The sequence below is a fragment of the Psychrobacter sp. FME13 genome, from assembly GCF_014861395.1.
Taxonomy (GTDB): Bacteria; Pseudomonadota; Gammaproteobacteria; order Pseudomonadales; family Moraxellaceae; genus Psychrobacter.
Genome location: NZ_RRYV01000012.1, coordinates 1 through 43,797 on the forward strand (window position 1 = coordinate 1; position 43,797 = coordinate 43,797).

General features: G+C 40.8%; 35 protein-coding genes and 1 pseudogene. 16 read left to right on the top strand and 20 right to left on the bottom strand.

Translation table 11 applies throughout. From position 1 onward, the window contains the following. Both EI164_RS02990 and EI164_RS02995 read right to left on the bottom strand, forming a co-directional pair. Positions 1–250 (bottom strand): transposase (locus tag EI164_RS02990; protein WP_192518521.1); only part of this gene is annotated, 250 nt, incomplete at its 3' end. A gap of 59 nt (positions 251–309) precedes the next feature. Then, positions 310–882, bottom strand: a complete 573-nt coding sequence (locus tag EI164_RS02995) for a LysR family transcriptional regulator (protein WP_192518522.1) — start codon at positions 880–882, stop codon at positions 310–312. A gap of 177 nt (positions 883–1,059) precedes the next feature. Here EI164_RS02995 and EI164_RS03000 point away from each other — a divergent pair, with 177 nt between their 5' ends. Together EI164_RS03000 and EI164_RS03005 are read left to right on the top strand one after the other, a co-directional pair. Next, positions 1,060–1,806 (top strand): glutathione S-transferase family protein, encoded by a 747-nt coding sequence (locus EI164_RS03000; protein WP_192518523.1) that lies wholly within the window; start codon positions 1,060–1,062, stop codon positions 1,804–1,806. A gap of 148 nt (positions 1,807–1,954) precedes the next feature. Then, on the top strand, positions 1,955–2,815 hold the full coding sequence (locus tag EI164_RS03005; protein ID WP_192518524.1) for a bile acid:sodium symporter family protein: 861 nt from the start codon (positions 1,955–1,957) through the stop codon (positions 2,813–2,815). An 83-nt stretch (positions 2,816–2,898) separates the two neighbouring features. Here the strand turns inward: EI164_RS03005 and ahpF are convergent, their stop codons facing one another. Further along, a complete protein-coding gene (gene ahpF, locus EI164_RS03010; protein WP_192518525.1) occupies positions 2,899–4,485 on the bottom strand; it encodes an alkyl hydroperoxide reductase subunit F in 1,587 nt (528 codons plus the stop codon). Positions 4,486–4,975: 490 nt separating this feature from the next. Here ahpF and EI164_RS03015 point away from each other — a divergent pair, with 490 nt between their 5' ends. After that, positions 4,976–5,230 (top strand): YdcH family protein, encoded by a 255-nt coding sequence (locus tag EI164_RS03015; protein ID WP_192518526.1) that lies wholly within the window; start codon positions 4,976–4,978, stop codon positions 5,228–5,230. A gap of 193 nt (positions 5,231–5,423) precedes the next feature. On the opposite strand, the gene ahpC is transcribed toward EI164_RS03015, so the two are convergent. Next, the gene (gene ahpC, locus EI164_RS03020) at positions 5,424–5,990 is read right to left on the bottom strand and encodes an alkyl hydroperoxide reductase subunit C (protein ID WP_192518527.1); all 567 of its coding nucleotides are present in this window, start codon (positions 5,988–5,990) and stop codon (positions 5,424–5,426) included. 314 nt (positions 5,991–6,304) lie between these two features. On the opposite strand from ahpC, the gene EI164_RS03025 reads away from it, so the two are divergent. Both EI164_RS03025 and EI164_RS03030 read left to right on the top strand, forming a co-directional pair. Next, the gene (locus tag EI164_RS03025; RefSeq protein ID WP_192518528.1) at positions 6,305–7,213 is read left to right on the top strand and encodes a hydrogen peroxide-inducible genes activator; all 909 of its coding nucleotides are present in this window, start codon (positions 6,305–6,307) and stop codon (positions 7,211–7,213) included. A gap of 2 nt (positions 7,214–7,215) precedes the next feature. Next, entirely contained in the window at positions 7,216–7,899 is a 684-nt protein-coding gene (locus tag EI164_RS03030; protein WP_192518529.1) for a hypothetical protein, read from the top strand. Here the strand turns inward: EI164_RS03030 and EI164_RS03035 are convergent. The 7 genes from EI164_RS03035 to EI164_RS03065 all read right to left on the bottom strand — a co-directional run bounded on the left by EI164_RS03035 (position 7,873) and on the right by EI164_RS03065 (position 16,663). Further along, positions 7,873–8,475 carry a methyltransferase domain-containing protein gene (locus EI164_RS03035; RefSeq protein ID WP_192518530.1) on the bottom strand — a complete coding sequence of 201 codons (603 nt, stop codon included), beginning with the start codon at positions 8,473–8,475 and terminating at the stop codon, positions 7,873–7,875. The genes EI164_RS03030 and EI164_RS03035 overlap by 27 nt on opposite strands. Before the next feature lie 174 nt (positions 8,476–8,649). Next, positions 8,650–9,252 (bottom strand): YgjP-like metallopeptidase domain-containing protein, encoded by a 603-nt coding sequence (locus EI164_RS03040; protein ID WP_192518554.1) that lies wholly within the window; start codon positions 9,250–9,252, stop codon positions 8,650–8,652. A 79-nt stretch (positions 9,253–9,331) separates the two neighbouring features. Continuing rightward, positions 9,332–10,954, bottom strand: coding sequence for a DUF1513 domain-containing protein (locus EI164_RS03045; protein ID WP_192518531.1), 1,623 nt, complete (start codon positions 10,952–10,954; stop codon positions 9,332–9,334). Between the two features lie 3 nt (positions 10,955–10,957). After that, the gene (locus EI164_RS03050) at positions 10,958–12,103 is read right to left on the bottom strand and encodes an imelysin family protein (protein ID WP_192518532.1); all 1,146 of its coding nucleotides are present in this window, start codon (positions 12,101–12,103) and stop codon (positions 10,958–10,960) included. Between the two features lie 107 nt (positions 12,104–12,210). After that, a complete protein-coding gene (locus EI164_RS03055; RefSeq protein WP_192518533.1) occupies positions 12,211–13,866 on the bottom strand; it encodes a di-heme oxidoredictase family protein in 1,656 nt (551 codons plus the stop codon). 260 nt (positions 13,867–14,126) lie between these two features. After that, positions 14,127–15,587 (bottom strand): imelysin family protein, encoded by a 1,461-nt coding sequence (locus EI164_RS03060; RefSeq protein ID WP_192518534.1) that lies wholly within the window; start codon positions 15,585–15,587, stop codon positions 14,127–14,129. A 422-nt stretch (positions 15,588–16,009) separates the two neighbouring features. Continuing rightward, positions 16,010–16,663, bottom strand: coding sequence for an OmpA family protein (locus tag EI164_RS03065; RefSeq protein WP_192518535.1), 654 nt, complete (start codon positions 16,661–16,663; stop codon positions 16,010–16,012). A gap of 542 nt (positions 16,664–17,205) precedes the next feature. On the opposite strand from EI164_RS03065, the gene EI164_RS03070 reads away from it, so the two are divergent. From EI164_RS03070 to minE, 5 genes are all read left to right on the top strand, one after another. Further along, positions 17,206–18,159 (top strand): acyltransferase, encoded by a 954-nt coding sequence (locus tag EI164_RS03070; protein WP_192518536.1) that lies wholly within the window; start codon positions 17,206–17,208, stop codon positions 18,157–18,159. Positions 18,160–18,490: 331 nt separating this feature from the next. Continuing rightward, the gene (locus EI164_RS03075) at positions 18,491–19,576 is read left to right on the top strand and encodes a hypothetical protein (protein WP_225739083.1); all 1,086 of its coding nucleotides are present in this window, start codon (positions 18,491–18,493) and stop codon (positions 19,574–19,576) included. Positions 19,577–19,715: 139 nt separating this feature from the next. Then, on the top strand, positions 19,716–20,540 hold the full coding sequence (gene minC / locus EI164_RS03080) for a septum site-determining protein MinC (protein ID WP_192518538.1): 825 nt from the start codon (positions 19,716–19,718) through the stop codon (positions 20,538–20,540). A 322-nt stretch (positions 20,541–20,862) separates the two neighbouring features. Next, positions 20,863–21,675, top strand: coding sequence for a septum site-determining protein MinD (gene minD / locus EI164_RS03085; RefSeq protein WP_192518539.1), 813 nt, complete (start codon positions 20,863–20,865; stop codon positions 21,673–21,675). Positions 21,676–21,677: 2 nt separating this feature from the next. Continuing rightward, the gene (minE, locus tag EI164_RS03090) at positions 21,678–21,968 is read left to right on the top strand and encodes a cell division topological specificity factor MinE (RefSeq protein ID WP_192518540.1); all 291 of its coding nucleotides are present in this window, start codon (positions 21,678–21,680) and stop codon (positions 21,966–21,968) included. A gap of 120 nt (positions 21,969–22,088) precedes the next feature. On the opposite strand, the gene EI164_RS03095 is transcribed toward minE, so the two are convergent. The 9 genes and pseudogenes from EI164_RS03095 to pilG form a co-directional block, all read right to left on the bottom strand. Further along, positions 22,089–22,616, bottom strand: a complete 528-nt coding sequence (locus tag EI164_RS03095; RefSeq protein WP_192518541.1) for a cytochrome b — start codon at positions 22,614–22,616, stop codon at positions 22,089–22,091. Between the two features lie 135 nt (positions 22,617–22,751). After that, a complete protein-coding gene (locus EI164_RS03100) occupies positions 22,752–23,243 on the bottom strand; it encodes a hypothetical protein (RefSeq protein WP_192518542.1) in 492 nt (163 codons plus the stop codon). 17 nt (positions 23,244–23,260) lie between these two features. Continuing rightward, positions 23,261–24,265, bottom strand: coding sequence for a chemotaxis protein CheB (locus tag EI164_RS03105; protein WP_192518543.1), 1,005 nt, complete (start codon positions 24,263–24,265; stop codon positions 23,261–23,263). Beyond that, positions 24,255–31,184, bottom strand: coding sequence for an Hpt domain-containing protein (locus EI164_RS03110; RefSeq protein ID WP_192518544.1), 6,930 nt, complete (start codon positions 31,182–31,184; stop codon positions 24,255–24,257). The genes EI164_RS03105 and EI164_RS03110 overlap by 11 nt, the downstream gene beginning before the upstream one ends. Before the next feature lie 30 nt (positions 31,185–31,214). Beyond that, entirely contained in the window at positions 31,215–32,186 is a 972-nt protein-coding gene (locus EI164_RS03115; RefSeq protein WP_318779512.1) for a CheR family methyltransferase, read from the bottom strand. A gap of 134 nt (positions 32,187–32,320) precedes the next feature. After that, positions 32,321–33,373 (bottom strand): annotated as a pseudogene (locus EI164_RS03120) (methyl-accepting chemotaxis protein); the annotation flags it as partial. 519 nt (positions 33,374–33,892) lie between these two features. Beyond that, entirely contained in the window at positions 33,893–34,423 is a 531-nt protein-coding gene (locus EI164_RS03125) for a chemotaxis protein CheW (protein WP_192518546.1), read from the bottom strand. Between the two features lie 3 nt (positions 34,424–34,426). Continuing rightward, positions 34,427–34,789: a response regulator gene (locus tag EI164_RS03130; protein ID WP_192518547.1), complete on the bottom strand. Its 363-nt coding sequence runs from the start codon at positions 34,787–34,789 to the stop codon at positions 34,427–34,429. A 276-nt stretch (positions 34,790–35,065) separates the two neighbouring features. After that, the gene (gene pilG, locus EI164_RS03135) at positions 35,066–35,443 is read right to left on the bottom strand and encodes a twitching motility response regulator PilG (RefSeq protein WP_192518548.1); all 378 of its coding nucleotides are present in this window, start codon (positions 35,441–35,443) and stop codon (positions 35,066–35,068) included. A gap of 683 nt (positions 35,444–36,126) precedes the next feature. Here pilG and EI164_RS03140 point away from each other — a divergent pair. The 6 genes from EI164_RS03140 (at position 36,127) to EI164_RS03165 (ending at position 43,702) form a co-directional block, all read left to right on the top strand. Continuing rightward, a complete protein-coding gene (locus tag EI164_RS03140) occupies positions 36,127–37,422 on the top strand; it encodes an efflux RND transporter periplasmic adaptor subunit (protein WP_192518549.1) in 1,296 nt (431 codons plus the stop codon). Between the two features lie 235 nt (positions 37,423–37,657). Continuing rightward, positions 37,658–38,380, top strand: coding sequence for a response regulator transcription factor (locus EI164_RS03145; protein ID WP_192518550.1), 723 nt, complete (start codon positions 37,658–37,660; stop codon positions 38,378–38,380). A gap of 103 nt (positions 38,381–38,483) precedes the next feature. Further along, on the top strand, positions 38,484–40,571 hold the full coding sequence (locus tag EI164_RS03150) for a sensor histidine kinase (protein WP_192518551.1): 2,088 nt from the start codon (positions 38,484–38,486) through the stop codon (positions 40,569–40,571). Positions 40,572–41,006: 435 nt separating this feature from the next. Next, on the top strand, positions 41,007–41,777 hold the full coding sequence (locus EI164_RS03155; protein ID WP_192518552.1) for a methionine ABC transporter ATP-binding protein: 771 nt from the start codon (positions 41,007–41,009) through the stop codon (positions 41,775–41,777). A gap of 51 nt (positions 41,778–41,828) precedes the next feature. Further along, entirely contained in the window at positions 41,829–42,485 is a 657-nt protein-coding gene (locus EI164_RS03160; RefSeq protein ID WP_413038429.1) for a methionine ABC transporter permease, read from the top strand. Between the two features lie 242 nt (positions 42,486–42,727). Beyond that, complete coding sequence (locus EI164_RS03165; RefSeq protein ID WP_225739084.1) at positions 42,728–43,702, top strand: MetQ/NlpA family ABC transporter substrate-binding protein; 975 nt, start codon at positions 42,728–42,730, stop codon at positions 43,700–43,702. Positions 43,703–43,797: the final 95 nt, after the last annotated feature.

The following is a 43,797-nucleotide window of genomic DNA, read 5'->3' on the forward strand; positions in this document are numbered from 1 at the left end:
CATAGTTTGCTGTGACTATCTTCATGAGCTTTTGCCATTTACCGGTTTTACGCCAGTAACGGTATTGATGATATATGCTAGACCAATGACCAAAATAAGAAGGTAAGTCTCGCCATGGACAGCCTACTCTTATGCGGTACAACATGCCTTCAACGGTACGTCTTAGATTGGGCTTGTTATATACGTTAATTTGTCGCAATATAATAAATAGCTTGTGCCAATGTTCATCGTTGAGCTTGGTGCGAGCCATAAGTGACGCCTTGTTTCTTTATTGTGGTAAACATTAGAGTAAGGCGTTGCTTATTTTTTTCAATGTTTTCTCAATTCTATACAGCCCCTAGCATTATTGTCATAGCTTTTTGCCAAGCGACTCGTATTGCCATCAAATGCCCAGACACCATTGTCTTGCTGCAAGAAATGCCCTGCCTCTTTAGCGGATGAACGTGAGACGATAGCCGCGTCCAAGACACCTGTGCTTAATAGCTCACGTAAGCGAATTGAATTGTGACAATGAATATGCACGGGTAAATTAGGTACGCATGCCTTAATATATTGGATAACTTTAGGCAAAACTACTTGTGCGTAATCATCAGGACATCCTAATTGTAAAGGTCTAATAATCTGTTTGCTCTGCTGCATTTGTCTTAATGCATCATCATGTAAGCTAATGATATGACGCGCATAGCCGAGCAAAAACTTACCGTCTTCAGTTAATTCAAGCACACGTCCTGATTTAGTAAATAATGACTTATCTACCTGTTCAGCCAATTTTTGCATTTTTTGGCTAACGGCACTTTGACTACGGTGCACCTGCTCGGCTGCCTGCGTATAACTGCCTGTCTCTACCACTGCGATAAAACAACGTAATACCTCTATGTCCATTCGCCAATCCTTTGCCTGTCGATATCTTGTATATATCAGAGAGTAGCACATTGTCATTTTTAATAAACAAAACTAATGCTGCGAATCTCTTATAGGTACTATTAATATTTTGCGTTGGCCACTTACGGTTCGTGAAGACATAATAAAATTTCATTCAGCAGATTATAGGGAATTGATATGCAAAAACCTCTACTCATTATCGGTAATAAAAACTATTCGTCATGGTCATTGCGGGCTTGGCTATTGCTAAAAGCCTTTGACGTTGATTTTGATGAGCAATTGATTGAGCTTTTTGATGACTCTGCCCGTCCTATTCTCGATGAGCATGCGCCAACGGGAAAGGTTCCTATTTTGGTTTATGGTGAAAGTGCTGCAAAAGTCACTGTTTGGGATACCCTAGCCATCGCCATTCATGCCAATGACTATCTAACAGATATAGATATTTGGACCGGATTAAGCAAATCTGACGCTAACGCACAGAATAACAATCAACACCGAATCAACAGTGCCTACTGCCAGAGTATCGTCGCTGAAATGCATTCAGGGCTAATGGGTATTCGTAATGAGATGCCAATGAATATCCGAGCCACAGCAAAGATACAACCGAGTCGTGCTTGCTTAGCTGACCTCGCTCGCATTGAGAATATTTTTGCCGATTGCTTAACAGCTCGTTCAACAGACAGCTACTTGTTTGGCCAATTCACCGCTGCTGACGCTTTTTTTGCCCCTGTGGTTCTACGTTTGCAAACGTATGCTGACGCCTCGACCATAGAGTTAAAACCAACAACCAAACAGTACTGCGAGACGATGCTAAAAAACCCTCATATACAAGCGTGGCGCAAAGCTGCACTAACAGAAACCCGCATCATTGACGAAGATGAAGCTGGTCAGATAGTCTCATTGGTTGGGGACTTGGCCGATTAAACTTAGATGAAACATAGATCAAGCCCATATCAAACTTAAGGTCAAAGGTTTACTAAATTTTTAATAACACTTAAGATGATAGAGACACAAGGAATGTGTCTCTATTTAAAAAGCCGTTTATGGCTTTTAATTCAACAAGGAATGTTTTATGAGCGGTACTGCTCTAGCTTTACTCCCCTTGGCGCTTGCCTACATTATGTTTACCTTAGGGACAGGGCTAAAACCCAGTGACTTTAAGGTTATCATCAATTATCCCAAAGCTTTTTTGATAGGCCTGATTAATCAGGTTATTTTTGTACCTTTGATTGCTTTAGCGGTGGTCTTAGTGATGGCGCCGCCACCAGAGATTGCCTTTGGTATTATGCTGATTAGCTTTTGTCCAGGTGGTGTCACGAGCAATATGCTCACTTACTATGCCAAGGGCAATGTCGCACTATCAGTCGCCCTCACTGGCGTGGTCAGCTTGTTGTCAGTCGTTACCTTGCCCATCCTAATTACCTTAGCTTTTAACCACTTTATGCAAGACCAAACAGGCTCTATTAGCGCGGTAAAGATCGGTGCTGTCATGTTTTTGTTGACGACGTTACCTGTGACTCTTGGTATGCTAGCTCGCTATAAATTCACTGATTTCATGGTACGCAGAAGCCGTATTTTAAATAGCTTGGCCAGTATCTTTTTTGTGCTGATAGTTTTCGCTGCGATCGCGTCTAACTGGGAATTGCTAAAATCACAATTGACATCTATGGGTCTTGAGCTGATTCTTATTATTATGGCTTTATTTATATTTAGCATCTTAACCTCTAAGTTATTAAAGCTAAGCTGGTTCGATACCAAAACTATCTCCATAGAAACGAGTATTCAGAACAGTACCACGGCGATTACTTTAGCACCTATCATTATGGGAACAGCCGTTGATCTGCCTGCTATCGCTTTACCCGCGGCGGTATATGGGGTATTGATGTATGTGGTTGCGCTGCCAGTTATTGCGTTGATTCGGAATAAGAACTGATTTTAGTAAACATAAAAAAACCACCTCAAAAGAGGTGGCTTCTTAGATTAAGCTTAGCACTGTAGAATTTAGATTTGAGCAGCCTATTGCATCACTAAGTACTCGAACGCTGCTAATGCTGCTTTACTACCCTCACCCATCGCAATATTAATCTGCTTGAATGGCACAGTCGTTACATCACCACAAGCGAAGATACCTTTGCGATCGGTACGGCAGCGCTCATCAATCTCAATCTCACCGAAACGGTTTAAATCAACAAAACCTTTAACAAATTCAGTATTCGGTACTAGACCAATTTGTACAAACACTGCGGCTAAGTCTACTTCTTTAGTCTCACCAGAGTTGCGATCTTCGTAGACAACAGAGCTAACTTTACCGTCTGTGGCTTTGATCTCTTTCGTAGCCGCGCTGGTAATGATATCAATGTTGGCCTTTTCTTTGGCTTTATTGATCAGCACTTGGTCAGCTTTTAGATCATCGGCAAACTCAAATACCGTGACATGTTTTACGATACCTGATAAATCAATGGCAGCTTCGATACCAGAATTACCACCACCAACGACTGATACGTCTTTACCTTTAAAGAACGGACCATCACAGTGAGCACAGAACGCCACGCCTTTACCGATGTTTTCTTCTTCACCTGGTACGCCAAGCTTACGCCATTGGGCACCAGTGGCTAGGATAATACTGCGAGTCTCAAACGTCTCACCAGTGTTCAGATGAATACGATAGTTCTCATCTTCAGTTTCGCCGATTTCTTTTACGCTCACATGCTCTTTTAGGGTGATATTGTACTCATGCAAGTGCTTCACAAAGTTATTTGATAGCTCGGTACCGTTGGTTAGTGGTACTGAAATCAAGTTTTCGATGTCTTGCGTGTCTTTAACCTGCCCACCGATACGGTCAGCAACCATAGTGACTTTTAAGCCTTTACGAGCGGTATAAATCGCAGCCGCTACCCCTGCAGGACCAGCACCGATGATAGTTACATCTTGCTGCTCTAGTTGCTCAGCATCATCTTCATCAGCATCAGCATCACTTAATAAATCAGGAAACTGCTCTTGTAACTTCTCAATCAATTTACCAGTATCAATCTTACCATTGGCAAATGGTTTGCCGTTCAAGAATACCGCTGGTACACCTTGAATGTTATTGGCATCAACTTGCTCTTGGAACAATGCACCATCGATCATCTCGTTGCTGATGTCATCGTTTAGTAGCGCAAACTGGTTCAGCGCTTGCACGACATCTGGGCAGCTATGGCAAGAGAGCGATACATAGGTCTGAAACTGTAGCGGCTTGTTAAAACGCTTGACTAGCTTTTGGATACCTTCATCTAGTTTTAACGTGTGACCACCTGCTTGCAAGATTGCCAAAATCAGCGAGGTAAACTCATGACCACCAGGAACCCCGCTAAAGACGATACCCGTGTCAATCAACGCATCATCAGCATGGCCGCGAACTGCAAAACTGATCGGGCTAGGTAGGCTGTCATCGTTCGCTGTCGCATCAAAATTAATTTTATCTGTCGTACCAGCGATTTTGGTCAAAAAATCAATCAATTCGGCACGCTTACTATGCTCACCGCTACCCAATACAAAGGTAATAGGACGAGTCATATTTTCGCTGTAGCTCTTAATCGCGTCTAATAAACTTTGGTCTATCATGTTTGTTCCTTATTATTACTGAATATGTAACGGCAACTACTATATTGCACGTTTAAATAGAATTTATTTACTACTAATAGTTTGATCTAAAATGTTGTAAGCAAGAGACTTATGCCCTTTGATGTCTCTATTATCATAGCTTTCAGGATTTCGGGCAAGCTGAGAAATTCAAACCTCATGTTTTATAAAACAAATCGTAAACCATGGTTAATATCTAATTATTAAACTATTAACAATGTGATAGTCATGGTACATAGTCCATTTTTTCGCTACAATCAAGTTAAGCAAATAAGAAAAATTCCTATTTGTCTCATTGCAGTTTGGCTTTTATGTGAACTTATTAAAGCGCTTTCTGCTAGTGCTGAACCTTATCACTATTGCATCAACTCATGATTTGGTTGAGTGAAAATCACGTCTCAAAATCATAAAAATCTTAACGATAATGCGCGAATCTTATGACTAATTTGCGCTTCACAACAAGGATGAACACATGAGAAAGACTGATACATGGCAAGACAATAAAGACATCATTGCCGAACTTAAGCTAACAGATAGCCATTTTGCGAGTGTTTTTGATGAGCACGCTCAGCTCGATCAAAAAATCAATTACCTCGAAAAAGATTTGGTAAAGCATGCCAGTCGCGATGAAGAAATAGAACAAATGAAGCGTCAAAAATTACATCTCAAAGACGAGATCTATAAAATTATTGACGCGAGTAAAGCAGATGATGCCAATCAAGCATAAGTGATACTAGGCGTACATCATGATTTGACACAAATTATGATACAGATAATACAAAATTGCATAGACGTAAAAAGACCCCATCAGTAATCGCTAATGGGGTCTTTGTTTGTATGTCAGCTGATATAACAGTCACTGCCTATCAGCCAACCTACTATTCTAGTACCTTGTAGATACTCTCTAAGACTTTATGGTCTTAGATTTTACCAACTAGATCTAGACTTGGTTTTAGCGTTTCTGCGCCTTGTTCCCAAGCTGCTGGACAAACTTCGCCATCGTTTTCACGAACATACTGTGCTGCTTTTACTTTACGTAGCATGTCTTTTGCGCTACGGCCGATACCGCCAGCATGAATCTCAGCAACTTGGATTAGGCCATCTGGGTCTACTAAGAACGTACCACGTTCGGCTAGACCAGCTTCTTCAATCATAACGTTGAAGCCACGAGTGATTTTACCAGTAGGATCGCCGATCATTGGGTAATTTACTTTACCGATAGCATCTGAAGAATCATGCCATGCTTTGTGCGTGAAATGAGTATCCGTTGATACTGAGTATACTTCTACGCCAAGGCCTTTTAGCTCGTCGTAATGAGCTGCCATGTCTTCAAGCTCAGTTGGGCAAACAAATGTGAAATCAGCTGGGTAAAATAGGAAAATTGCCCAGTTGCCTTTTACGTCTTCTGAAGTGACGGTTTTGAATTCGCCGTTTACATACGCATCTGCTGAAAATTCTGGGATTTCTTGATTGATAATAGACGCCATGAGTGGCTCCTTTATAGTTAAGTTAATTGGAATTTTTGGTATAAGTATCTTTGTTAAGCCTTTAATAATCTGGGCTACCTGACAAACTATACGCGAATTTTATTGTTAATCCAGTTAAAAGTTTTTAATGTGATGTTTTGTTTTATTAAACTTGTTAAACTATTATCTCTATTTTTTATCATCAGTGCGCGATATGTCATTGACTATATAACCTATAGATTACATTAAGATGAAATCGAATGCAGATATCTCATTGTTACACTGCATGAGTTAACACATATATCGCTTTAAAAGCCCATTAATAGAGAGATTTTATGATTACTTTACGTCAGCTTGAGTTTGCCTTAGCAGTGGCTAAACACCGTCATTTTAAACGTGCAGCGGAAGACTGTAATATCTCTCAGTCTGCGCTGAGCTTGGGTATAGCCGAGTTAGAAAAACAATTGGATACGCAGATTTTTGAGCGTAATAACAAACAGGTATTAATCACTCCTATCGGTGAGGACATTCTAGCGCGAGCACAGCGTGTGTTTTCTGAAGTCCATGATTTGACCACACGTGCTCATAGCCATCAATCGCCGCTTGCTTATCCGATGACTGTCGGTATCATCCCAACGATTGCACCGTATTTACTACCAAAAGTATTACCAGCCTTACGAGCCAACTATCCAGAATTCCGTATGACCATCGTCGAACAGCAGACAGAACGCTTGTTAGAACAAGTACGTTACGGTCATATTGACACCGCTATTATTGCCCTACCCTATGCAGTAGAAGGCTTACACAGTTTTGAGTTTTGGACAGAGGATTTTTTTGCAGTATTTCCAAAAGACGATGTACATGCCCAGCTTGAAACCATCAATGCAGATGAACTGACAACAGCCAATCTTATGTTACTAGGTGAAGGGCATTGCTTGACTGATCAGACACTCTCTGTTTGTCATTTTGATCGTGCACAGATGAAATCAAGCTTTTCAGATGCCAGTTTGAACACGCTTATTCAAATGGCACTTGCCAACATGGGAACGACATTGGTACCCGAGATGGCATTAGACCAGCTTCATCTACAAAACCAAAACGCTGTCGCGGTACCACTAGCAGAGCAAGGACCACATCGCCATATCGCCTTTGTCACTCGTCTAAACTATGCTCGTGTCGATGACGTCAATTTGCTTGGCAAAGTATTTAAGCAAGCGCTTGAAGAAGATGCTAATAAAAAGTAAATATGAGTGATTTGTCTCAAATAGACATTGAGTTAAGTAATCGTTTTTACTTACACCTATCTGCTATCAATAGCGATGTCACGCCAAAAAAATCACAAATACTTTGGCAGGATATTGCTGTGCGTTATGATGAGCGCCAACGCGCTTATCATAACGCACAGCATATTCAGCAGTTATTTTCTCAGTTTGAACAAGTGAAGCACCAGCTCAGTGAGCCACATATTATCGCTTTGGCAATATATTATCATGACGTCATATATGAACCAACACGCTCAGACAATGAGTTAAAAAGCGCAGAATTTGCGGTAGAAATATTAGAGCCTTACTTAAATGCTGAACAATGCCAATATATCTACGCACTGATTATGATGACCGCCTCTCATCAACTGAATAATGAGATGGGTTCTGACAAAAATAGCGATGCGGCTTATTTATTAGATATGGACTTGAGTGTTTTGGGAATGCCGTACTCAGAGTATGAGCAGTATGCAAAAGCGGTACGCGAAGAGTATGTACATGTCACTGACAAGAACTACCAAAAAGGACGGACTCACGTATTAAATCAGCTGTTGGCACACCCCACCTTGTATATGACAAACTACTACCGTAGTAGGCTAGAGGCGCAAGCTCGGGATAATATCAAGCGCGAGATTAATTCCTTACTTTGCTCGCAGCTTAATAAATAGCTCATTACCCTGCCGTGCAGGATATGAGTTGTAGCTCAGCTCCATCAATTCAATATCGAAAAGACTCTCGAAACGCTGGTGGTACTCTCTTTTTGTACCGCCAAATGGTGGCCCGCTTTTTTCAAAAGCTCTATCAAATAGCAGACCAACCAGCTTCCCGTTCGGTTTCAATAATTCTGACATTTTTTTTGCATATTCATCACGGCGTGCTGGATTTATCGCACAAAAAAACGTCTGCTCTAGCACCCAATCAAACTGATATTGCTCTGGTGATAAATTAAAGAAGTCTGCACAAATTAAATGCTCAGTTGGAAAGTCAGGATAACGCTCGGCAAATACCTCAATCGGAGCGGGCGCAAAATCAACCAAAACAACATTAGTAAAACCTTGCTCATGTAAATAGCCGACTTCGTAGGCATTACCAGCACCAGCTACTAAAATAGATTGGTTTTTTGTAGAGGTAGGTAACTGATCAATATAAGCTTTGAGAGGTGGCGAAACCTCCCCCATATCCCAACCAATACTATCTTGCTCATAACGCTGCTGCCAAAAACCAGCCTGATTCACACTTTCCATATGACATCCTTATCTATCTAGTTTCATCATTGAAACACAAACAATTATAACAGCAAAAATACACTGTTAGCCCCTACCTTGTCAGCCTTGTTTCTTTCTGACGTATACCATCAATATAGGACGTGTCATCACTAAGGTTGTGAGGCTTATAGTCTTAGCGATGATACGCCCTAGCTACCCTGTTTTACCTGCCAGCATATTATGCCAATGCTGATAGTCTGGTATTGCTGTCGCTACTGTCTGCCAAAATTCAGGGCTATGATTGGCGTGATGCAAATGACACAGCTCATGAACAATGACATACTCAGTACATTCAATAGGATAAGCAGGTAAGTAAACAGACAACCATACTCGGCGCGCGCGTGTATTACAGCTACCCCAGCGGGTATGCATTTTTTTTAGGCGTATTTCATTGGCATAGGCACCAACGATAGGTTGCCATTTATCAAACAAAGAAGGAATAACGTTAGAGAGCTGTTGCCGATAATAGGTAATTTTTTCATCGGGGCTAAGCGTAAACGACTGCACTATACCCCATAATAGTAGAGGGCTATCACCAGTCAGGGAGTCTCTTGAGGCATGCTGTTTACGCTTATATTGTTCCAATACTTGCGCGTGGTTAGCTACTGCCCACGATACACGCTGAGCCACAGCCTGTGCAATCTGTGCTGTATTCATAGATAGTGGCACAGATACCATCAGCAGATAGGGTTTCAAACGAAAATTGATATTTTTAACACGCTTTTTAGTAACCTGCAGCTCAATGCCTGCCTGCATGAGTTGTTGCTTGGCGAGTATTGATATCGATGTCGTACTCTGTAGCGCCACCTTTATCTCCCTCCGCCTCTCTCACTTATCACAACAATGCCTGCAAATGGTTATCGAAAGACATTTTATGGCGTTTACTGTCTTTAACAACACGATCAGCTAACGCCGGTTTGACAGCTGATTCTTCGTCTGGCTGGGCTTCCATTTTCAATGATGAAACCACCGTCAAAGTTGTCAGTTGCCCTTGTCCATCACTGACGATAAAACCTGATAGCTGTTTATTTACTGTCTGGCTGCCAACGGACTGACTATCGTAAGATAATACAGATGCACCTGCGCAATCTGGCAAACTAACATCATCAATAAACTGCCGAGTATTTAAGTCGTATACCGCTGCACATCCACCAATCGGTGTCGTCACACATAACAGGTTACGCTCGCTGTCCACCGCCACACTAGCGATATACTGATGAAAACGTTGCCATTGATTGTTTGGCATCATGAGCGGCTTAAAGTCAGTATCACCGCGCTGATGCGTGAGTACTAAAGGTACGTTAATATGACGCTCACCTTGGAACTGAATGCCAATCATCACCGTACCATCGTCATGCATAGCTAAATGGCGTACGCTCATCTGATTATGTTCAGGAATGACCTGTTCGAGCAATGCCCCATTATGCCGGTTTAGATACACCAGTGATGGTCGCATCGTATCCAAATTTAGCTCTTCACGAGAAGCTTGCTCAGTTTTAATACCACCATTCGCGATAACAAGTGTCTCACCATCTGGATGCATAATCAGTTCATGTGGACCGATACCATATGAGTCAAACTCTGCAACTTTTTGATAACCTTGGCTGACATCGTAGATACCAACTTTACCCGCCAAATCAATCGTATTATTTTCGGTGACATACAATAATGTGCCATCTAAGTTGTAGCAAGCATGACCATAAAAGTGACGATGAGTAGCCGCTTTGATAGCCGTCTTTACTTGACCAGTTGCTGTGTCCAATACCCATAGCTTTTCACTAGGACGACGACCCATAACGACGACATCGCGAGTTGCTTGGCTATTAGCGTCAGCTAAAGATGGCTGAACGACAATATCATGTACACGCTCTGGCATCGTTGTTTGCCACACAATTTGACGATCGGCATCAATACCAACGACACCATAGCCATCGACGCTCTCCTCATCGCTCGTTAAAGCAGCTGACTGCGGCATTGAGGCCACGCCACTTACCCAACACACTGGTCGCCCTAACATGGTCGTAGTGTGATCTGCTGAAAAATTTGGCGCTATGTCAGCACTATCGATAGGGTTGTAACCATTAAAATCCATGTCCGATGAATAGTTTTGATAAGCTTGATGCCAAACATTGGCAGTCTGATGATAGGCATACTGCAACCTTGACAATTGCTGCGTAGCGGCTGACTGTGGTGATATTAGTAATAATAGCTGTGATGTCAATTGTGACGATAGTGCCTGAAGTTGTGTACTCACTCCTACCACATAATCTTGCAAACGCGCAGATGGATAACGCTGCTTGCGATAAAGGTGGTGCACCCCAACCAAAGCTGCCGTACTAAACGCTGTCAGTGCCGACGTTTTCAGCACCTCTTTCTGAAGGTGTCTATCCAACAGACCTACACGCTTAATACCGTTTATCATGGTGGCTTCTTTTACTGTATCACCTTGTGTCTGCATTGCTTAATCACCATCTGTACTATTAAACCCGACACGAATACCAAGTGTTGGAATCAACTGACGTTTAATCAGGCGTGTTATCGTTGTCAAATGCTCATACAGTGCTTGCTGCGTGTCTTTATCTGCAGTCGCCAAGTCCTCTGGCATTTGTGCCAGTAGCGTGGTAGTTTCAGCCAGTACAGTGGATAAGTTGTTACCGACCTCACTATCATTATTGCTATTTAGCATTTCAGTCAATACTGGATCCGTCAGCGCTTTATTCAATGTGGCGAGCTTAGCATTGATAATCGCACGACTTTGGGCAGCAGTAGCAGCGGGTAGATGCCCTTTTGCTTTACCAGTTAGGCCAAGTGGTTGATCGATAGCATTAGACTTCATAGTTTCGACCAACGATAGCAAAGAGTTGAACCATTGATTTAACCCTTCATCACTATCAGCCACTTTATCGATTGCCAATAGTTCAGTTGAGTTCTGCTGCCAGTTTTTCTCAATCTCTTTTAAACGTGTGCTCAAAGCACTGCTTGCACTGATGACATAAGCACATTGGCCAGCGTCTAAACTATCATTGGCATATAGTGCTTCTTCTAGCCCTGGAACGCCTTGGACAATCGCACTTTCGTTAGCGAGCTGCTCAGGAGTCAACTTGGGATTAGCAGCGATTAGATCTGCCACGCCACTATGTACCAAACCGCGTTCGTCGGGATAATAATTGATATACAGGTTGCTCATACTGGCAGTCGCAGGACCAAAATTGATCATCTCAGCACGTGCCCATGCCTGTGCCAAAACTAGCCACTGATCGCGCAGCGCTTGTAATTCATCTCCACTGACTGACTCTGACTGACAATGGGTTTGAGCTAAATCATGCAATGAATCACTTTGTTTGGTCACATCAGCATACGCTGGAATGACAATATCATTAGCCACATGAGTCAGATAAGCGGTTTCAGTATCAGTACTGATGTCTACTACATTAATTGTAGCAGTAATATCATTATTCTCTTCTGCTGAACTATTAACACTGTCTTGCGCGACCTCTTGGCTATCCGTCTCTGGTGCTTTATTTTCATCAGCAGGCTTGGCACAGCTGATAAGCAACCCAGCACTTAGGGCAGACAATGCCATTGCTAAAGCATGATTTATTTTCATAGGTTTCTCGGTATTTATATAAGTAATTGTATCTATAATAGATAAGGCAGATCATCTGATTAATATCTGCCTATTTAGGGATTAACAGCGAATAAACAACAGCATTTTTATAGAGACTGTAAGAACGCATTCAATTCAGCACGCCCTTGTTTATCAAGCTTAAGCACTTCTTTCTGTTGTTTTTCAGCTTCTCCACCATGCCATAGAACCGCTTCCATCAAAGTACGCGCACGACCATCGTGTAAAAATGTCGCTTGCGAGTCAACAGTCTGCGCCAGACCCACGCCCCATAAAGCAGGTGTGCGCCATTCATAAGAGTTGGCCAAAAACTCAACTTGCGCATCTTTAGGTGGTAGATTGCCAGCAATCGTACGATCAGCAAGACCATCACCCATATCATGCAACAACATATCGGTATAAGGATAGATCACTTGTCCATGCTGCTCAAGACGATCATCGTTAGTGTGTGGCAACTGATATCTAGGTGTATGGCAGCTTTGGCAGCCGATGTCATAAAAGCGTTTTTTTCCAGCTAAGACCAATTCATCATCAGCATTACGACGATGCGGCACGGCTAAATTACGTGTATAAAACTCAACAAACTTGGTCACTTCATCATTGACTTCTACAGGCGGTTTACCATTACCTTGCTCATCAGCACCCGTTGTTGCATTCACACAAGCCGTCTGCGTTGGCATACAGGACTCATTAGGACGGATATTTGATGTTAGTCCCATATCTTCATTAAAGGCACTTTGGTTTTGGGTAATCAGCTTGGTTTGACCTGCTTTCCAGCCAAAGCGTCCGAGTGCCTTCTCGCCAGTTTGTGGATCCATCACCCAGTTAAATTTTCCGCTAATATCACCGTCTGCCTGAGTAGCTTGTTGTTTAATAGCCTCCTCTGGAATTTGCTCGAGCAAACCAAGCCCAATCATAGGTAATGCCACACGTGGTGAAACCATTAATTCATCATCGAACTTACCATAACCTGGTTGGGTTAAGTTAAAAGTAGGATCACGCAACGTTTCGACATAGCCATCAGCAAAAGTAATTGGTTTGTCTGCCCACTGTACTGAAATTTTTGCCTCAGCAGGCACACCTTGAATACCACGGTCTTGAAGCTGACCACCATACATAGGGTGCACGACTTTTTCGATAAGAGAGTTATTTAGCTGTTGACGTTGTTCATCAGTGGTCGCAGGCATAGCAAGACGAATGAGCAAGCTATCGGCATCATCATCAGCATTCATTGGTGCATGCCCTCGACCATCTTTTATATGGCAAGACTGACAAGCAGCAACATTAAACAATGCACCTAGACCGTCGCGGCTATCAGTACTGGCAGGTGCAATGACCCAAGGCTGCTTAAAGAAGGCATTACCAATAAAAAACGACCCTTTACGTGAGGCGGTCAAGTTAGAAGAAGGTTTAGAGTAGCTCTCTGCACTACTGATACTGATACCTGTATCACCACCCTGTTTGACCTCTTGCGGATCAAATTTCACTAACTGCTGCATGGATACGCCAGCGAGCTTTTCTATCGTTTGGAGACGTTCAGGGACTAAAGCTTGAGATTTTTCATTACTTTCTGTAGCTTGCTCTTCATTAGTAGTATCGTCAGAATTACTGTCGTTCGGCTGACAAGCGCTGAGAGATAGGGCACACAAGATACCAAGGGTCAGTTTTGGTAGTACACCATTAATGATGGAAGCAGAATAAAATGAGGCAGATTTTTTGATTTTTAAAACGTTTGCGGTGTTCATAGAAAAAGTACCTTAGTTCTAGCGTAGAACCATTAAAATCGCATGCTGTAAAGTGTTTCACTTCTAATCAATAAGGTTCAGCGAAGTACCAACCTATCAAGCTATTTTAATACGGTAAAAAAACACGTTGCCAACTGTGGTCGACAACGTGTTTATTATACCTAAATTACTATGCTATGAAAATAATTCTCATTAGCTTATAACAAACTCTTCAGGCATTAATAAATAACATGTAGCTGTTGGAGTTCAGATGCTTCAACTTAAAACTGTGAGCCCGCATCAGCATCTAAATTGTCGATACCGACGGCTTTAGCAGCATTTTCAATACCAACGGTCAGCTCTTGCAAACCAGTGATACCAGCCTCAACCCATCCGCGGCGAACGTTTTGTTCTTCAGCAGAGATACCGTCTTTGCTCACCTGACCTACGGTAGCGATCATTTGATCAATCTTGATACCCTCTTTTTCACCTTTTTCTACGAGTACATCAAAGGCAGATTCTACTTTAGCAAAATCAGCAACCAATTGGTCAGCTACCGCTTTGTTGTCAGTATCAACGAGATAGTCTTTAAGACCGTAACCGCCAACTGTTTGACCATCGACTGTTTTATAGCTACCGTTAAAGACGTTTTGAATACCGCGAGCATTATTCGCATAGCTTAGATGTGTCAAATCACTAAAGCACTCATGCTCATCTTCAGTAGAACCAGTAACAAACGCGACCTGCATACGCTCAGATGCAAGCTCACCTAGTGCAAGACTGCCCATTTGATACATAATCTGGCGTAAACCATTATCATATTTACGTGCCATCAGATCGCTACGCAACGTGTTTTCACTTTCTGGCTGCCACTCGGCTTCCATCGCCGTTAGATCATCTACCAATAATTGAGCAGCGGCTGTTAAGAATTCACCACGACGCTCACATATACTGGCATCATCATTGACAGTATCACCACTAGTACATTGACCTGCTTCTGTTGCATAATCCGTCACAGGGCGGTTGCCTGCACCTTCGCTAACACCGTTTGTATCTTGACCCCATAGCATAAACTCGATAGCGTGGTAACCAGTTGTCACATTGGCTTCACTACCGCCAATCTCATTCATTTCTGCTAACAGTTCAGGAGTAATGCTACTGGTATCCTGCTCGACACTACCAACCGTAATACTGTCGCTATTGATGATATTGTTTTGACTATCGTACTCACCTTCGTAGCTGTCACTAACATAATCAATCAATGCTTCATCAAGTGGCCAAGCATTCACTTGTCCTTCCCAGCCATCAACGCTGCCAATTGCACGCTGATCATTGGCAGTGACGAAGCCTTCGTCAAAACGGAAAACTTCCGTTTGCGAGTACGGCTGACGGGCAACTTTATAGGCAGCTTTTGCTGCTTCTAGATTTTCCTGTGTTGGTGTGGCTACATATGCCTCTACTGCAGCTTGCAACAATTTGGCAGTATCTAAAGAGTCTTTATAAGCCGCATGTGCCATGTTTGCATAGCTATCCATCAATCTATCAGTATCGGCCTGCTCAGTGGTTGACAAGTCTGTAGTATCGGCAGATTCTGTACTTTGTACTTCTGCTTGGGCCTCAGTATTTGCATCTGTATTTTCTTCGGTTTGTTTGGTACAACCTGACACCATCAGTAACCCTGCAAGCGCAGCAGCTAAGGTAGTTGGTAAAATTTTACGGTTCGTTACTGTAGTAATCGTCATACATATCCTCGGAAATATAGCAAAAAAAGTTGATGTTTGTGACTCGTTATCAATGATATTAGTGTGTGTTGTCACAAGATATTCTAACGATGTATATGGTGTATTTATCATGTGCGATAAAAATATTGTATTGCAACGTTAAGAAAACTTTACAAATTATAATATAATTGATAATCATTATCAATATTTAATTTTAAATAATAATATACTTAATGATAGAACAATAAGGCAGTGCCTTAGAAATACGTTTTAAACAAATAACGATTATCAACAACTTCATATCAACCATGCTTTAGGCATATAAAACACGTTAAACCAAATCATCAAATGAAAGACATAAAAAAAGACCAGCTGAACGCTGATCTTTCTTATATTGGCATTTGATACATCTAGCCATCACATAACTATCGTTATGTAGTGAGTTAGTTTACACTCTGTGGCGCATTAACCGTTAGCTCAACACGACGGTTTTGCTGACGGCCATAATCTGTACTGTTGTCAGCTACTGGACGTGACTCTCCGTACGCTACAACATTAATACGGTTAGAAGCCACACCCTGAGCGGTTAGATAGTTTGCTACTGAGTAAGCTCGATCACGTGATAGACCCATGTTATAAGAATCTGAACCTTGGCTATCAGTGTGACCTGCGATAGTAATAGTATTTTGGTTATATTGATTCATGGTGCTAGCCAGCTTATCAAGTGTTGGCTTGAAAGATGAATTTAGCGTTGCATTGTCAAAAGAGAAAGTGATGCTACCTGGCATAACTAAATCAATATTACCTGTTGTGGGATCTTGCTCAACAGTCACACCTGTACCGGCCATTTGCTGCTCAAGCTGCTTAGCTTGACGCTCCATATAGTAGCCAACACCAGCACCTAGCGCAGCACCAATAGCGGCATCACGGCCAGTCTCTTCACCGCCAGTCGCTTTAGAGATAGCAGCACCACCAAGTGCACCCGCTAAACCACCAATTGCAGTCTTATTCAGACGTTGTTGACCATCTGCGGTAGTGGTACAACCACTAAGGACTAAACCTGATGCTACTGCTGCAATCATTAATTTATTACGCATAATATTTCCTCTGAATTTTAGATAAAAGTTTAAATAATTGTGAACAAGCCGTGCTTTTTTTAAATATTTTCTATTAGTTAGGGACTACTTTTTACAGGTGCTCTCCATTATTATGGCAATTACAATCTAACTATATGTAATATTTTGTCACAACTGTGTATGAGAAGTGCGGATGAATTTTTAGGTATTTACGCCCTTCTCATTTGTTATGACCCATCATAAGTTGCTATCGTAAGTCACGTTTACACTCTTACACTCTAATTGATTTCTGCTAAAATTACGTCACGCTATTTATCAGCGCTAAGCAATACAGTCGATTCAATTTAAAAGTAGTACGAGGCAAGCGAGGTCAACGCAGTAATGTTTTTATAGTGGAATGACTATACAAATTACCTTATCGACTAAATAATCGTCTTTAACGGTAGTTTCAGGTTTTTCTCTAGCCGTCTAAAAGCATAAACCTCTTTGAAAGCCTTTTGATAAAAGCAGTATCAGCAATGGATAACTTATAGACTCGTAAGATAGATCAAAAAGGATTTAGTATGCGCCTGACCTCTACTATTAAAAAAATACATCAAAGCACGCCTAAATTAGGAAAAGCTATCTCGCTAGCGACAGCCACAGGCGTCATTGCGGCCAATAGTTTTGGCGGCAGTATTCCTCTATGGTTGATGGGCATGGGGAAAATTATCACGGGCGCCCCTATTGCAGATAAAACCGTGATTAAAATTGCCACTCATTGGATTAGCAGTAATAATGCTTTAATTGATAATATGCTACCACGCAAAGACTGGCGTATCAATTTGCCTGACGAGGTGCATACCGATGGTAAATACTTACTCGTCAGTAATCATCAATCTTGGGTCGATACTAGCATCGTGCAGTATATTAGTGAAAAGCGCTTGCCATTAACGCGATTTTTTACCAAATTTGAGTTAATTTACATTCCAATTGTGGGGCAAGCCTTTTATTTTTTAGACTTTCCAATGATGCGTCGCCATTCAAAAGAAGCCGTGGCCAAGACCCCTTCATTAAAGGGTAAAGATATTGAAGAAGCAAAACGTGCTTGTGAGCTGTTAAAAGACAAACCTTTTACTTTGTTAAATTACTTAGAAGGTACCCGTTTTACCAAGGCTAAACATGCTCAGCAGCAATCACCTTATACTCATTTATTAAAACCACGAGCAGGTGGTTTATCGCTCGCCATAAATGCCTTAGGTGCAGATATCGATGGTATATTAGATATGACTATTGTCTATCCTGATGGTGTACCAACGTATACTGATCTGTGGAAAGGTAATATCAAGCGCTTGGGGGTTGATGTCAGATATATCGAGATACCTGACTCGTTGTTTGTCGGAATTCAAAACGGTGGCTACGAAAACGATGAAGCTGTAAAGAAGCAAATGTTTGATTGGGTTGAGCAAATATGGTACAACAAAGACCAACGGATTACCGAGATGTTGGCTGATTTTGAAACCAACTCTCAAGCCTAAAATAATTAAAAAAACAAAGTCAAAAAACTGCCACGTTATTTAAGACAGATTAAAGTCTGTTGAACATTGACGATGTTAATAGCGCTATACTGCGGCATGCCTTCAAGCTGACCATTGAGCTTTAAATAGGGTGAATTTTACCAAACTGCGTCAAACAGCTTGATCATACCTCGATATTATTTGTGCTATTCTGTTCGTTTGACTATAGTTTATTGTTTAACTACAGTTTATCCCAGTTTCATCATTATCTTCCAAATAAGAACACGCCCTATACCCACTGCTTATTTTTTATACCATTTATTATTTATAAGGTTTGACTGTGCCCGCCTCTATGACAACTACTAACCCGCAGCTCGACTCAGCACCAATATCTAATCAATCACATCACCTCTCGAACAATCAATCACCGCAACCCCACCACCCACAACCAAGTCGATTAAAACTTACTTATGATATTTTGATGATTATCATCATTAGTATCGACCTGTTGTTGATTAGTGTTGATGCAATATTGATGAGTAACTTTAGTACTCATGCCGCCGAATGGCTGACGATTGGTGAGTCATTAAGCTGGTATCAAAATACTGTGCATGTTCCATTACGTACTGCCGGTGGTTTTTTTACCATATTCTTAATCGCTGAGTTATTTGTGCGTTGGATGATTGCCATCACACAACAAACCTATTACCGATGGTTCTTTTTTCCTTTTGTACATTGGTATGAAGTATTGGGTTGTTTTCCGCAATTACGTGCGTTACGTTTGTTTCGAGCAGTGGTCATCGGACGTCGTTTATACCAATTAGGCTACCAAGTACTACCACAGTCTTGGATCGATCGGATTAAGTTCTATATTGATCTATTGCTAGAAGAGCTCTCTGACCGTGTCATCTTGACAACCATCCAGAACTTCCGGCAGGAATTGACCAATTCAGATACTCACAAATCATTTATCGAATCTACAGTTGCACGAAATCGCGATGAGATTGAAGCGGCATTATTGTCTGTACTACGTACCGAGCTGGTACCAAAACTACAGGCGTTAACGACCGATTCAGGCGGTGGTAATATATTAGCCAATGAAGTGGGTAACGCTATTGAAGAAGGTTTGGCTAATACACCTGAACTACGTCGTTACTTACGTATGATCCCCATTGCCGGTGGTCTGATTGAGTCACAGTTGCAACATGTAGGACATAATATAGGTGAAAACGTTGTTTATGCCTTAAACGAACGGCTCCTTGATCCTAAGATTCTAGATTCATTAATGGTAGAAATTGCTCGTGGTGTTGCACAAATAAATACTGATAATACAGCGCTAGATACCTTGATTTCTAGTATCATTGATGACAGTTTGACTGAGTTGGAAGCGCAGGTAAAAGTACAGCAATGGAAACATCAAGATATGCTCAACTTATAATGGTTACTTTCAAGGCTTGTCTTCATTCAAAAAATGAAGACGCAAATGAGAAAAACGGTTATCAAACGAAAAAATTAACACAGATAATAAAAATAGCACCGTGAACACAGCGACAGAATTACTTCTTGAGGATGTATATATGACAGTTTCAGATAACGATGACCAAACCTCGAATGCCGCACCAGCATTAGCTTTTTATGGAAAAATGCTAACTTTTTCACGTTTACAGTTCAATACAAATGATCTCAGCACGATTGAAGCACAGCTGAATGAGACTTTTAGTAATAAATCTAGCAACATACCTATTCTCATTGATAGCGAGATAGAGCAAGATTTATCAGCATTGGTAGCGTTGTTATGGTCGTATGGTCTTCAACCCATCGGTGTGGTAACCAGCACAATGGACTCACAGGCACGTGATCTGCACTTGGCAATATTTCCAGCCGACGGCAAACGCATTGAGCGTATCGTATCCACTAAAAAATCCGTTACGCAAAATAGCAAAGTCTCAGAAGATAGCGATACAAACGCTACTACTGACGACCAAACCACTATAATCAACGAGTCACCTACTGAGACAACGATATCTGAAGTCTCAACAGAGTCTCTAGTAAGTGACGAGCAGATGAGCAGTATGATTTATGATCAAATGCTACGTTCAGGACAAAGCCTCAACCACGTTGGTGGCGATCTGATTTTGACCAATAGCGTCAACAGTGGTGCTGAAGCAATCACTGATAACAGTCTGCATGTTTATGGTCGCGCTCAAGGTCGCTTGGTTGCAGGTGCTACCGGTGATAAAGATGCACGGATTTTTTGCCAGGTTTTCAACCCTTCATTAGTATCGGTTGCAGGGACCTATTGCCTACGAGACAATTTACCTCCGCATGTTGTGGACAAGGCTGTACAGGTCAGATTTGTAGAAGGCGAAGGATTGGTATTTACCGTGATAAATGAAGCATAAGCCGAAAAACTTTAAATAACATAGCAAGTTTATTTAACAAAACTGTTCTATGATGAATCATTGTTTATGACAATATTTATACTTTTCATGAGCATTTATTTTATTATTCATCATAGACAGTATTGACTAACAAATTTTAGGTAGCAAAGCCTTATAGCTTATATAGAAGTTGTTTGCTTGCTTTAATACAGACTCGCTATAAATTTTTGTTTATTTATGCTAGGCTAGCTTCGCAGGGAGTACATATATATAATATTATGAATAATATACAATTGTGCTCTTTTACAAAAGATATCCCATTGATTCATAGGAGTGTGCCATTGTGGCGAAGATAGTTGTAATCACTTCAGGTAAAGGTGGTGTGGGCAAAACCACAACAAGCGCCTCTTTTGCTGCTGGTTTAGCATTGCGTGGCTATAAAACAGTCGTTATCGATTTTGATGTAGGTCTACGTAATCTAGACTTGATCATGGGTTGTGAAAATCGAATTGTTTACGATTTTGTTGATGTTATTAACGGTAACGCGCGCTTGTCGCAAGCACTGGTTAAAGACAAACAGCTTGAAAACCTATACATATTACCTGCTAGCCAAACACGTGATAAAGATGCCTTAACAGATGAAGGTGTAACAGAAGTTATGGATGAGCTGTCTAAGCAGTTTGACTATATTATCTGTGACTCACCTGCTGGTATCGAACGTGGTGCGCAGTTAGCGATGTATCATGCTGATGAAGCGATTATCGTCACTAACCCTGAAATTTCTTCAGTGCGTGACTCGGATCGTATTATTGGTATTTTACAAAGCCAAACTAAAAAAGTTAAAGAGAATCAAGGCTCTGTACGTGAGCATTTGGTTATCACTCGTTATAATCCTGAGCGTGCAGCCGCTAATGAGATGATGGATATCGATACGATTTCTAACGACATCCTAAAAGTGCCTTTACTGGGAGTTATCCCTGAAAGCCATGCAGTACTTGAAGCTTCTAACCATGGTGAGCCAGTTATTCACTATACCGACTCTGTTGCCGGTCAATGTTATGATGACATTGTCGCCCGATTCTTAGGTGAAGAACGTCCACTACGTCATCTTGACGTGAAGAAAAAGAGTTTATTACAGCGCTGGTTTGGGGGTTAATAATGAGTAAGAAAAAAGGATTCTGGAGTAGCCTATTCGGCACTGACGACAGTAGTAGTAAAGGTAGCGCTAATTTAGCCACTGAACGTCTTAAAGTAATTGTTGCTAGCGAAAATCGCCTAAACAACCGCTTAACTGTTGATCGTATCGAAAAAATGAAACGTGAAATTTTAGAAGTCGTTAATAAATATGTCAACGGTGTACAGATTGATGATGTTAATATCAATCATCGCTCTGAAGACAGTTTGGATGTGCTAGAGATGAATATCAGTTTGCCTGAGCATAAAAAATAAAGTCGTAGTAATTGACTTAAATTATTATAAATTATCCTAAAAAAGCCCTAAGTAATTATACTTAGGGCTTTTTTTAGGATATATCATGATATTTTACAAGAATAAATTTTTGAAAGTACACTATTTCATACGTGCCATTAAATTGTCTTTTTTGACAAACTGATGATACAAGGCTGCACTGATATGAACAAACGTGAATGCCAGAATGGCTTGCCAAATAACATCCGTATGTAGATTATTATAGAATCTTGCCAAACTTCTATCAGGTGTGACAAACACAGGGATTTGAAACAAACCAAAAACATCAACAGGTCGGCCACCATAGACAGACATCAATAGACCGACCATTGGCATTGCTATCAACAAGGCATATAATCCAAAATGAGATAAATGAGACAATAATAATTGCCATTTAGGCATCGATATAGAGGGTGGCGCTTTAGTAACGACACGGTTAATTACCCGCGCTATCATCCAGAATAATAAACTCACACCAAAAGATTTATGCAATCCAATATAAAGGCTGTTATCAAAATTATTGTTCAAAAACATCATTGCCCAGGTGATCAATAATAAAAGTGCACTGATCCAGTGAAAAATACGGCTACTTACTGACCATTTTGATACGTTTGAATTCGTATTGCTCATACTCTACCTTGTTACCTTCATCGCTGGTTATTTACCATTAAAAATATATAAAAGACATCTACTTATTTAGCGACTAAAGACCATTAAGATGATTGAATCATTTACTTAATAATAAATATTTATATAAAAATTAGGCTATAGATCTACTAACTGATGCGCAATCTTATCCAAATCTGGTACCAAATAAGCGGTATCACCTATCATAACAGTTTGAAAAAGGTAGGATAGCACAACATTTTCATTAAAGGCTATCGCTGCTTCATCAATATTTGTGTCCTTAAATTGTTCGGGCATCTCAATGTCTTTGACCTCTGAAATACGAACTTGTAATTGGCGTAACTCACCTGCTGTTTGTAACGCTAAGCGATGTTCTGTAGTATTACCTTCTAAAACAATCATTTTCTCTGCTGTCATATCTTGTGCCAGTAAAGAAAATACAGCCACTTCCTGCTGCTGCCAAGTATAAGTTGAAGTGCGTTCGTTATAATCATCCACACTCAAAACTAAGCTGCTTGGAATTACCCAGTCAGGCTGGTCAAATGCCGGAATAATAGTAACATCCAACGTGCCGTTGGTCGTGGTCAACAAACTAACTGCTTCAAACGAATGTTTCAAAATTTGTTTCATACATCACTCACAATAAGTTAATGTGAAGAGGCTGCATTTGCCTTTTCACCAATATAATCTGTCAGTTTCTGTGCTAAAGCCGTTGGACTACCAATAAAACTACAATATCCTGAATCAATGGTAGCCTGAGGCTGACTCGGACAGGCACTTACACTAGGATCCTGCGCCCACAATTGACTATTATTATCTTGAATGAGGTCCAAATATTGAGAGCCATCATTACCCATACCTGAAAATATAATATTAATAAGCTCACTACCATAAACATCGCTGGTATTTTTGAGAATCTGACCAATCGCGGGCTTATACTCGCCTTCCCAAGCTTGTTCTAAAAGAATAACTCGGCCTGTCGAGTCACACACAATTTGCTTATCAATAGGCGCAATAAGACACTTACCTGCTCGTAGCCGTTGCGACGATGTAATGACCTGACAATGCCAATCATTATGACGGTTGAGTATGCGTGGTAAGGTATCAATCATGGTTCTGTTAAAATGATGCGCCAATAAGATACAAACAGGCAGCTTGACTGATAAATTATCCAAAAACTCTTTGATCGCGCTAGGACCACCCATAGAAGCACCTAAAAACACCACATAATCCCAGTCTGTATCAATCTTATTGGGTTTGTGAACAGGCGTATCTATCAGCACTGGTAATTCAAGCATATGCGCAAGCTTACGCTTTAGCTTACGCTGCCATTTAGCATATTGTGTGGCTTCATTAAGATATGGTGCCTGACTAAAACCTACCAATACGGTTGCTGGTTTAGAAACAGTGGTTGCAGTCACAATACTTTCATCAAAGTCACTATCTATTAGCCATATATCAATAACTAAATCCGAGAGCACAGGTTTTTCTTGCAACTGCTCCCGTGACATACAGCCAACAAGGGTAAAGCCACAACTACGGACAGTATCAGAAAAGGCCATACGCTGATGATGCTCTTCTGCAACGACCATCACCTTGATATCAGCTTTGTCTTTATCCTTCAGTGCTAAAACACCTATATTATCCTTCATGAGTTAGACTGACCTTTTGACCCAGTATCTGTTGGATCTTACTAAGCAGCGCTTGTTCTTGGAAAGGCTTACCCATGTAATCATTCACTCCAATCTCTAGTGCACGCTGACGATGCTTTTCACCAGTACGTGATGTAATCATGATAATTGGGATATGCTGTAAGCGCTTATTGTATCTAACTTGGGTGGCGACCTCGAAACCATCCATACGTGGCATCTCAATATCTAGCAACATCACGTCGGGTATCATGTCTTGTAATATTTCAATAGCATCAACACCATCTTTCGCAACTGCCACGTTGAATCCTTGACGTTCTAAGAAGCGTGATGTCACTTTACGTACAGTAACCGAGTCATCAACCACTAAGACAGTAGGCTTAGACTCTAGGCTATTTTGTTTCACATCCTTAGTTTGCGGTATGTTTTTGACCATCTGTGCATTACGCATCAATGCAATCAGATCTAAGATCGGCATCACAGAGCCATCACCCATGATGGTCGCTGCAGAAATACCTAGTAGGTGCGATAACTGTTGTCCCAAAGGTTTTACAACCACTTCAATACGTGATCCTGCAATTTGATCAACTTGTAGGGCAATATTTTGTCCGGTACGGTTTTTAATGATGATGAGCGGTAAGCTTGTATTGGTGCTAACAACTAACTCATTTAGCTTATTACCTGACAGGATCTCATTTAAATAACGCACCCGATAATCAACATCTTCAAACGTCAACGTTGCATCACCTGACTGATAATAATCGTATAGCTTTTCTGGATTAATACGAACCACACGCTCAATCTGAACCAACGGTATCGCATAGTAACGATCTGCAGCACGAACGACCAAAGCATCAGATACGGCGACAGTCAAAGGTAAGCGCACAGTAAAGCGTGACCCTTTACCTAGCTCCGAGACCACTGATACTGAGCCGCCTAATTGACGAATCTCACTGATCACCACGTCCATGCCTACGCCGCGTCCAGAAATCTGTGTCACTTGTTTGCTGGTCGTCAATCCTGCATTAAAGATATATTGCATAATATCAAGGTCTGTGAGACTTCTATCATCTGCATCAATAAGGCCTTGAGAGATCGCTTTGGCACGAACAGCTTCTACATCAATTCCTCGACCATCATCTGATAACTGAATGACAATCTCACTACCCTCGCGATTGATTTCGAGAGTAATATGTCCACTACGTTCTTTACCTGCTTTTAGACGTGTTGAAGTATTTTCGATACCATGATCGACAGCATTACGAAGCATATGCTCAAGTGGAGATGTCATACGCTCTAGAATGGTTCTATCCATCTCGTCTTCAGCGTTGATAATCGTTAACTCAACAGACTTGTTCAATTCATTAGCAGTCTGGCGTACGATACGTTCAAGGCGCGGAGTCAAACGCGTAAACGGTACCATACGTGAGTGCATCAGACCATCTTGCAACTCAGTTTGCGTGCGTGATAGTTGCAATAAAAGACTTTCACTATCACGAGTCTTTTCTAATAGTGTTTGATTAATATCGATCAAATCCGATGCTGACTCTGTCAAAGATTTTGATAGCTGGTTCAAAGAGGAGTATTGATCCATTTCTAGAGGGTCAAAACCTTCATTCTGAATAAGTTCGTCATCTATTTGAGACAAGATTTGCGCTTCAAGCTCAATTTCCATTCGGCGTAACTGATCAGCCAGTCGCTGTACTGTCGTACCCATCTCTTCGAGGCTGTTAGTCAAACTACTCATGCCCATATCGATACGAGCACGGTTAATGGCGGACTCACCAGACAAGTTGATCATATGCTCAACTAAGCCCCCTGAAATACGAATCATCTCGCTATTACCAACACTCCGATCTTCTTCATTCGTATTGATAAGCATAGATGGTATTTCACTGATATCTTCTGCCAGATATTGTGAATCCTGCTTCTCTCTAGCAATCAAGAGTGTTTCACGTTGTGCTTTTAGAGATTCTTTAGGTACTTGCTTTAAGCTGTCAGGGTTTTTACTAAATTGCTGCAATGCTTCAATTAGTAATGCCGGCGTTGGCGGATTGACTTGTTGTCTAAGCACAGAAACTGCATCAGCTAACCAATCATGACTGGCAACCAGTAACTCTAATACTTTTTTAGTAGTCGGACGGCGGTTATCAACAAAGTCTTTATAAACCGATTCCATCTCATGCGCCAGATCTGCGATACCAGTAGCAGAAACCATTCGCGCACCACCTTTGATGGTATGCAGGTCACGCTGTAATGCTTGTAGTGCTGTTTTATTTCCTGTGTTTTCTAAGAATAGTTGTAGATACTTATTACGATTAGTAAGCTCTTCTGCTTCTTCTAAGAATACCGCTAATATATCAGGGTCTGGTAAACCATTAGCCCATGACTGCTTAATCATGCGATCCAGGCTTAAGCCATCTAATACTTCATCGCTACTGTTGTTCGTATTTTGGTCAACAGTGTTTTGTACCTCAGGTTCAAAATGATTTTTGGGTACAGGGACGGTCAGCTCTACCGCTTCTGGCAGGCTTTGTGCTTTTAAAAGCTGTTGTAACTGCTCAATGAGTTCTGAGGCAAAAAAAGATTTTTTATAACTCACAATATGCATCACTTGCAATGACATTGTGTCTTGCACTATCTGCATAATATCGAGCCACTGAGTGGTTGGTATTCGTCTGTTTTCTACAAAGGCTTCATAGACACTTTCAGCTTCGTGGGTCAGATCACCAATACTACGGATACCTGCCATCCGTGCGCCGCCTTTGATAGTATGCAAATGACGTTGCAACACTTTCAGTGCGTTAACATTACTAATATCCGAACGCCATTTATTGAAACTTTCGTCTAATGCAGCATCAAGCTCCTGCGCCTCTTCTAAAAAGATCTCTAAGAGTTCCGCATCAGTATCAATAGACTCAAGTTGCAACTCGGGTGCTGAGATGGCTCGAACCACAAAATCATCTTCAACTTCACGACTGTTATCTGCTTGACAAATACTCTGCAAGTCAGCAAGAACCTGTTGATCGATTTTTAATGATGTACTACCTGCCAATGCATCGAATAAGCCAACTAACTGAGCATGACCAGTATGCAAGATTGCTTGGTTATCTGCATCTCTTGCTTTTTCAGGATTGTCATTTAAGTAACCATAAGCGTTACCTAACGCATTGAGAATGGAAGTGAATTTTGGAAATTCTTGCGCTTTCTTAGCTAAATATTTTATTTGTGATAGTTGCTGCTCTATATATCCCTCAATATCAGCTATTTCAGCTTGATTAAGCGCATCATCCAGTTCCCATTGAGCATCCAATAATTCATCAATATTATTATCTAAGAGCTTCGCTATCGTTGGTTTATTATCAGATAGGACTTTAGTATCAGAAGCGATATCTTGCTCATCAAGCATCGCTTGCAATGATGCTATCTCTTGATCTTGTTGGTTTGGTATATCTTCTGCTAAGATATGTTTCGATTGAACATTTTTCTTATAGCTATTTAGATAACTATAAATCAGTGTAGATGACTTGGCTAAGGCCTCTAAGTGCTGAGCGTTCATAGCCTTATCTTGCTGTTGTAATAACTCTAAACTGTGCTCTATAGTCGCACTCACTTCACTAATGGCAGCAAGAGCTCTAGAGCCAGAAGAACCTCTTAAAGTATGAAAAGCACGGACAATATCATCCGTTACTTCAACATGAGATTCACCTTGATGTTCATCGACGAATTGGTCAACTTTTTGCAATAACCCCTCTGCTTCATCGATAAATATCTCACAAAATACTTTTTCTTCATCGCTTTGAGGTGCCAAAACAATAGAAGCCTCTGCAATCATTTCATTCACAGAATTGATTGTTTCCAGCGTAGCATCTATCCTTTCTTCGCCATTATTTTGGTTAAGGTTGTCCTCTTCTAAATCAGACGGTAACAATGATTCCTGCGTGGTTTTGGCAGCAGATGTATTTGACAATGTGTCATTATGATATAAATCAGAGTAACTGAAGTCATCACCATGCTGTTTACTATAAGCATTTGCACAGGCAATCCAGAGCGGTAACATACTAGGGTAATCTTGACGATTATTTTCGAATACTAGCAACATCGAAGGATAGGCTGCTAATACATCTCCAACCAGCTTTCTCATATCTACTGAGGCAGCGATACTATTATCCAAGATGCGATTAAGCATGTTTTCTATCGCCCAAGCCAACTCAGCAGTGTAGTTAGCACCTACCATACGGCCCGAACCTTTTAAGGTATGAAAACCGCGGCGGATATCTGCCAATCCACTTAAATCAGTTATTGACAGGCACCAGTTTTCATATAAAGGTAAGATTTCAACCAATACTTCATTGGCCTCTTCTATAAATATCTCTTTAATATCTGGATCTGCATCATTAGCATCAGCAGCCAACTGTTCTGGGGTCTGCATAAATGGTACGAGTACCGATGGAATCTCGATATCAGACAGTGATGCGCTCATATCTCTACTGTCACTGTCATCATTTATTTTTTGAGATTCATCAGTCGTGTCATTATCAGTTACTAACTCAGTATCATGAACTGTTACGCTTGCTTCTTCTTTTAAGCTACTTTCTGATGCAGAATCGACTGACTCAGGTTCAGGTAGACCTAACCCGCTATTAATTGGTTGCTGCGTCATTAAGTTATGGCTTTTTAGCATAATAATAGCAGGATCAAAGCTTGGTACTTGTTCCGCTTCAAAATCTGTGACCAATACTGGTAAAATTTTTGCCGTTTCCATTACTAGGCTGACGACATTATCGGTTACAGGTAATGTCTTATCTAACAAACGATTAAGCAGGTTTTCGATTGACCACGCCATCTCACTGATACTGAAGGCGCCAACCATACGGCCTGAACCTTTTAAGGTATGGAAACCTCTACGCACTTCGGTAAGTGGTGTAAGATCTTGCGCATCTTGCTCCCAAATGGGTAGGAAGTCCTCCAGATCAGTGATTACCTCTCCCGCCTCCTCAATAAAGATATCCCTGATATCTGCATCCATCTCAAACTCATCAGGCTTAACTTGCTCTCTTACTGCTGCTAACGCCTCACTCTCTATGTTATCAACTGCCGTGTCCTCTAGCTGTTGCGTCATCTCATCATCTTCATTAGAGTCAGTCACAGCTTCATCTTGAATATTCTGTTCACTAGCAGGGGCAATTTCACCACTATCATCGTAACGCAGTACATTGGTTGCCGCTGGTTTTTGAGTAAGAAAAGTATCATTGACCGTATCTGGTGCTGCAATATAATCATTAAGCAGCTGCGTCGCTTTGGCTGTATATTCATTTGCCTGAGTGAGTAGCTTTTGATCAAAGACTTGCTGCGCAAGGTAATCAAGTAACAACTCAATAGAGGTCAACCCTTCAGCCACTGCCTGTGTTACATCCCAACTAAGCGCCTCAATCTCATGATCCACCAATTGTGTAAATATATTAGACAGCGTGTTAATGGTTTCACGTACCTCTGGCACACCCATATCAGAAAAAGCGTCACCAATACTAGAAAAATGGGTAGCAGTAGGCAATAAATGGCTGTCTTGACGCTGTACATAATCATTGAAGCTTTGCTTGACGTCTTCTACTGCAGTACGCAGCTCACGCAAATCACTATTAGCAGTGCTCGTAACCTGATAACTGTCAGACGGTGTATCAGTATTATTAAGCGTGTCAGGCAATGTGACAAAGGAAGCTGCATCTCCTATCTTAAGAGATATTGTCTGTTCAGTATTATAAATGGCGTTATATAACTCTTGCAGCTGCCGCTCAATTTGCCACTTGCCTTGTGTAAAGCCATTCTCTGATGAGAGTACATCCTCGATATTAGTAAGAATTGACTCCACTTGTCCCACATAATATATCCAACCTCGACGCTCAAGCTGACGTTGAATTTTTTGTAAGTGGTTTAGCAGTGTGTCTGGCTTATCCAAGTTAAAGATAAGCATTTCCAGTTCACTAAGTATTCGCGGTAAAAAACGTGGTGCTGTACCTGTATTTTGCAATAAGTTATTTAGTATAGACTGAGTGGTTTCGTTACTTTGTGCAAGACTACTTAATTCAAAGTAGACTCTAATAATTAGATTTCTGATAGCGGTTACTGACAGTTCAGCTTGCTCAACACGAGACTCTATCACTTGTTCCAACTGACTTAGCACTGGTGCATAATGCTCAGGTAACGGGGTATCGTTATCAGCAAGATCGTTTAACCACAAGTCGGTTAAATACCAAAGTCGTTGTACGTCTTCGTCTTGAGCAGTTTGCCATAAATACTGGCTAACGCATCCTAGTACTGTTAATACAGAAGATTGGTTCGTATTGGCCACCAACAGCTCTCGTACTTGCTGTCGCCAAACCAATAATAACTGTTGATAATGATGATGAGCCAAAGGTGTAGTAATGTTACTGACTGGAACCATTACGTCTATACTATCGATAACATTATCATCGACGGCATTATTATTTGAACCCTCATGCTGATGTCTACCCACAAGGCTTACCGATGGCTCTATGACGACCCCTAGCGCTGACAATGCTTGATCAAGATCATTAGCAGCGTTATTAATTAACATCGTATTGTAGCTACTGGTACGCAAGTATTGATTCAGCTCACACTGTAGCAATCTATGCGCAAACTGACCGATACGGCGGTTGCTGACAGAAATACCATCATGATCACTTGCTTCTACCAGTGAACTCAACTTATTGGCAAGATCGGCTAACAAAGGAAGACGAATCATAGTCAGCGCACCGCTAACCTGATGATAAGACTGCACCATCTGCTCACTATCAGTGTTGCCGTTATCTAACTGCCAGCCATTAAATACCTGTGATAACTGCTGATTAAACAGTGGTAACAACCACTCAAGCGTCACTATGTCATTGGGCTGGTTTTTCATAGGGTTATCCTAACTCGTCTAAGCACTAATTTAGGCATTGATTTTCTGCCACACATTAACCTGTGGGTGCGCAATACGGCGCATATTTGAAGGACGCCAAAATAGCGCCTCACCTGGAGCCAATATAATGTACCCACCTAACACGCACTGCTCTGATAGCCTCGCTAAAATGTCACGCTGATCAAACTTGCGAAAATAGATCAACATATTTTGGCAAATTATGATCTGCTGAAGGTGCGAGGTAGGTGGGGTTTTTTCCATAATATTATGTAAAGCGAAACTAACGTTTTGTTGCAAACTTGGTGCTATCTGCCAGTGTGCTTGATGACTTGTTGTCGCTTCATTAGTTGTGGCCGAATCACAAACATTCGGCTTTCTAATCACACTATTCTCATACAATGGTTGAACAAACTGCTGATAACTAGGAGGTATCAATAACTTTTGTCTATTATTATAGTACCCTAGTTCTGCATTTATAATAGCTTGTTGGCTAACATCAGTACCTAGTATTACGTGATTTTTCAATTGCTGTGCAGCTAAACTCATAGCCAATGACCATACTTCTTCACCACTTGCACAACCAACACTCCAAATTCGAAACAACTCATCAGAAGTATTGACAACACCACTATTACCGCCTGATGCAATCCTTAATCGCTGATTGTCTAATGCACATTTTTTGACAAATTCTATAGAAGGCATATAACGGAAAAATCGACTTTCATGAATCAATACGTTATCTAATAGCTGTTGACGCATCTCATTATTTTTTGGTAGCTGATTCCATAGTTTTTTAGCAGTCAACCCATAGGATAATGCAGTATTATCAATCGCATTGATCAACCATTTCCGCTGAACATTGGGTAGCACAAAACCGATCTCTTGCTCTATGTATCGTTGCCACTGCTGCACATCAAGACTATCGTCTTGCGACGATGCATTAACTAGTGTTGGCTTGATACTCTCAGTAACATTGCCACCCATTTGAATAAATTTATCCACGTCACCTGCTATAGTTACTGCTACAAAATCACTATTCGCACAGCATTTTAATTAACATATGAATATGAAGTATGATAAGTCCTCTAACACTCACTTAATGCTAGAGCCTATCATTGCACATCTACTTATAATGTTTATTCTGTATCTGATGTTTCGCCATCTAACGACTCATCATCATCTGATATTTTAAAGCCAGTCACAGACTCTTGAAGCGCTGCTGCCATTTCACTCAACTCACCAATAGAACGTGCAGTTGCCATCGTACCAGATGAAGTTTGCGACGTAATATCTTGAATGATATTCATCGTGTGAGAAATATGGCCTGCAGACTCAGCTTGTTGTAAAGCCGCATTTGAGATGTTTTGAATCAAGTCAGCCAGCGTATTAGAAACGCTCTGTACTTCTTCTAGTGCTTCACCAGCATCTTTAGCTAATCGAGCACCACGTACAACTTCAGAAGTCGTTGATTCCATTGACACAACTGCTTCATTAGTATCTGCCTGAATGGTTTTTACCAATGTTTCAATCTGTTTGGTTGCATTGGCTGAACGTTCAGCAAGACGTTGAACCTCATCAGCAACAACCGCAAAGCCTCGACCTGCTTCACCAGCCATCGATGCCTGAATAGCAGCGTTTAATGCCAAAACGTTAGTCTGGTCAGCAATGTCATTAATCAAACTAACGATATCACCAATCTCTTGCGAAGACTCACCAAGACGTTTGATACGTTTTGATGTCTCTTGAATCTGATCACGAATAACGTTCATACCTTCAATAGAACGCTGTACAACATCTGCGCCGTTATAAGCAATAGCAACTGAACGCTGAGCAACTGTCGCAGATTCCGAAGCGTTATTTGACACTTGGTCAATTGATATCGTCATTTCATTAATAGCGGCTGATACACCAGCAATTTCTTGTGCCTGATGCTCAGATGCCTCAGCAAGCTCAACCGCATTCATCTGCGTCTGATCTGAAGACTGCGAAACACGGTCAGCGGTATTGTTAATAACCAGTACCAATTGGCGCAATTGGTCAATCGCAAAGTTCACTGAGTCAGCAATAGCACCAGTAAAATCTTCTGATACAGTTGCATTAACGGTCAAATCACCTTCTGCTAAATCGCCTAATTCATCAAGTAAGCGCAAAATAGCTATCTGGTTACGTTCGTTCTCTTCTTGAATTTGACGTGCTCGTTCAGACTCTGTTTCTGCTTCTTGACGACGACGCAACGTTTCTTTTTCAATAAGTAATCGTTCTGATCCACCGCGCTGTTTCAGTAGCTGATACGACGCAAATAAGATTCCTAATACACCTATCACAAATACAACTACTGGCAAGACAACAGACTGATTAAAATCAGGGAAATATTGACTCACTGATGATAAGGAGCTGCCCAACCAAATCAAACAAGCCACACTTATCGAAGCAAAAAGTACTAATAATAATTTCCACTCACTATTAGCATCTTTGCTAAGTGCTGCTGTATTAAGCGTACCAGCTGCAGGGTTTTTTATAACATCACTCATCGTGCGTATTCCTTTCAAACAATCATCAAAGTCTGATCTTGATTGACTTTGACAATCTTATTGTTATAAAAACAACAGTGATTAACAAAGCCTGTGTGAATGTTGACATCCAACCGTATTCTGTCATTCGCTACTATGTCATCATAGCGCTAACAGCCAGATATCTGTTATTAATAACTATACTGCAGCATCAGTATACTGCTTGTCTTGTGCGAGTAAACTTGGCATGAAAACATACCAGTCTTGCTCATCTTTAAAAAACTTACCATGATTATAAGGGGCAAAGGGCGAGTTAGGCTCAATTGCCTCTGCCCTGTATTGGTCATGTGTAAACTGCTCAATACCAATAACATGATCTACTACCAGACCCGAAAAAAGATTGTCATGATCGATGACAATAACTTTGCGTTGGCTCATTTGCGTCAAACGACTAGGGACCTGCAGAAACTTGGATAAATCTGTTATGGGCAGTAGCCGTCCACGAATATTGGCGATACCTAGCATCCAAGGCTTTACTAAAGGCAAGCTAGTATACTCTGGCATGGCTAATACTTCTGATATCTGACCCATTGGTGCAACTAAGCGTTGTCCACCAATTTCAAACACCACACCTTGCCAGTCATACTCTTGTCCACCGCGGCGACCACTTTTGCGCGCACGTGCTAAATCTGCTAGACGCAGAAGCTCAATAAACCCTCTGGAAGCCACAAGCTACTCCGTTACTTTGCGAATGATATCAACCAAGCTATTCTCTTCAACCGGTTTGTTCATATATTCTTTAGCGCCTTGGCGCTTGCCCCAAACTCTATCTGTTTCCTGGTTTTTGGTACTGATCATAATCACAGGGATATGAGCAGTGGTTTTACCACGAGTAATTTTTCTCGTGGCTTGAAAACCATTCATTTCTGGCATAACCACATCCATCAAGATGACATCTGGCAGGTGATCGGCAGCCATTTGACAACCTTGCTCACCATTTGTCGCTTCTAAAATTTGAAAGCTATGTCGAGCAAGCATATCGCGAAACTTCGCCATCTCAGATGGTGAGTCGTCAATGACCAAAACAGTAGTCATAGAAATTTCCTTTATTTTCGAATAATACCCAAAAGGATATGTTGTTATATTATTGATACAACCCGAGTAAAATCATTTACCAAAAATAGTAGTATTCATTTCTCAACAGTTGTTATTGAATATTGAGCAATTATTGTAAATTGTCACTCATATTAGGTTTTTAAATCTATCAACCCAGCCTCAAAAAATTGCAAAAATCATACCAACTAAAATCGTATATCCAGATTTTCACTTACAAAGGTACATATTCCATGGCTATTATTAGCAATTTTTGTACTAACGGTATTGATTGATTGCCTCAAACAGCTCGTCTTTGCTGAATGGTTTCGTTAAATATTCGTCAGAACCAACAATACGACCACGCGCTTTATCAAATAAGCCATCTTTAGATGACAACATAATTACTGGTTTGTTTGCATAGTCAGGATTGTTTTTTATCAATGCACAAGTCTGATAACCATCTAAACGTGGCATCATAATATCAACAAAAATAATATCTGGGTTGTTATCAACAATCTTTGCTAAAGCATCAAAGCCGTCAATAGCAGTCACTACTTCGCAACCAGCTTTTTGTAGCAGTGTTTCCGCAGTACGGCGAATGGTTTTTGAGTCATCAATTACCATCACTTTCAAACCATCAAAATCATTTTCCATTATCATTGTCCTATAAACGACTATTTATTCGTAATACTATCTATCAACACAAGACGTCAACGTGTCATACCATTTATTATTGGATTGATACGAGCCGCTAATTTTGTGTTGCCATGTGTTATGACAGTGAACCTACCATCTGTCAACATTTACCTATTAAACATGCTATCAGCATAGGTTACTATACGCACTTTTTTATTAATAAGCTTACAAAATCGTTCCTAATTTTTAGCTTTTTGAACAGACAGTTTTGTCTGACTTTAACGGTTAAAAATCCGGATTGTTTTGATTTCACCAAAAGCACGTCCCTACTGACCATGATAATTGCTATCTGAGCATAGAAAGTTCAAATCAGAATAATCATCAACTTCATGATATTTCTACATTATATAGAAACGATAAAAATATTGCTGAATAATCTTATATTGTAATAAATATGTATCAAACTTTCTCTATACTAAAGTTGTTTTTAGCACAATTATCGGCCCGTTTCCAGTCATAATCGAATCAATATTCAAACTGACTGGTAATATAAAAGTGTATCTGAAACGCTATTACTGTTATTTTTGATACTTATTTATTTTAATTGCCATATATTCATAAGTCTAGATAAGTGTTTAATGATCATTTCACCTCTATACAATTCACTATATAATAAAATAATGATTACTAAGGTGAGTGTTATGACAGCTTCCAGAATATTGAAAACCAGTAGCTACTTATCAGGCGTTTTGCTGCTTATTGCCTGTCAGCCGCCTCTACCTGTTGATGAGAATACTGCCGACGAAGACAGTACAGTAGTAGATGCGCCAGTGGTCATCACCAATGATAGCGTAACCATCACACCTGACCATATTTTAAGCATAAAATCCTCACGTTACCAGCCCAGTCTTGGCTTACAAGGTAAGATCAAACCTATAAGACAAACCACATTCATCACAGCATACCCAATCAACGTAGAAAAAGTATTAGTTACTAAAGGTCAATGGGTAGAAAAAGGTACGCCGTTACTCATTGTTCGACGTCTAAACACAGAAGCACAAACAGCGAACTTACCCAATACATCAGAAGAGTCTGCCTCACAATCAGATAACTCTGAACAAGAGACTCCCATTCAGCATACCGAGTTGACTAGCGATACAGCTAATATCAAACCAAAAAATACTGAAAGTACCGATGCAAACGTGACACGTGCAGAGACTACGACAAATAATAGTGACACAACCGAAAAGAGTAACCCCGTTGATACAGAAAGCCCGGCAACAGCGAACTCAGCGATAGAAGTAGATAATGCCGACATCAACGCTCATGATAAGCAAATAAATAGTAATAACAGCCCAAAACGCTCACAAAATCAGTACGGCTTAACGACTGTTTATGCTAGTTTTTCAGGGCGCGTAGAAGACCTATATGCCAAAGTAAATCAAACGCTAAAGGCTCGAACGCCGCTGCTAACGTTTAACGATGAAACTCATTTATACTTTACATCAATCCTACCAGTCCAAGCTGAACCGCAGCTTTCAGTAGGCCAGACGGTCAATTTCACTGTTGAAAATATGTCAGAAAAATTTACTGGACAAATCAGTAAACTAACCATAACCAGTCAACCAAAAAAACTCTTAGTTAATGTAGATGTGATTGATAACGAAGTAGGTAGTGATAAGTTATCATCTAATATGAAAGCAACAGGACGAGTTAATTATGGTCAAATAGATGTAGGTACTACTGTGCCTAAGCGTGCCCTGCACGATGTTGACTTGACAGAATTACAAACGCCACCATATAAACCACTTATGCCATTAACTGCTAATGTTTGGATTATTGGACAAGATCAACGATTGCAGCAACAGCCTATTGAAGTGGTCGAGTATAATCCTGATACCAACCAATATTTGATTGCAGGCATTAGTAATGACAGTTTGATTTGTCTGGCTGACTTACCGGTGAGCTCAAATGGCAAGATAGTCAAGGTTTCATAGTCTTCAACACAGGCTGTTACATTGTATAGAAACATTAACAAAGTCTATCTTGTTTTGTAACAGCTTAATTAGGCAATATAGCCATATGTCATAGAGCATTATATTTTTTTCAATCTTAGAGGCTTAACGGTTTGCATCCTTGAACATTTAAACATCATTGATGTATTGATCATAAGTAATACATGACAGCACGTTAGACTTTTTACGAACCATAACAACAACTAGAGGACAACCCATGAGTAAGCAAATTTTATTGATTGAAGACGATCCTGATTTAGCCGAGTTGATCAGTGACTACCTAACGATGAATTATTACGATGTACATCATGCAGGTCTTGGTCAAGAAGGACTTGACTTATTAGACACTAAAGAACGCGATATAGACTTGGTTGTCCTTGATTTGATGCTACCTGATATGGATGGTATGCAGGTGTGTCAAAAAATTCGTGGTAATAAGAATAACATGACCAATAAAATCCCAATTATCATGCTAACAGCGAAAGGAGATACGACAGATCGCGTATTAGGTCTTGAGATGGGTGCTGATGATTATATCGCTAAACCTTTCGAGCCACGTGAACTACTAGCACGTATTCGTGCAGTGATTCGTCGCCACGAGCAACCCAATCAAGCAGACAGTCAGTCAGACAGTTTAACTTTCGGTCGTTTAAGTGTGTTCCCTGATAGTCATGAAGTAACCATCGATGACGAGCCTGTACGTTTGACAACGCATCAATTTCAATTACTGCATTACTTTGCTACTCACTCTGGTAAAGTACTAAATCGCGAGCAGCTTTGGCAAGCCATGCCAAATGATGATAGCTCAGACAACATCGATCGTGCTATTGACGTCCATATTTCAAGACTACGAGCTTTGATTGAAGACAATCCACGCCAACCAAAACGCATTATTACAGTACGCGGTGTTGGTTATCAATTTGCCACCGATCAAGTTTGATCATCGTAAAAAACAGCTAACCAATCGAAAAACAACCATGCTATTTGATTTGTAGGTCAAATAGCATGGGTCGATATAAGCGTCTAATAATAGAGATGGTTTAATGCAGCAATTGGGTTTTCGTTCCGTATTTGCCAAGTTATTTGCCAGCGTCATGCTAGCACTTACGCTATTTGCAGTCGCTATGGTGCTATTAACGCAGCTTGTGCATGACAAAGATGCAAGTATTCGCTCAGAAGTATTAGCCACACAAATTTTGGGACAAATAGACCCATTTTTGCATGAGCTCAATAACTCTGTTAGCCGAGACAATCGCTTACAGTCCCGCTTCATGCTGGCAGTGGTCAAAAAAAGCTTTGATATTTTTGATGAGTCATTGCAAGCCAAGATGGGCTTATATGACAGCCAAGGTCGCTTGTTGATGCAAACAGATAACAGTGATTTACCACTAGAGCTGCCACCTCCTCCTTCTTTGTTATCACGTGCTTTTCCCTCATTTGCAGAAAAAGCTCCTACTCAACAAGCTCAAGTTTATAGCAGCACTGGCTATACCCTGTTATATGAATCACGCTTACCTCCAAAAAAACCCGTACTCTCTTCTGCACTGAATTTGTTCACTGGTACATTACTACTGCTATTCATCATGGCGGGCGTATTATGGTGGATTGCTCGTACCATTACTTGGCGCATCAATCAAATGAGCCAGCAAATGACACAATTGGGTGATGGTGACTTTACGGTACGAGTTAATGTTAGTGGTAATGATGAAATCACTTCATTGGCATGTGGATTCAATCAAGCCGCCCAAAAAATCGAACAGCTCATCGATGCCAATAATTTACTACTAGCACATGCCTCTCATGAGCTACGTACGCCCATTACTCGTATTCGCTTACAGATCGAAATGATGGATATGCTCACTAATGCTTTACCATCTGACACAAAAGCAAAATTTGATAAGCGGGCTCAGGCAGTCAATCGTGACTTATCAGGACTTAACGATTTGGTAGAGAGCATCCTATTAGTCAGCCGTATGGATGCAGGTCACGCTTTACAACAAGTTGAACGTTTAGACTTATACGACCTAGTCAATCAAGAGCGCCAACACTATCCTGAAGCTACGTTAATTGGTGAGCATGTTACTATTGATGGGCAAGCAGCGATGCTGACTCACTTAATTCGTAATCTATTGACCAATGCAATGCTGCATGGCAAACCACCTGTAACGGTATTATTGTACGGTGTGCAGATGATTGATGAGGCTGGCATCATTCCTGATTATCTGTTACAAACAGTGCTTTGTGATGGCTTCATTGATTGTAATGGTGTGGATTTTGAATCTTATGATAAGCCACTTGATACTAATGACGGCAGTGTACAAAATACTGTGCCGCTAAATAATACATCAACCACTAGTGACAACGGCAACACTGAAACAACAGATTCGATCGCTACACTACCCGCACCACTTATTTATAAAAATGGTGAAACTATTGTTGCCGATACTGATACCGATGCCGCAGATCATGAGGCTGAGGTAGCGTTATTAGGCAGTCGCACTAACAAGGATACATCTGAGACAAACGCTACTAAAAATTTAGCCACTCATGAAAACACATCGAGTACTATTAATGAACCTTTATTGAGCGCTAATTATCATCGCTTTACCAATGAATTGACTGCTAAGATTAAAAAATCTATTTGGAAGGCTGTTCCTGATACTCAAGATAGCTCAACAAACAAAAACGTTAAAAACAAAAAATCTGATGAAGCAATTATTGAGTCAACCGTTAACAGTAATAGCCCTAAAAATAGTACGAATACACAAGACGACTCTAAAAACAATGCTCCCAACACTACTGAGGCTTTAAACACTCCGCGTAAAGAAGGCTTATTTGCCAAACACATGAAAAAAGCCAAAGCAGAACCTGTACATCCCCTACCAAAATATGCAGTTTTGTCAGTCATTGATGAAGGTACAGGTATTCCGGAAGACAAACGTGAAGAAGTATTCAGTCCATTTGTGCGTTTACAGCAAAAAAATAAAGGCTCTGGTCTTGGTCTATCTTTGGTATCACAAATTGTTACTGCCCATCAAGGACGCATCCTCACCGATACCTTGAATGGTCATACTAGATTTTTAGTTATCATACCCGTTAAGCATGACCCAAATTACCAACAGAACGATTAAGGTGTATCTCCCATTCACTCGATAGTCATCTAAATGGGCTAAAAATAGCTAAACCTTGCCAAACATCGTCAAATAACTGGTCAATATCCAGATACCATTTTCGCTATTTTGCTTGTTTGACGATCATTTTTATCACTATTTTTGAAATGAACGCTTTGGCCAATCACGCTATTACCTTGATAGCATGTGTTACCCACTGGCAGAATCTTAGCTTCAGTGTTCAACGATCCTCAATACTATTATGACTGGCTAATAGCTACTGTTCATAAGCCTGTCACGGATGCGCATATCCAAAGTGCCTAATAATATGCTATATTAACGCCCCTTATTATAGGGTTGTTAACAGTTGTTTTTTTAATTGGCTTCTTAAGTAGCAAGTAGAAGCAAAACAACACGTTCATGACTATTAAAAAATTATTAAATTTTGAGCCCTCCATGAATGACATGATTGTCTTAAACGATGTGACCAAAAGCTTTTTAAGCGACCGATCAATCAAGGACAAAAACGGCAAACCACATTGGTTTACTGCTGTCGAGCCAACGTCACTGTCTATCCAACAAGGTGAAATATTTGGCCTAATGGGCTACTCTGGTGCCGGAAAGTCCACCTTATTGCGTCTGATTAATATGCTCGAACGTCCAGATTCAGGTCAAGTCATCATCGATGGTACCGACTTAACGACTTTGTCTGCCAGTGAGCTACGTATCGCTCGTCACAATATCGGTATGATATTTCAGCAATTTAATCTCATGTCTAACCAGACTGTATTTGACAACGTAGCATTTAACTTAAAAATTTCTGGTTATCCAAGTCGTGATATTCATAAACGTGTGATGGAATGCCTAGCGATTGTAGACTTAACCGACCGTGCTGGCCACTATCCTGCTCAGCTATCAGGTGGACAAAAGCAACGTGTTGGTATTGCCCGTGCCATTGCGCCAAGTCCAAAAGTACTACTAGCCGATGAGCCCACCAGTGCGCTTGATCCTGCAACGACCCGCAGCTTACTGACTTGCTTACGTGATATCAATGAGAAGCTTGGTGTGACCATTGTCATCGTAACCCATGAGATGAGTGTCATTCGTAGACTCTGTGATCGCGCAGCATTACTGCATCAAGGGAAACTATTGGAAGTGGCAAACGTAACAGAAGGTCTGATTGAAGCAACCACCACAATTGGCCAAGGCTTAGTGCACGAAGACTAATGAGAGGCAGGAGAAATAAATATGTTAACTGATAGTGGATTATCCGCCTCTATAGACAAACTGTTGGCTCTGCGCAAAGAAATTATCGATGCCTTTATCGATACCTTTATTATGCTTGGTATATCCACAGCAGTAGCCATAATTATTGGTGGGCTGTTTGGGGTATTCTTGTTTTTATCCAGTGATCGACAGTTTTTGCAAAATAAGACACTATATGGTGTGCTAGGTGGCATTACCAACTTTATGCGTGCTTTCCCATTTGTCATTTTAATGATTGCCATGAGTCCTTTTACAAAAGCGATTGTAGGCACAGGCATCGGCCCTATAGCTGCATCGCTGGTATTGGCCATTGCTGGTTCGTTTTATTTTGCCCGTTTGGTCGAGCAAAACTTACGTGAGGTACCACGCGGTATTATCGAAGCCACCGAATCTATGGGAGCCCGTCCTTTTACTATCATTAAAGTCCTACTTAATGAAGCTCGCTCAGGACTGGTGCTGTCAGTGACGATTCTTTGCATCAGCCTACTCTCTTACTCAGCAGCGGCTGGTATGATTGGTGGTGGTGGTTTGGGTGATTTGGCCATTCGCTACGGCTATTATCGTTATCAAACTGAAGTAATGATATTTATCGTGATTGTCCTTTCAATCATGGTGATTTCTATTCAAGCCACTGGTAACTGGTTGGCTACTCGTTTGGATAAACGCTAAAACCTTTATCCAAAAATAGAATAGTGTCAGAGTAAGGGCCATCTGAGCTAATGCTAATATGAATAATATTCAAGGTTTGATGCCAATTTATCCTAAGCAAAAAGCTTGACTTTGTTACTGAGACCCTTTAATTTTGTTACTAACTTAACAGCCGTTAACTCAGCAGCATTACTATTGATAATGTTGCTTTTTTAATGGTCGCTATTTAACCTTTTACATCATACCTTTATTAAGGAAATTCAATGAAATTAACAGATATCAGCCGTCAGTTGGCCACAGCATTTGCGGCAGTTGGCGTATCAAGTCTAGTCTTAGTTGGCTGTAGTAATTCATCAGCGCCAGAAGCGAGTCAAGAAGCGGTAACCGAAGGTTCAACAGCAGAAACTGCGGCAAATGACATCGATCCTGATCATACAAAAATCATTATCGGTACGACCGAAGGTGATTTTGCTGACATGGTACGTAACCAAGTAAAAGGCTCGCTTGAAGCACAAGGCTACGAAGTTGAGCTGATTCCATTTACTGATTACGTACGCCCTAACTTGGCATTGGCTGAAGGTGACTTGGACATCAACATCTTCCAACATAAGCCTTATCTTGATAACTTCAAAGCAGAAAACAATCTTGATTTGGTCGAAGTCTTCCAAGTACCAACCGCACCACTTGGTATCTACTCAGGTAAAAAGACCTCTTTTGATGACGCTTATAAAGGCATGAGTGTCTCTGCACCAAACGATCCAAGTAACTTTGCGCGCGCTTTGGTTATGATGGATGATCTTGGTTGGATTAAACTAAAAGATGATATCGATCCACTAACAGCTTCAAAATCTGACATCGCTGATAACAGCAAATACGATATCGATATCATTGAACTAGAAGCCGCTCAGTTACCACGCGCCCGTGACGAAGTAGACTTTGCCGTCATCAACGGTAACTATGCAACAGATGCTGGCATCGATCTGACCGAAGCGCTGTTCCAAGAACCTAGTTTTGCTTATGTCAACTGGTCTGCTATTAAATCTGCTGATACTGGCAAAAAATGGGTCGAGGACGTTACCAACGCTTATAACTCAGAAGCCTTTAAAAAATATGCTCATGAGACTTTCCCAGGTTATAAATATCCAAAAATTTGGGGTGCTGACGACAGTGCACATGCTGAAGGTGATGAACACGAGCACGAGCACGAACATGCAGAAACAGACGCAGCTGCCCAGTAAGTAAGCACGTATTTAGATGATAAAAAATAGCTATTTTAAATAGGGGCTGTATAGAATTCAAATCAGCGGCAGCCAGATAAAGACACAAGCGAGAA

Bases quoted from the DNA above. Each gene is read 5' to 3' on its own strand.
- EI164_RS03030 (WP_192518529.1), top strand. From the start codon at position 7,216: ATGAGTGATTTGTCTCAAATAGACATTGAGTTAAGTAATCGTTTTTAC.
- EI164_RS03055 (WP_192518533.1), bottom strand. From the start codon at position 13,866: ATGAACACCGCAAACGTTTTAAAAATCAAAAAATCTGCCTCATTTTAT.
- EI164_RS03095 (WP_192518541.1), bottom strand. From the start codon at position 22,616: ATGAGCAATACGAATTCAAACGTATCAAAATGGTCAGTAAGTAGCCGT.
- EI164_RS03025 (WP_192518528.1), top strand. From the start codon at position 6,305: ATGATTACTTTACGTCAGCTTGAGTTTGCCTTAGCAGTGGCTAAACAC.
- EI164_RS02995 (WP_192518522.1), bottom strand. From the start codon at position 882: ATGGACATAGAGGTATTACGTTGTTTTATCGCAGTGGTAGAGACAGGC.
- EI164_RS03075 (WP_225739083.1), top strand. From the start codon at position 18,491: ATGACAACTACTAACCCGCAGCTCGACTCAGCACCAATATCTAATCAA.
- ahpC (WP_192518527.1), bottom strand. From the start codon at position 5,990: ATGGCGTCTATTATCAATCAAGAAATCCCAGAATTTTCAGCAGATGCG.
- EI164_RS03015 (WP_192518526.1), top strand. From the start codon at position 4,976: ATGAGAAAGACTGATACATGGCAAGACAATAAAGACATCATTGCCGAA.
- EI164_RS03005 (WP_192518524.1), top strand. From the start codon at position 1,955: ATGAGCGGTACTGCTCTAGCTTTACTCCCCTTGGCGCTTGCCTACATT.
- EI164_RS03060 (WP_192518534.1), bottom strand. From the start codon at position 15,587: ATGACGATTACTACAGTAACGAACCGTAAAATTTTACCAACTACCTTA.
- EI164_RS03145 (WP_192518550.1), top strand. From the start codon at position 37,658: ATGAGTAAGCAAATTTTATTGATTGAAGACGATCCTGATTTAGCCGAG.
- pilG (WP_192518548.1), bottom strand. From the start codon at position 35,443: ATGGAAAATGATTTTGATGGTTTGAAAGTGATGGTAATTGATGACTCA.
- EI164_RS03050 (WP_192518532.1), bottom strand. From the start codon at position 12,103: ATGAAAATAAATCATGCTTTAGCAATGGCATTGTCTGCCCTAAGTGCT.
- EI164_RS03140 (WP_192518549.1), top strand. From the start codon at position 36,127: ATGACAGCTTCCAGAATATTGAAAACCAGTAGCTACTTATCAGGCGTT.
- EI164_RS03105 (WP_192518543.1), bottom strand. From the start codon at position 24,265: ATGAAGGATAATATAGGTGTTTTAGCACTGAAGGATAAAGACAAAGCT.
- EI164_RS03065 (WP_192518535.1), bottom strand. From the start codon at position 16,663: ATGCGTAATAAATTAATGATTGCAGCAGTAGCATCAGGTTTAGTCCTT.
- EI164_RS03070 (WP_192518536.1), top strand. From the start codon at position 17,206: ATGCGCCTGACCTCTACTATTAAAAAAATACATCAAAGCACGCCTAAA.
- EI164_RS03000 (WP_192518523.1), top strand. From the start codon at position 1,060: ATGCAAAAACCTCTACTCATTATCGGTAATAAAAACTATTCGTCATGG.
- EI164_RS03110 (WP_192518544.1), bottom strand. From the start codon at position 31,184: ATGAAAAACCAGCCCAATGACATAGTGACGCTTGAGTGGTTGTTACCA.
- minE (WP_192518540.1), top strand. From the start codon at position 21,678: ATGAGTAAGAAAAAAGGATTCTGGAGTAGCCTATTCGGCACTGACGAC.
- EI164_RS03035 (WP_192518530.1), bottom strand. From the start codon at position 8,475: ATGGAAAGTGTGAATCAGGCTGGTTTTTGGCAGCAGCGTTATGAGCAA.
- EI164_RS03045 (WP_192518531.1), bottom strand. From the start codon at position 10,954: ATGCAGACACAAGGTGATACAGTAAAAGAAGCCACCATGATAAACGGT.
- EI164_RS03100 (WP_192518542.1), bottom strand. From the start codon at position 23,243: ATGAAACAAATTTTGAAACATTCGTTTGAAGCAGTTAGTTTGTTGACC.
- EI164_RS03130 (WP_192518547.1), bottom strand. From the start codon at position 34,789: ATGACTACTGTTTTGGTCATTGACGACTCACCATCTGAGATGGCGAAG.
- EI164_RS03165 (WP_225739084.1), top strand. From the start codon at position 42,728: ATGAAATTAACAGATATCAGCCGTCAGTTGGCCACAGCATTTGCGGCA.
- minC (WP_192518538.1), top strand. From the start codon at position 19,716: ATGACAGTTTCAGATAACGATGACCAAACCTCGAATGCCGCACCAGCA.
- EI164_RS03155 (WP_192518552.1), top strand. From the start codon at position 41,007: ATGAATGACATGATTGTCTTAAACGATGTGACCAAAAGCTTTTTAAGC.
- EI164_RS03150 (WP_192518551.1), top strand. From the start codon at position 38,484: ATGCAGCAATTGGGTTTTCGTTCCGTATTTGCCAAGTTATTTGCCAGC.
- ahpF (WP_192518525.1), bottom strand. From the start codon at position 4,485: ATGATAGACCAAAGTTTATTAGACGCGATTAAGAGCTACAGCGAAAAT.
- EI164_RS03040 (WP_192518554.1), bottom strand. From the start codon at position 9,252: ATGCAGGCAGGCATTGAGCTGCAGGTTACTAAAAAGCGTGTTAAAAAT.